Source organism: Ignavibacteria bacterium, assembly GCA_017302895.1.
Taxonomy (GTDB): Bacteria; Bacteroidota; Ignavibacteria; order Ignavibacteriales; family Ignavibacteriaceae; genus UTCHB3.
The window spans coordinates 461,374-519,044 of the sequence record JAFLBV010000001.1 but is presented as its reverse complement, the minus strand read 5'-3'; the positions used below and the strand labels follow the sequence as shown (position 1 = coordinate 519,044).

Genomic DNA, 57,671 nt, shown 5'->3' with positions numbered 1-57,671 from the left:
GCTTGCATGGAAATGGAAACTCGCGGTGAGGAATGTTCTCGTTGTGGTAAACTACTCGCCCGTTCAGTCTCAATGCCTGTTGAAATTCCCGGTTTCAATTGCTGATGACAGAGTGCTTCTGAACGATGTGCTTAACGACAAGATCTACATAAGATCACTCGCGGAAGTGCTGGAGAAAGGTTTGTATATCGACCTTCCTCCTTACAAAAGTCACATTTTTGTTTTTGACGAAGAATACGCAGATTCTGGCAACTACTATTGAACGCTATGCCGTCACTTCTCTGCCGGTCTCGTTGACCACCCAGTTCTTCATTGCCGTGATCAGTGACTCCATCACGAGAATAACATTTTCGCGTGTGGTCTCGTCCAGAGTGTCAAAAATTTCTTTATGTACTAAAATATGCCCCATGTTTATCTTGTTGATGTAGGGCCTGCTTTGCCCGGTAAGGTAAACATTAAAACTTCTTTTATCGATCTCGTCCTGCTTCCTTGAAACGAGTTTCTTCTCTTCAAGTGAAGTGAGAATGTGAGTTATCCTTCCGGGCGTAAGAGCCAAATGTGTGGATAACTCCTTAATTGAGATAAAATGCCTTTCACCAAATAGCATCAGAAGCCTCAGCTCTGCCGGGGTGAGATTATAACACCTCGCAAAGAACTCTTCTTTTCTGCCACACTCTCTGGAAAGCGAACAGGTTAATTCCGCAAACTTTTTTGCTGTTTCGTCTATCATGCCACTATTTAAATTATTTTACTCCGTAAATTATACGATTGTAAAACAACTAACTAATAAGACTTTACTCAAATAATAATGTTGAGGGCTGAATTACTGAGGGCGGTAGGCTGAAAGAAAAAACGGGTGATTTCACAATTATGAAAAAATGTTTATTTAAGTTTCGTTATCATTTATCCTAAAATATGCGATAAAAACTGATCGTATGATCACAATATTTTCACTTCTGATAATCACCCCTCTTTCTCTGTACGGAGTCAACCATGAAAAATATAGACCCGAACAATTTCCGAGAGAAATTAGATACAATAATGTCCCAGGATGTTGCACTTTGTTATCAATGTGGCAAATGTTCTGCGGGCTGTCCCGTGAGGGACTTTACCGAAACTCCACCCAACAGGGTTGGAAGATTCGTACAACTGGGCTTTTACGAAAAAGCAATTTCATCACCATCAATCTGGCTGTGTGCCGGGTGTCAGACTTGTAGCACGAGGTGCCCGCAAGGTTTCGATATGGCGCGGTTCATGGATGCACTCCGTGAGCTGGCAATCGAATATGGAATAAAACCGCCTGACCCCGATGGCATGGCTTTCCACAGATCATTCCTTAATCAGATAAAAAACTTCGGCAGATCTTATGAGATCGGCTTCCTCCTCGAATATAAACTTAAAACACGACATTTTTTCCAGGACCTCGATCTGGCTCCCGTTACCCTCATCAAAGGAAAACTGGGGTTGCTTCCTCCAAAAGTAAAAGGGAAGAAGAGCATCAGAAAGATTTTCGCTGAAGCGGAAGGAGGCAAGGCATGAATCTCGGTTATTACCCCGGATGTTCCGCTGAAGGTACCGGAAAAGAAGCCGACCTCTCCCTCAAGGAGGTCTTTAAGGTACTTGATATTGGACTCGATGAACTTGAAGACTGGTCGTGCTGCGGCGCCACATCGGCACATGTCACCTCCCATCTTCTCTCTGTTGCATTGCCGGCACGGAATCTGTTGCTTGCACAGAAGCAGGGATTAAACGAACTTCTCGCTCCCTGTGCAGCCTGTTACAGCAGACTGGTTTCCTCCCAAAAAGAGTTGAGACTCGACGAAAAAACCCGTATGCGGGTTGAGGAACTGCTCGAAGACAAAATGAATACGGGAATGAAAATCTGCAATCTTCTTCAGGTGTTTGAAGAGATCGGTCCCGAAAAACTGAAGGATCACATAACGGCGGATCTAGAGAACCTGAAGGTGGCGTGCTATTACGGTTGCCTGCTTGTAAGGCCTGCCGATATCGCCCTTGCCGACGATGTCGAAGACCCTCATTCGATGGAAGCGATTGTGGAGGCAACGGGTGCAAAAACGGTGAACTGGAACTTCAAAACCGAATGTTGCGGAGCCGCTCACTCGATAGCCCATACCGATATTGTTGTAAAGCTGAGCAAAAAGATACTCGATGACGCAATAAAACGGGGTGCGGATGTAATTGCCGTTGCCTGCCCGATGTGTCACTCAAATCTTGACATGCGACAGATTGCCATTATAGATCAGGACAAAGGAAGGAATCCGATACCAGTCCTCTACCTGACCGAACTTATCGGTCTCGCGATGGGGATCGATCCTGCTGCACTTGGCATCAATTCACATTACATCGATGTAAAACCAATCCTTTCGAAAATAACAAAGCGGGAGGTTGTATGCGCATAGGAGTTTTTGTCTGCCATTGCGGTGAAAACATCGGCAGAACGGTTGATTGCCATGCAGTCGCGGAAGCATGCGCCCGTTTTCCGGGGGTTGCACATTCTGAAGACTACAAATATATGTGCTCCGACCCCGGACAGAACCTCATCAAGCAGGCAATCCGGGAGAAAGGTCTCGATGCTGTTGTGGTGGGTTCATGCTCGCCCCACATGCACGAAAAGACTTTCAGAAAAGCATGTGCCGATGCAGGTGTGAATCCTTACATGGTCGAGATAGCCAATTTGCGGGAACACTGCAGTTGGATACACGATGACATTAAAGCCGGCACAAGGAAATCGATCGACCTGATGCGGTTCGCCGTTGAAAAAGTAAAGTTCAATGTCCCGCTTTCCCCGATTCGTGTTCCTGTTACCAAACGAACCCTCGTAATCGGCGGTGGAATATCCGGAATACAGGCAGCCCTTGATGTAGCCAATGCGGGTTATGAAGTGGTGCTTGTTGAGAAGGAACCCTCCATCGGCGGGCACATGAGTCAGCTTTCGGAGACATTTCCGACTTTGGACTGCTCGCAGTGTATCCTTACCCCGAGGATGGTTGAAGTCTATCAACACCCCAAAATTAAACTGATGTCTTATTCTGAAGTGGAAAAAGTCGATGGTTTTATCGGCAATTTTACCGTAACAATCAGAAAAAAGGCAAAATCGATTAAAGAGGAGTTTTGCACGGGATGCGGACTTTGTGCACAAAAATGCCCGATCAAGAAAAAGGCTCTCAGCGAATTTGATGAGGGGCTTTCCTTCCGCTCTGCGATGTATGTCCCATTCCCTCAGGCGGTTCCGAATATCCCGGTTATCGACAGAGAGGTGTGCACCTACTTCAAAAACGGGAAGTGCGCCCTTTGCAAGAGTGTCTGCGGACGCGATGCTATCGACTTCGATCAGCAGGATACATTCGTGAAAGAGGAGGTTGGTGCCATTATCGTTGCCACGGGATATAAACTCTACACAATTGACAAAAAACCCGAGGGAAGCATCTACAAAGGTTACGGAGAATACGGCTACGGCAAATACAGAGATGTGATTGACGGACTCCAGTTCGAGAGAATCGCAAGTGCATCGGGTCCCACTTCGGGAGAAATCCTTCGTCCTTCCGACAACAAGGAACCACAAAAGATTGTGTTTATCCAGTGTGTCGGCTCCCGCGACGAATCGAAAGGAATCTCATACTGCAGCAAAATCTGTTGCATGTACACTGCCAAACACGCGATGCTCTACAAACACAAGGTTCATCACGGTGAAGCTTATGTCTTCTACATGGACATCAGGTCGGGCGGAAAGAACTATGAGGAATTTGTTCGCCGCGCCATCGAGGAAGATCATGTGAAATATATCCGCGGAAGGGTTTCGAAGATATATGAGGAAGACGGAAAACTCATCGTCAGAGGTGAGGACACAATTGCCGGAATGCCTGTCACGATTGATGCCGACCTTGTCGTTCTGGCGACTGCGATGGTGCCTCAGCCCGAAGCTTCCGTGCTTGCCCAGACTCTGGGTGTCTCTTACGATAAATATGGTTACTTCCAGGAAGTGCATCCGAAGTTGAGACCTGTGGAAACCGCCACGGGTGGAATCTTCCTTGCGGGTGCCTGCCACTCACCGCGCGATATCCCCGAGTGTGTTTCGATGGCGTCGGCTGCGGCTGCAAAAACGATGGTTCTTTTTGGTTCAGACATGCTCGAAAGGGAGCCCGTTGTCGCAGAAGTGGATCCTTCCACCTGTGCGGGGTGCTTCTATTGCAAGAAGGTTTGTGCCTATAATGCCATAGACATAAATGAGATAAGAGACAGAAAAGGTCAGCTTCTAAAGGTGGTTGCTCATGTAAATTCAGGACTCTGTCAGGGGTGCGGAACATGTAATGCGACCTGCCCTTCCAAGTCGATTGAACTGATCGGCTTTAGAGATGACCAGATATTCGCCCAGATAAATGCTTTTGCAGAGGTATAACATGGAAGAGAAATTTGAACCCAAAATAGCAGCGTTTGTCTGTAACTGGTGTACCTATACCGGAGCTGATCTGGCGGGTACCTCACGATTGAAACAACAGCCAAATGCAAGATTGATTCGTGTACCGTGTACAGGAAGAATCGATCCCGTTTTTATAATAAAAGCGTTCGAAAGTGGTGCCGATGGTGTGCTCGTTTCGGGTTGCCACCCCGGTGACTGCCACTACAATGCCGGAAACTTCCACGCCCGAAGAAGGTGGATAATGTTCAGGGAGTTGCTGGAGTTTGCGGGTATCGACTCGTCCCGGCTCCACTTCTCATGGGTCTCAGCTTCCGAAGGGAAAAAGTGGGTTGATGTCATCGACGGCGTAACCGAAACCGTAAGGAAAAAAGGACCTTTCGATCAGTACAGGAAAATGGCCAGAAAGATCGAACTTCCCGAATTGGAAGAGGAAGGAGTTGAAATCTGATGAACGGACTTAATGCAGTTTGTCGTGAAGCCATTACCGGGAACAAAGCTGCCCTCATCATCGGCTACACAGAAGACAGACGACATCACTTGAAACCCTTTATCGCTCACACAGAGGCGGATACTGATAAACTCACTTACAACCACAATGCGGTTAATAATCTGGCGGTCTATCTCCACCGGTTCCGTAACCGGACTGAAGGGAAGATCGGAATCGTTGTAAAACCGTGCGATCTGAAAGCCATCACAGCCCTGATTCAGGAAAACCGCGTAAACCGGGATGACCTCTATGTCATCGGAGTGAATTGCAGCGGAGTGGTCAAGGATCAGAACAAGGAATTCTCTAAGGAGAACACACAGATAAAATGCAAAACCTGTGCGGGAAAAACACCCGCCTGGTACGATGTCCTTGTTGAAGAGTCTGTTGAGTTCGAGCTCCCCGACGATGAGAACGCTCTTTTGATGAAACAGATCGAGGAAATGTCTGCCGAAGAGCGACTTGAATTCTGGAACTCGGAGTTCGAAAAATGTATTAAGTGCTACGCCTGCCGGGAAGTTTGTCCGATGTGCTACTGTGATCAGTGCATCGTTGATAAAACAGAACCCCGCTGGATAGAAAGCAGTGCCACAAACAGGGCAAATTTCGCCTGGAACATGATCCGTGCTTTCCATCAGGCAGGCAGATGTATCGGCTGTGGCGAGTGCGATCGCGTTTGTCCCGCTGACATCCCCCTCTCACTCCTCAACAGAAAGATGGGAATGGTGGCATTTAAGGAATTCGGCTACAGACACGGAACCGATATGAACGCACCGACACTGATTGGTACTTTCAGCACTTCCGACCATGAAGAATTTATCAGGTAGGAGGCAATATGAAACTGATGAAAATAGAAAAAGCAAATCTCTCCCGGCTGATCGATCAACTTAAAAAGGATAACCACCGGGTTATCGGGGTGACTCCCGACGGAAAGAGGTTCTCCGAAAATTTCGATGAATCCCTTAAATTTATGCAAACGGATACTCCCCCGACAGCCATCTCGTTTAAGGAACACTTTTTCCCTAAAACGGAAGCATTGTTCTACTACAAAAACAATAACGGAGCCATCGACCTGAAGGAACCCGTTATTGACGAGAGAAAGACCGTCGTATTCGGTGCAAGACCATGCGACTCGGCATCGCTTCCGATACTCTCGAAGGTCTTCAACTGGGACTATGCCGATGATTTCTTCAACCGGAGAGTCGAAAACTCGATAATTATCGGAACGGAATGTAATCACCGGGACGACTGGTGCTTCTGCAACGAAACCGGCTTGTCACAGGAATCGGAAAAGGGTTCCGATATCTTTATGATTCCAGTCGAAGATTCATTCCTCGTGAAGACAATTACGGAGAAGGGTACCAAATTCGTCGAAGAATACTCAGGTTTCTTCGAATCTTATACGGGAATTCCTCCAGCTGAAAACAAAAACGGACACGAAGAGAAGAAGTTCGACTATGACAATGTGAAAAAGTGGCTCGACAGCCATTTCGAACATGAATTCTGGGACGAGGCGGGGGAAACCTGCCTGAGTTGCGGGCAGTGTGCTTTTGTTTGTCCGACCTGCCACTGTTTCGACATTGTGGATGAGCAGTGCGGAACATGCTCGGGTGTAAGAGCGAAAAACTGGGATGCGTGCCAGTTCTCCCTTTTCACAAAGCATGCCTCGGGACACAACCCCAGGGACAGCCGCGAGAAGAGGTACAGACAGAGAATCTCCCACAAATTCAAATACTACAACGACAAATTCTCTGAAATCTTGTGTACCGGCTGCGGAAGATGTTCGCGCGGATGCCCTGTTTCCATCGACATACTTGAGCTGGTGGAAGAGATTGATCATTTAGCACATTCGAATGCAGGTTGAAAGGAGGATCAAATGAATATTTACAAACCCGAACTCGTTGAAATCATAGATATAATTCAGGAGACTCCTGACATAAAAACCTTCAAACTTAAGTTCATTAGCAAAAAGATGCGTGAGGAGTTTTCGTTCCTTGCGGGTCAGTTTGCCGAATATTCCGTTTTTGGCGAGGGAGAGTGCACATTCTGCATCGCCTCCCCTCCGACACGAACCGAATATCTCGAATGTTCGTTTAAGATCGCCGGAAAAGTAACGGGAGCTTTGAACAAAATGAACAAAGGCGATATCATCGGACTGAGAGGTCCCTACGGGAACCACTTCCCCCTTGAGAAGATGGAAGGCAAAAATGTCGTCTTCATCGCCGGCGGAATAGGGCTTGCCCCTGTCAGGTGCATCATTTGGAATGTGCTCGATCTGAGAGAACGCTTCAAAGATGTTACCATTATCTATGGTGCCCGCTCGGTTGCCGATCTGGTTTACAAGAGGGAGCTGGAAGAGTGGAAAGGGATGGATGGAGTAAAGACCGTAGTTACCGTCGATCCGGGGGGTGAAACTCCTGACTGGAACGGTGAAGTGGGATTTGTCCCCTCCATAGTCGAGAAGGTTGCTCCGGCTTCGGAAAACAGCGTGGCTGTCATTTGCGGACCACCGGTTATGATAAAATATACTTTCCCTGTCCTCGAGAAACTCGGCTTCACCGAAGACAATATGATTACCACCCTCGAAAACAGGATGAAGTGCGGACTCGGGAAGTGCGGCAGGTGCAACATCGGTAGCGTCTATGTTTGTAAGGACGGTCCCGTCTTCTCATACAAAGAACTGCAGGAACTTCCGCAGGAGTACTGATTGTTATTTCAGAGGTTGTCACTTTACAAGGTGACAACCTCCCCTCATTTTCCAACCTTTGTGGTTATCATTCCAATCTTTATTATTTTAGTGTAATGGATTATTAAAATTTTAGAGAGAAAAAATGTCAACACTTCCCGGACCAAAAACCATTGAATTCCCTGAGGATAATCTCGAGAAAAAAGTTTATTCTATTGCTGAAGAATTGAAGGACTATCTGCCCCTGCCCAGTGACCGGAACAGACTCGGTTACATGCTCTATAAATATGCAACCAAAGAGGGCGATGCACCTGAAATTATTGTTAAATCGGGCAAGTTTAAATTGGAAGGCATCTCGAAGGAAAATCTCGCTTCCCTTCTTACCGAAAAACTGAAGAAATTCGATTTATAAAAACCGGGCTGCAGAAGGGTGATCCTGCCTGCAGCCGGTAATTCCTTATCCCCGTGTGGGGAATCCGTTACAGAGGTTTCTCTAATTCGGCATCCGTATCGGCAATAAATTTGGCAACCTTGTCTATATCGTAAGGACTTCCGATAAAGATCGGACACCTCTCGTGAAGTGAATTTGGTATCTCTTCAAGCACTCTGGTATATCCCGTTATTGCCTTCCCGCCGCATGCTTCCACAATAAACGAAACAGGATTGCACTCATACATCAGTCTCAATTTCCCTTTGGGGTTCCGGCTGTCTGCGGGGTACATAAAGATGCCGCCGTATAAAATGGTTCTGTGCACATCCGCAACCATCGAACCGATATAGCGGGTTGAGTAGGGTCTCCCCGTTGATTTGTCCTCTTCCTGAAGCCATTTGATATATTTTTTCAAACCGGGGTGCCAGTATTTGTAGTTACCTTCATTGATACTGTAGATTTTTCCCTTCTCTGGTATTCTGATATCGTGGTGGGAGAGGATAAATTCACCGATTGAGGGGTCAAGCGTAAAGCCGTGAACTCCCTCGCCTGTGGTATAAACAAGCATTGTTGAGGAGCCATAAATCACATATCCTGCGGCTACCTGCTGAGTCCCCGGTTGTAAACAGTCTTCAAGTGTACCAGGACCGTCTCCCTCAGAAACCCTTTTGTAGATCGAGAATATCGTACCGATGTTTACATTGGCATCAATATTTGAAGACCCGTCGAGGGGATCGAACAGAAGAACATATTTTCCGATAGTGAAGTGGTGGGGGATGTGGATGATATCCTCTTCTTCTTCAGATGCCATGATACAAAGCTGACCGCCATGATCCATTGCCTTGAAGATCATGTCATGTGCATACATGTCAAGTTTTTTTACCGATTCTCCGTGAACATTTGTATCGCCCGTGAAGCCAAGTATCTCAACCAGTCCGGCTTTGTTCACTTCCCTCGAAATGATTTTTGCAGCAATTGAAAGATCCGACAATATCCTTGAGAGTGCCCCCGTCGCTTCGGGATGCTTCCGTTCCTCCTCGATGATATATCGCTCGAGTGTCATAAAGGGTGTTTGTGACATATTAATTTCTTCTCCGTATGTATTTTTTTTTGATCTACTGAAATATAATACAAACGGGAGAGTTTATGAAGCGATTAGCAAATTAGTTGCATGCCAGAAGTTCGGGAAGTGATATCCATAGATTTCACAACCTTATATCGTCCTGTAGGAATAAATATTGGCAAAGTTTTAAAAGGTTTAATATCGGAATCGAAAAAAAGTGAAGCATTGAGAAGCAATATCGAACTTTTTGCCTGACCCGCTTGCCACCACTTTTTCAGGTAAAACGATACATTAAAAGGCTGCCCCTCTCGAGACAGCCTTAATAATTTATAATTCTGGTGCGAGCTTTTCAGCCATCAACCTTCATTCCTCAGCCCTATTTAAGGAGCAAAGCTTTCATCGTCTTTGAGTAATTAGTGCTTGTATGTTCGAGCAAATGGGCTTCAAGAAGGAAAATATTTCCGGATATCTCTTTTATAAATATTATATTATCATTATATTTGCATAATATCATTAACATTGTTAGTATGCAAATCATATTCCTTCAACGAAAGATGAAATGGAAATAATTGATTATATCAAAAAAACAACCGGACTGAATGTTGTTTCGCGAAGTCTCCCTGATGAAGTGATAAAAGGTTTGCCTCTTTACCTGAGTATCGGAACATATCAGGAGCTTTATATTGAGAACAGGAGAGTCATACTTGATATCAGAAAATCTTTTCAAGGCATAACACCTGACCGTCTTGCAAAGCAAAAAGAACTGTTGGAAAAGTATTTTTCTGCTACCATTGTTTTTTGTTTTGAAGAGATTGAATCTTATCAACGGCAGAGGTTGATCCAAAAACGGGTTCCCTTTATTTTACCAAACAGACAAATGTTTATCCCCACTCTGTTATTAGACCTGAAAGAATTCGGTATCGGCACAGCATCTCACAAAGATAGTCTTGGAGCAATCAGCCAGCTTTTAGTTCTTTATCATTTACAAAGGAAATCAATAGAGAATATTCCCCTCGGCGAAATTACAAAATTACTGCCCTGTTCGCCTATGAGCATAAGCCGTGCAACGAGAGAATTGGTTGCATCCGGAATTTGCAGAATTGAAGGTACGAAAACGAAGGTCATCAAATTCTCATCTGAAAAAAAAGAGCTCTGGAATATCTCACTTCCTTTACTTAGTTCGCCTGTAAGAAAAAAAATATACTTTGACGATCTTCCGGAACTTTCTCCCCGGATGATCTCGGGGGAAGCAGCTTTGGGACATTACAGCAATCTGTCAAGCGGTGAAAATAATCAATCCGCCATATCCATAAAAAAATACCATATGATGAAAAAACTAACTAAACTTCCTGAAATACATATGCATGACGGGAGGTTTACTGTTGAAATATGGAATTACGAACCCGCATTACTCTCCGGCACAAATTTTGTGGACCCCTTGTCATTATATCTTGCCTTCAAAAATGATGAAGACGAAAGAATACAAATGTCATTGGAAGAAATGATTGGGAATATTATATGGTAAGAGGATGTTTTCCGCCTTGGCGCAGGATTAAAAACGACGGATATCATTTTACCCTCAAAAATTCGGTCTGATTTGAAAATGTTCGTGAAAATAATGGAGAAAGAAAAGCCGGAAGTTGGGAATTTGCTTAAACTCATGGGAATAAACAATTTAACGAGAGATGATATCCTGTCGACCTTAAATAAAAGTTTTAGACTCTAAATATAGTCGTGTAATTCGTTGTTTTGTTTCACCTATTTAATTAATTGTACCTTAACGCTTTTAGTTAAAGTCTTTTCACCCGTTTTCAGGGTGAAGTGGAAAATTTATATGCCGGTTGTAGCGGCAAAGTTTTGAATATTTAACTCTTTTGTGTGCGACCCTTTCTCTTCCTGTGTTGAATTGTTATATATTCTCTGACCAAGGATATCAAATATCTCAATCGTTAGTACTCCTGAACCGGGGAGAGAATAATGAAGATTAGCTTTCCCGTTTGTCGGATTTGGTGAAATTACAATATCCATGGAGCTGTTGCTTAAATCTTCTACGGACCCTTCTTTTACAGAAACGGGGGTCCTTGTTCCTTTATAGATGTAGAGAGCACCGGCAGGTATAGATTGGTGATTTGTGGCTGCATTTTCACCAACACAAATATCATCTATCCCATCTCCGTTAATATCACCAACTCTCCCGGCAAAATTTATATCCCTTAAAAAAACATTGGAAACATAAAGTTTTGCGATAAGTCCTGTAATTGTGTTTCCTCCAAGGTATAATGCATAACTGTCATAAGGTATAAATTTTAACAAGTCGCCATAGCCATCTCCGTTTATGTCCCCGGGTGATACTCCTCCTCCTGAAAGTCCACCAGCACTGATGCGGACATCTGTGATTATATCAGGAAGACGAGTCCCGAATGAAAGTCCATAGCCTCCTGTGCCCCCACCAAGGTTGAGATAAACTATTAACTCTCCATTTCCATTCCCATTCATATCATTTACTAAAAAGATGTTTTCTGGTTGAAATGTTGTGTCATTGGAGAACTGGTAATATTCATTGAAGGAAAAATCACTGTTACCAAAGTAAAAACGGCGGAGGTCAACTGTCGGATTTGTCCTCGAGAGCATGGGTGAAACATCTGTCTTCCCGTCTCCATCCAAATCTGCAAAGGAGATGTAATTATACCAAAACCGGTAATTGGAATAGGCTGAATCGGGTTGTAATACATGATACTCAAAAGGTTGAACGCCGGGAGAGGAAATTATAAAAAAGAACTTCCCTGTAGTTGAGAATGTTACCCATTCCTCCCACCCATCACCGTCAAAATCGATCGGCCAATCCCTCCCATAGAGATAAGGTTTGGAATTTTCAGGATGTAAAATCTCATAATCAGGAACGGTATCCAGGTTAGGACCTCCGAGATACACCAAAAAACTGATAGGGTAGGTTAGATTTGTTCCCTTCCTGACGATTACATCTCTGTAACCATCCCTGTTTAAGTCACAGGCTGTGATGTTAAGAGAATTGATGGTACGAAAATAAAATGCAGGTGTATCAGGGACTGGGTTACCACCATAATAAAAATATGCCTTTCCTTCAGAACCAGGGGCAGTTGTGTCCATCTTTGTGATCTTGAAGTCATCACATCCATCATCATTCTGGTCTCCCATATAGATGACCGATTCTTGCCAGTAAAGACCGGTTGTGCTGAAAATAAGGGTGTCGAAGTATTGGGCATTCGCATTGAAACTCAACAATAAAACTAACCCGGGTAGTATTGTCAACGGCTTTATGTATTTACTCATAAAATCTTCCAAAAAGATTAAGTATCTAAATAACGATTTAAAGGCATCTTAATTGCTTAAAATATCTTAGTGCATCAAACTTGGTTTTGTAAAGGTTTCCCGGAGAAGAACCACATGGGTGGTTCTCTACAGGGTGTGGAAGGTAAATTATGATAGAATATTTGCTCTTAAAGGGACTGGTAAAAATCCTTGAACATCCTGCCGGATAACTTGTAATAACCGGACAATTTTTGTCCCGGTTGTTATATTTCCTGCGTTTACATCACTTTCCCATGTTTAATAATATCCTGAAAATAAGTTACGAATTTTTTTTAGGATGTCATAATACAAAAAAAGGCTGCCCGATAATTACAGCGGGCAGCCTTAATTGAATATTTGTGACTTCGTGACTCTGTGACTTTTATTTGAGCAGTTGAGGTTGCCTCATTTCCCTTTTATTTTGACAGCAACAACTCCTGATCTTTATATTGAAGCTGATATAATTTGTAATAGAGACCTTTGTTTTCGAGAAGTTCGTCGTGATTCCCCATCTCCTTGATTTCCCCTTTGTGCATAACGATAATTTTGTCGGCATTTCTTATCGTGGAGAGGCGATGGGCGATAACGATGGCGGTTCTTCCTTCGAGAAGTGTCTCGATGGCGGTTTGAATCATCTTTTCGGTTTCGGTATCCACACTTGAAGTGGCTTCGTCGAGGATCAGGATACTTGGGTCGTGAGCAAGAGCTCTGGCAAAGGAGATCAACTGCTTCTGTCCGACAGAGAGGGTTGCTCCCCGTTCCTTAACGGGCTCATCATATTTGTTCGGCAGCAATTCGATAAAACGGTGGGCTCCTACATGCTTCGCTGCTTCGATAATCTTTTCATCGGAAATTGCAGGGTCGTTCATGCCGATATTCGATTTTATTGTGCCAAAAAAGAGGAAAACATCCTGCAGAACTATTGAAATCTTCCTTCTCAATTCCCTTTTATCAACCTGTGTGATATCAACACCGTCAATTTTTATTTTACCTTTGTTGATGTCGTAAAAGCGGGTCAGAATATTGATGATACTCGTTTTGCCGGCACCCGTTGCTCCTACAATTGCAATGGTTTCACCGGGATTTATGGAAAATGAGATATCCTTCAGTATGTAGTTATCGTCATTGTAAGCGAAGTGGACCCGTTCAAACTCAATTTTTCCCTTCACCTCATCCAACGGTTTTGGATTTTCAGGATTCTTTATAAATGACTCGTCATCGAGCAATCCGAAAATTCTTTCGGAGGAAGCCATCGCGGTCTGCATGATGTTATACTTCTCGGAGAGGTCTCTGATCGGTCTGAAAAACATTTCTGTATATTGAATGAAAGCAAAAAGAACACCGAGAGAGATGTGATTCTGAATTACATCACCACCCCCGTACCAGATTATCAATGCAACTGCGGCAGAGGAAATTAACTCGACACCCGGGAAAAAGACCGCATAATAGAAGACCGATTTAATGTTTTCATCCCTGTGATCACCGTTTATTCCGGCAAATTTTACAGCTTCCTCTTTCTCCTTGTTGAAGAGGCGAACAATCCCCATACCGGTAATATGCTCCTGCAGATACGAGTTCAGTCGTGCAAGATACATCCTGATATCCCTGTACGACTCCCTTACCTTTTTTCTGAAAAGGAAGGTTCCGTAAATCAGCAGGGGAAGGACTGAAAGGGTTATCAGTGCCAGTTCCCAGTTGATGAAAAACATAAAACCAAGAATCCATAAAATGATAAAGACATCGCTGAAGACCATCACAATACCTGAGGAGAAGAGTTCGTTTAGCGATTCCACATCATTCGTCACTCTGGTTACAAGTCTGCCGATAGGTGTCCTGTCGAAAAAACTGACGGAGAGTTTTTGAGTATGGCGAAAAAGTTTCTTCCGAAGGTCAAGAATTGTCTTCTGACCCAGCAGTTGTGTGTAGTAAGTAAGGAAATACTGTATGACAGACTGTGTAGCCAGAGCTCCAAACAAAGCCAGGGCAATGAGGAGCAAGCCGTTAAAATCACTGTTGAAAATCTTGTCATCAATGGCTATTTTTGTCAGGTAGGGCCTCAAAGGTCCCAAACCGGCAACCAGCACATTCAGAAGTATCGCAATTACCACATATTTTTTGTAGGGCTTCACAAAACCGAGAAGCCGTTTCATCAGTTTCGAGTCGTACGCTTTACCTAATACTTCATCTTCGGAATTTATCTTCTTCGCCATTTTATCTCTATATAATCTTGTAGTATTTATCGCCGTTAAAGAAAGCTTTAATATTGGAAACTGTTGTTTCCAGAATTCTTTCGACAGCTTCAATTGAGTCAAATGCAATATGTGGTGTAATAATCACATTTTCCCTTTTAAGAAGGATGTTTCTTTTTAGAATTGCTTCCATCTGTTCGGGGGAAACATTTTTTGAGAGCATCTGATTTTCTTCACCTGCGAGGTCCTCACCTTCGAACACATCGAGTCCTGCACCACTGAATATGCCGTTGTCGATTGCATAATAGAGGGCTGAGGGTTCTATCAATCCGGCTCGTGCGGTGTTTATAAACAGAGCACCTTTTTTTACCAGACCGATGTTTTCCATATTTAAAAGGTAGTGGGTGTTTTCATTATATGGACAGTGAAGGGAAATTATATCGGATTTCGAGAGCAACTCTTCGAGAGTGGCATACTTAAATTCGAGTATCTCTTCAAAAATGTGATTCTGCACAGGATCGAAAACGAGGATGTTCATTCCGAATCCCTTCGCCATTTTAATGACATGCGTTCCGATGCTTCCTGCACCGATGATGCCGATGGTTTTATCTTTCAGATCGAAACCTCTCAGCCCCTGAAGGGAAAAATTCCCCTGAATTGAGCGGACATAAGCCTTGTGCAGGTTTCTTGAAAGAGCCAGAATGAGGGCAAAAGTATGTTCCGCTACCGTGTTTTCGCCATAGTAGGGGACATTACAAACCGAGATGTTCCGCTTTTGTGCCGCATCCAGATTGACATGATTGAATCCCGTGCTGCGGGTGGAAATAAGTTTCAGGGAGGGGAGGTTGTGCAGAACCTGTTCGGTCAGTTTTGAATAGATAAAAACCGAGACAACATCCGCATCCTTCGCCTTTTCCCAGTTGTTGACCGTAAGAGGCTCTTTGTAAAATTCAAGAATGAAGTTTTTGTCAAATTTTCTCTTGATATATTTTTTCTCATCACCGTCGATCTCAAAAAACGCAATTTTTATCTGTGACATGGCAATATTCCTTATATTTCTTCGATTTCCTGTTCAAGTAATTGTCTCGAGTAGATACCGGCATAGAGTCCGTTCAACTGCAGCAACTCTTCATGCGTACCTTCTTCAATTATTCTTCCTTTATCGAGAACCACGATTTTGTCGGCGTCCTTCACGGTTGAAACCCTGTGACTTACCATAATGGTGGTTCTCCCCTTCATAAATCCGCGAAGTCCCTGAAGAATTTCCTCCTCGGTGTGAGTATCAACGGCAGAGAAGGAATCGTCGAGTATTAAAATTTTTGGTTCGATCATCAGGGCTCTCGTGAGGGATGCTCTTTGTTTTTGACCACCGGATAGGGTTATTCCCCTCTCGCCAACCATGGTATCGAAACCTTCGGGGAATTGCAGCACATCCTTCGAAAATTGGGCAATTTCAGCTTTCTCCATCAATTCCTGCTCCGTGGCATCATCTTTCCCGTAGCAGATGTTGTTCCTTATGGTATCAGAAAAAAGGAAAGCCTCCTGCGGTACAAATCCGATGGAGCGGCGAAGTGTTTTCAGAGAGATGTCTTTAATGTTTACACCATCAACAAAAATGTCTCCCGATGAGGTATCGAACAGGCGGGGAATGAGATTGATAAGGGTGCTCTTTCCGCTTCCGGTACTCCCCATCAATGCGATTGAATGTCCTGCCGGCATTTTCAAGTTAAGATCATGCAAAACCCAGGGGAGATCATCTCCGTACTTAAAGGAAACATTCCGGAATTCAATTTCCCCTTTGATGTCCTTCAAAGCACTTTCGGCTTCAGAGACATCCTTGATTTCTATTTTCTCAGCCATCATTCTGTTTAATCTTGCCATGCTTGCTTCCGCCTGCTGAATAATATTGATTACCCATCCGAGTGCTATCATGGGCCAGATCAGTATTCCAAGATACATGACCAGAGCAGTTACATCACCGATCATCAGGGTTTTATTGATTACTGCAGAACCGCCTGTCCAGATGGTCACGATGACCGAAAGACCTGTCACAAGAAAAAGAGTCGGCTGAAACAAAGCCTGAATCTTGATCAGATGCATGTTTCGCGTCAGATATTCTTTGCTTAAACGGTCAAAATCTTCTATTTCCCTCTCTTCCGCCACATAAGACTTTATAACCCTGATACCTGAAAAATTTTCCTGGGCTTTTGTGGTAAGATCGGAGAATTTCTCCTGTATGAGGGTAAATCTTTTATGAACCTTTTGTCCGACAGTATATACAAGAAATGAAAGGATGGGAAGCGGAATAAGGCTCCAAAGAGTCACTTCGAGACTTATCATCGACATGATGGAGACAACTATGATCATCCTTATGCCTGTATCGATGGAGTACATCACTGCGGGACCGATGAACATTCTTACTGCACTGATGTCATTGGTGGCGTGTGCCATTATGTTGCCCGTGGAATGATTTTGGAAAAAGCGGAGAGAGAGGTTTTGGATGTGTTCCCAAAAATCCTGACGCAGATCGTATTCAATTTTTCGGGATATCACGATGATGGTCTGCCGGATCATAAACCGGAAAATGCCCGCTACAAGAGTGGAACCCACTATAAGCAGGGCGTACTTCACTAATTTTTCGTGTGCAAGTCCGTTTTGAAGGTCATTCAATGAGTCCTTTATTATAATCGGGACATACACCGTGAAGAGGTTTGATATGATGATAAAGAAAATCCCCGCAAACAAAGCTGTTTTATAGCGGGCGAAATATTTCTTCAGCGACCTGAGGTTTTTCATTTTTTTCCGGAAATTCTAAAAATTGAAGTCTGAAAAATCGCACATTTTACAACAGGATTAAAAAACTATTATTCAAACGGTTGTATTTTGTGTTAATATATGTTGTAACAACATTTCGTGAGAGATGGTTCAGAATTCCATTTTAGAACTTCAGAACTCCGGAACTCCGGTACCTCAGTATCTCCGAAGTTCTGAAACTCTGAAGTTCTGAGGTTCTATTTCACAAAGAGCATCTTATCCGACCGGATGAACAGGGGTTTCAGGTTTGCATCCCTTACTGTGAGGTTGTAGAAATAGACTCCTGATGCCATGTCATTCATCGTCCCTGTCTTTCCCGGGGTGAAGTCCCTCTCATGCTCTCCTGCAGGTAGCCAACCGTTGTTCAATACTGCCACAATCGCTCCGTTTACATCATAAACCCTCAGTATCACCTCTCCCGGTTCTTCAAGCCTGAATCTTATCGTTGTCGATGGATTGAATGGATTAGGGTAGTTTTGGTAGAGTACCACTCCCTTGGGTGAAAGTTCTCCTCCTTCAGCGATGTCTGTCAGTACCACCGTTACACTGTCCCATTTACTTACGAGTCCCTGATTATCCTTCGCTGTGATTTTGTATGTATAGTTTCCTGTCGGGTCTGAGAGTGAATCGGTAAACATTGTGTCTCTGCCCGTATATATTCTGTTTAATTCTCCCGGGATGAAATACGGGTCTCTCCCCCTGTGAAGTGAGAATGAATTGAAATCTGCCTCTGTACCTCCCCGCCAGTGAATCTCCATTCTCCCCTCGCCTTTTATGAGAGTGCCGGAGGCATCCCCACGGGAGGGTAAAGGGGGTGAGGTAACAAGAGTAAACCTCGGTTTTTTGGGTGCAAGATCAAGATATTCGTATCTCTGACCGTAGGGACCGCCATATCTTCCGATGTCACTTCTGGTTCCGTCAACATCAAGGATGGTCGGGTCACCCGCATCTATGAGGGGGGAATACATCTGAAGACGGTAGTTGCTGCTGTCGGTACCCTCATACATCGGGTCATACGAAGTGTAGATCAGAGTATCGGGATTAAGTTTTGAAATGTCATTTGAGATTGTGCCGTTGCCGTAGAAGTTGTTGTAATTTATATTTCCTGAAAGAACTCCTGAATTTGAAAGATCGAAAATTGTACCACATGAGTCGATTATGTTGTTTATTAGATGTAATGGTTGCACGCTCCAAGGATATACAGCGGCATCACAACCGCGAATTATGTTGTTACTGAAAATTCCACGTGCTACATCGAAACCATTAGCTAACTCACCTTGTCTACCCAACAAAATGTTATTGTAAAATTGCCCTGAACCACCTAGCAAAGGAATGTAAAACCCCGCGTTTGAAAAATCGATTATGAAATTATTGAGAAATAATCCATAACTGCCGACTACACCCCTAGCACAGCGAAAAAAACATTTTCTTGAACATTCATTGTCCCCGAAAGAGAATTTTGACTTGTTTCTAAACCAATATCTGCTCCTGCTACTAAATTACCAAGTATCTCCCCTGTTGACGACCAAACGGAAAGAGATTTGTAAAAACCACCTAAAATTTTGTTATTTTTAATATTTATATTTGAGACTCCTGATTGCACTGTGATCCACACGCCTGAGTGATTTGTGGGGTAAAAGATTGTCCTTATTGTTAAGTTCTCCATTATCAGATTATCTCTAAATTTGAATGCTCTCACATTATCAAACTGTGGGAACCCGCTCATATCCACAATGCAACTGTCAACATCAATACCGATTATCGCAAGGTCTCTTCCCTGGTGTTCTGATACCACCTGCTCCCTGTAAATACCCGTTCCAATCAGTATCGTATCTCCACTCTCACACATGTCAACAACTTTCTGTATGCTGTCAGATGCCGTTGCCCAGCTTGTGTATGGATACACAGGTGTCGGGTTGCCCGCTTTCACATAGCGGATTGTGGAGTAGCCTGTACAACTTATAAGCACAACCAGTATTGTGGATAAAATCAAAACTTTTAAGAGTTTTGAAAGCCTGAAGTGTCCATCCCTGTCAGACACTATATTTGTTCCGGTCTCGTTCATTTTAAAATCACCATCTTTTTGTTGATGCTTATATCATTCACTCTCATTGCGTAAATATACACCCCGCTTGCAAGTTTTCCCGTCTCAATTACTGTCTTGTATCTCCCCGGTGCCTTTTGCTCATTTACTAATTGCTTCACCAATCTGCCCGCTATGTCATACAGAGTAATCGTTACAAGACCCTCCTTCGGCAGTGCGTACTCTATCACCGTTGAACTGTTAAACGGATTCGGATAGTTTTGCATCATTGAGTATTCGGTAATTACTTCCACAGGTTTTTGTTCTTTCCTGACCGTGAACCTGTTACCGTGCCTCTTCATCAGCGATTTCATACCCTCTTTATTTAGTGTTGTCACTGTACCTGCGTCATTCTTCATCGCTTTGTTCTGTGCTGCACCTCTTAGTGCAATCGTCAGTTCCTCTGTCTGAGCGTGGTACCGGTCTTCGGGTGTAAGTGTGCCTGCCGTGTTCAGAGAGGCTAGCGACTGTGCCTCCGGAAGGTTATCGTTGTCTGCTTCCATATAAACCTTAAGCTTTTTAAGGGTTTTTAACACATTGGTATCTGCTGCCACACCCAGCAATGAATCTGTCTTTTGATTCAAAAGGAACAGTTTCTCCGACTTGTTGCTCGTTAGTTTTCCGCTTCTGTACATCCCTCGCAAAGGTAGTGTGTTTACCGCCGTAGTATCATTAGTTACGGTAAGAGACATCTGTTGGTATTCTGTATATGCACTGTCGTACATGCCTGCTGCCATATATCTCTCCGCCCGCTCTCCTCCTTCTTCGGGTACTGCATTACTAATTCTGTGCAGCGTGTCCGTGAATGATAATGTACTCAGATTTATTACGAACGGGCAGTCAGTTGAAACAAAGGGTGAGTATGTTGTTACTTCAGGTTGATATGTCACACTCGAGTTCAGGTTGAATGTCAGGTTTTCGTATCCGCTCTCCCCCCAGTAGTTACCCGAAAGATCAAGCGGATCATCCGGGCACTTTCCGGCGATGATTGCAACGGTTCCGTCATCCATCAAAGCATTCATTCCTCCGGACATGATAATTGACGAGTTGTCGAGATATATCTCTGCGTTCATCTCATCGGTTCCCTCACCACCGTTATCATGGATCGTGTTATATCCTGACAAAGGGTATGCGTACATCTGTTCACATTCTCCCGCCTGAATGAACTGACCAAGATCAGGAACCGAACCATACTCACAAACCAGTCCCCTCTGTGTATTGTTACTGATCTCATTGCCACCGATCTTAGGGAATGAGTTCGCCAATAGAATACCGTCTGTATGACCTGTGATACTGTTGTTGTATATATTACCGTGACAACCCGTCAGTGTGAGGCCCACCCCCTCTTGTGTCCCCGTCACCTTGTTGTTTCCAAACCAAAGGTCCGATACTCCCGTGAAACAGTAACCCGACCTCGTATTCGCTGAATCAGAGTTTACTACAACTGTTGAAAGATTCGATGCAAAGACTGCATAGTTACAATTGGTGTAAGTGTTGTGCCTTATTAATGGTTTGTCATATCCTGCCCCGTTTAACAGTATGGCTGAATTACTGATGTTGGTAAATCTGCAGTTCTCTATTACAAGGGTATCAAATCCGCTCAATGCTGATAATCCCGTGTGTCCGTTCTTTATCTCTGCATATTTTATTATCCCGGTGGATTCTCTCCCGAGATAGATTGAATTTGGCTTCGATTCATCCGGTTGAATGAAGTTTATCGTTACCCCGTTTCCGGCGGTTCCATTTATGTACAAGTTTCCCGCACAATAAACAGAACTTGATGAATCAAGGGTGAGTGTTGATCCCGCTTCAAGCCTGAGTACTCCTCCATCCTCTATGATAAGACTGTCCCGCAGAGTGTAACTCCCCTCTATCTTCAGAGTCACTCCTGATGGAACCCTTACCGTACCCTCCGATGTAATCATCTCACCATTACCAATCACCTCATCTGTCAGAAGGGTCCCCGTAGATGCAACCACCGGAATTAATCTGAAAAGTTTTCCGTCTCCCTTGTTTATCCTTAAACGGAAAATTGTGTCATAAATGCCGCTAAGGTTCCTGGTAAAACTGTAGTTTTCACCACCCTCTATGTTGTAAAATCTGATATTTTTCTTTGGAAATGATTTTAATCCAACCTTAAGGTAATCTGTGTATTGGCTGTATTCGGTCGGATCACCATCAGAGAATGTGTTGGCATTGTAAAAAAAGTAGTAATCTTCGTAAGGGTGGAAGGGTATTTTTCTTGTCAGTCTTGTAACTCCAAAACTGTACCATTTGTCAGATGGATATATCAGTTCGTTTTCGTCATATATTTCAACACGGTTTATTCCCCCACCGTAAGTGTCTCTTCCTTTCTGTACAGCACCGTGGTTGCGCGGCATGTTGTAGATGTACGCCGACCAATCAGAGTAGTTCAGTTTGAAAAGTGTTTTGCCAAGTTCACCTTTCAGTCTTTGTCCGATTCTCCCAACCATATCATATAAACCCCTGTCGTTTGCTCTCGGGGTTTTGTAATCGAGTGTGTCTTTACCTACGAGGCCTTCTACGATATAATCCTTCCAATCCTTGTGACTGGATTTATATGTGTAATATGTCTCATAGAATATCCCCTTACAACCGAATGCAAGAGACATAATTGACTGACCAAGTATCTCCACACCACCCGGTGTTTTATAATAATGGTAATCGTTGCGATCCAACATTTTACTTCCCCATGTCTGTGCAGTGAAGAAAAAGTCCCTGTCGTGTCTTACTGCCTCAATCAGTCTCTCTCTTAACTGGTGCTGCATTAATTGTGTTTCAAAATCATCTTTGAATATTGTGAAATACCAGAACATGAACTTTCGGGGTTTTACGACCTTACCCCAGGTGTCTAGAACATTCAGACCTTCCTTATTCCCGCTGAATTCCGGATACATTTTGGTCAGCATCATCTTGTCTCTCAACGGGTTGGAGAGGGTTCGTTGAACATCTTCAACTTTTTTGTACGGAAGAAAATGGTCGTAACTGTGCGGTTCATCCATTGTGTAGAAATAACGGATTTTGTCCTGATAAACATTACCTGTATCACCATTTTGCCATGTTTCGTTGTAATTGGTCAGTAATTGTTTTATTCTATTTGAACTACTTCCGTAATTGTACCACACCATTCTATCCATCACTTCGATATTGTCAAGGTATAAATCTCCATATTGGGAAGGCAATGTACCAGAAGGTATCAAAACCTCATAATATATTGTAGCAGATGCTGGCACATCAATTCTCAATTTTTCTGGATTCTTTCCTGATTCAATAAAAAAATTATCATCTATTCCACTCAGATTATATTCCAAGATTATTTTAGTTAATCCTTCAGAACTTAAACTATCGGTCTTTACGATTCTTTCTGCAAGTTTAAGATCGATAATTTGGTTTGACTCATTAAGGTATCTGGCGAATACTCTTAATTTACACGCAGTAATATTAGTATCTGGTCTATGTCCAATCCCTAATTTAAAAATTGCTAAATAGTTAATATGATTTTTATCTGGAGTAGCCAAGAGATGAGTGAACTTGTAATATTTATCCTGATAAATGAATGGACCTTGGATTAATACAATTCCATTAGTATTTTCTATTGAGTTCGTATCTTGTAACCAAAGGTCGCCAGCACTTTTAATTAATGTGTCGCCTTCAATTACAACTTTTGTTGAGAAAACTTCATTTCTATACATCTTAATAAAACTACTCTCGAAACCACCACTACCTCCTTCAGCCTCCCATATATTATAAACTCCCTGTGAAAGGATGTTCACCCAGTCAACCTGCTTCTCAGTTTGATCGGAAACATTCCACAGGCTGTTTAACGCTACAATATTACCAAACGATGACCCGGCGAGTGAGTTCCTGTTGTCTCCCCACTTTACAGGATCTGCTCTTCTTAATGAATCATATATTACGGGATGAACCACTGTTTGAACTATGCTGTTAAAACCAAGTTTCACCAGGTTTGTATCCCAATACTCATGTAATGTACTTATATCGGGTGAACTTGCTACATAAGTTCCGAAGAGAATTTCGTTTGGTACCTGTGCCCTCAGGGTTTGAGTTAATAAAGTGGTAAAAATAATACAACTGAAGAAAGTATATTTATTGATCATTGCTCGGTCTTCTTTAGTTTTGATAATTTGTTGAACAACGGAATTTCAGTATCTCGAAAATTCTGAGGTTCTGAAACTCCGAGGTTCTGTATTACTCCATTTCTCATTTATCTGTCCGATGAATTGTTCCGATTTGTTTCATAATTCTATTTTGAATATTCAAAATAATAATATTAGTCTTTAAAACAAAATGGCTCGAAGTACCTCGGAATTTCGGAACCTCAGAAGTACTTGAGAACTTGAGTAACTCAAGTACTCAGGCACTCACCTCACACCATCTTGTACCCACAACTCCGGCTCAAGGTCTTTGCTGATTACCCTCAATGCGGGGAAATAGTTGCTCATTTGAGCGGGCATTTCCACTTTTACCTTTTCTTCGATGTAGTGGATAAGCTCGAGTGCATTCGCAGGTGCATTCCCGGCAGGATGGTTATTAAAGATGACATACACTTCTTTCAACTCATGAAGTGACCGCTTAATGATTTGAGCGAGTTCTGCAATTTCACCTGATGAGTAGAGGTAGCGGTATCTTTCATTTTGAGCTTCATAGCTCTGCAGCTTTCCGAAATTTGAGATCGACTTTAGCCATCCCTCCTCGTTTCTCCCGTGGAGACGGATATAAGCCCTTCTGTTCACGATATTAAAACGAAACGGCAAAGATTCTCCGATTTGTGGCTGGTCGATGCTCGCAGTAATGAGTCCCCACTCCCGGCAAAATTTTGCAGCATCATTACTGTCCCACGATTTGTGCCGCACTTCCAGAAATTTTTGATATCCACAAAACTCATCGTTCAGATTGATCAGGTAGTTTGCCGTCACTTCATTGAAAGGGAAGGAATACGGGAATTGAATCAACAGTCCTCCGAACCGTTCCCCCCTGACGAGAACATTGAGGACGCTCCTGACCGCATCAATATTTTGCTTCACATACTCCCGTTTGTGGGTGAAATCCTGATGAAGTTTTACCGTAAACAGGAAGTCATCTTTCTTTTCAACTTTTTTCAACCATTCGAGAGCCATACCGGGATGAGCATACTGATAGTATGTGGAGTTGATTTCAGCACAATTAAAATAACGGGAGTAAAAAGTGAGCTTGTTGAAATCAGAACTCTGCTTTTGCGGATAAAACACGGGTGCCCAGTCTTTATATGACCACCCGGCAGTTCCGATATTAAACTTTATCATCTCGGTCGCTTCCTTTAAGAATAACGGTTTGGTTTGGCTTCCATACTCCGGTATATCCCCACCACAACTCCAACGATATGGAAGTGGCGATATGACTCATCCACCGTGATCGGGAGAAACTCCGGATTCTCGGATACCAGTTCAATGTTTTTCCCTTTTTTGAAGTATCGCTTAACAACCGCACCGTCATCGAGCACAGCCGCAACAATCTGACCATTTACGGGTTCCACATTCGGATTCACAATGATCACATCACCGTTGAAGATATAGGCATCCTTAAGACTCTGCCCCTTCACCTTCAGAAGGAACGACTCCCTTGGTATTTTTATCATATTCGGCAGATCAACCGTATCTATTGCTCCCGGATAGATTGTAACGGGACTTCCCGCAGCAGCCTCACCGATTATCGGCCGGGTTACGAACATGTTTTCATCGAGTTTCAGCTCAATTCCCCTTGCTGTTTTTTCATCCCTTTGGATGAGTCCCTTTTTCTCCAGTGCCTGAAGGTGCTCCCGTACTGTTGAACGGTTTTTATAGCCGAATTTTTCCGCTATCTCGGATAGAGACGGGGGCCACCCTTTTTCATCACGAAAATCTATGATGAACTGGAGTATCTTCTGTTGCGTTTCCGTTAAATTTCTTGTCATCTCTCGTTCCGGGTGTTTGTTTTCCAAAATACCATACATTTGTATGGGTAATTTAACAGGTATTAATGACAAAGTCAAGGGAAATGTTTGCAAACTAAAATATTTTTTTAATTTGATCCGTGCTGTTTGAGAAAGTTGAAGGGATGGAATGAATCAAAAGTGTTAATTTTAGGCTTTCAATCACACAAAATTAAAGGACGATATTTTGAACCGTTTATCCTTCTGTTTTCTGCTTCTCACAGCTCTTTTACTGCCCCAAAAAATTACGACCCCACTGGAAGAATCAAATTTTAAAAAGCTGACATCACATGCCCAGGTTCTTGATTTTATTGGCAAACTTCCAAAAACAAAAGCTCCTTTTGTAACAGAAACGATAGCAGTCTCTGCAAAAGGAAGGGAAATTCCCATTCTGAAATTTTCTCTAAAAGAATTTGGTACCGACCCTGCCAAGCTCAAAGTTTTACTGTTTGCCCAACAGCATGGTGATGAACCCTCCGGTAAAGAAGGGGCTCTCATGCTGATCCGCGACCTCGTTTCAGGAGACCTCTCCCCGCTCCTTGAAAAACTTGATATAGCCATTGTACCCATGATGAACCCCGACGGGAATGAGGGTAACAGAAGAAGAAACGGGAATGGTGCCGACCTGAACCGCGATCATCTGCTCCTGTTACAACCCGAGAATCAGGGATTGCACAACTTCTACAATCGTTACAATTTTGATGTCTCGATGGATGTGCATGAGTATTCCCCCTATTCTGAAAGCTGGATGGAAACAGGTTACATAAAAAATTCCGATGTCACCGCCGGAAGATTGACCAACATAAACACACCCGAAGCACTTCGAAATTTCTCTGAAAATGAATATCTCCCTTTCCTGGCGAAATATGTAAGAAGTGCCGGTTTTTCATACGCTGAATATACCCCCGGTGGTCCCCCGGAAAAGGAATATATTAGACACAGTACCTACGACATAAATGACGGCAGACAGGGCTTTGGATCGCTCGGCACACTCTCGTTCATTCAGGAAGGGAAAAACGGCATTGATTCGGTTGAGAACATCAAAACAAGGTCAAACTCGCAAAAAACCGGTATGACTGCATATCTTAAATTTATGTTCGAAAATGCAGGAAAAATCAAGGAAATGGTGGAGGTCGAGAAGAAGAAAATCGTGGATGGATCACCTGAAAAAGTTGCAATTCAAATGATACACACCGGAAACGGTAAAAAACTTGAGATGCACCTTCTCACCTTGGCAACCGGAAAAGACACTGTTGTTTTTGTGAACGACTATCGTCCCGTTGTCAAATCGGTTTTTGATGTGGTGAAACCGGCAGGCTACCTCATTCCCGCTGACGACAAAGAGCTTGTAAACTGGGCTAACCGGCATAAATTTATTATGACAAAATATTCACCCGATAAATCCGATCGTATCGAGGAGTATATGATTACAAAGATTGATTCGATGGATTTTGAAGGAGATATAGTAATTAATCCCGGTTATTCAACTGCCACACTCACTTCAAAGGAACTGAAAGGCGATTATTACCTCCTCACAACCCGGCAGTTGGGTGGAAATGTAGTTGTACAGGCTCTTGAACCAAAAAGTATCATCGGGCTTGCTACTTACAAATACTTTGATTATCTCATAAAAGCAGGAACAAAATATCCTGTACTCAGGCTTGTGAAATAAACCCATAGAAAAAAAAACCGGGATTCAGCTTTGTTAGAAACTGTATCCCGGTTTTCTTTAAAACTTCATTTAAACTAATCCTTTTTCTTACTCATTCTCCAGCTTTCATCCCGTTTCATGTTTTTTATCAATGAGGCTTTCCGGAACCTGACTGCAGACCAGTCTTCATCTATGGCAACCATGCGGACCGGTTCATATCCCAGATCGCCAAGCACTTGCCAGCCATTGTCACGATCGATATCAACCTTGTATTTTTTGGAGCTCTTTTTCGGATAAGCCCACCAGTTCAAACCATCCTGTTCCAGGATCGCATCCACTTTGGAGGCCTGCTCTAAAATATCCTCTGCAGACTTTACAAAAACGAGTGAAAAGGGATATTTGTTCAAGCATGATTTACAGTGAACACCCGTTTCAGGTTGAAACTCATCGATCAGATGTTTAAACTCTTCAGGGTGATTTATCAGAAGAATGGGACCGTGTCCTTTAAAATTCATTTTCTTAAGCAGTGCGTGCATTTTAGCTCCATTTCAAATTTTTCAGGGTTAAACTTACACTTTTGTTTTATAAATTTCAAAGCATATTCAATAATTTGAATCTTTTTTCGAATATTACAATCCAACTGTAAGGAAATTATTTAATTGGAGAATATATGTCACAAGTAAAAGCTTATGTAAAACAAATAAACGGAATCAGTTTTGTCGGTAAAACCGACTCAAATCACTGGATAACAATGGATGGCCCCGAAGATTTTGGCGGAAGCAACGCCGGAATTCGTCCAAAAGAATTGATGTTACTCGCTCTCGCTGGATGCACAGGGAGTGATGTTGTTTCAATTCTTCAGAAAAAAAGAATTGATGTCAGATCCTTTGAAATTAACATCACAGCAGAAATGTCTGATGATCATCCGAAAGTTTACACTTCGATGAACATCGATTATATCTTTAAGGGTAAGGGAATCAAGGAGTCAGATGTGGAACGGGCAATTGAACTCTCCCAGACCAAGTATTGTGGGGTCACCAAGATGTACGAAAAAGCCATGACTATCACTCATTCCTTCCAAATTCATAACGAAGAATAACCATTTTCAGCAAAGAAACGGGAAGATTTTCGATCGATTTTCTTCCCGAATCTATCTATTTTTTAACCTTCCATCACATCATTTCAATTTTTCTCACTCCATCACTACTGTAAAAATCGCAAATTTTAGTATAATTATATTTTAGAAAATCTTTTTTAAGATATTGTTACACAAATATAAATTGGAGATTATTTATGTCGCATCACCTTATCGCTCATGTTGAAATTCCGGCAACCGATGTTGAAAGATCAAAAAAGTTTTTTGAAGCCGTGTTTGGATGGGACCTAAAAGAGTTTGGTAATGGATATCTGCTTTGCAACAGTCGTCAGGGTACAACCATTGGTGTTCGCAAAGTTAAAGAAGTTACACATGGTGATTCACCTGTATTCCACATTTTGGTTGACGATATAGAGGATACAACAAAACTGATCAAAAATAATGGCGGATCTATCTTCAAGGATAAAACTGTTATCCCTGTTTATGGCTGGTATGCTGTTATTCAAGATCCTGACGGGAATAAGATCGGGCTTTACGAAGCTCATTAATTCGATTAATAGACAATCGAACCAAAAAGGAATGAATTATGAATAGTGGAGAAATAAAAAGAATTGCAGTTAACACCGGTGGTGGAGATGCCCCCGGACTGAACGCCGTTATAAAGGCGGTAACGATGGCTGCAATCAAAAGAGGATGGGAAGTTTACGGGATCAAAGACGGCTATAACGGCGTTTTTCTTCCGGCTCACTACCCAAACGGAGATGGACTAATAAGACTCACCCCGGAGCTTGTGAAAGATATCACGGCGATGGGTGGTACCATACTCGGCACAACAAACAGAGGAAATCCCCTAAAGTTTCCTATGAAAACTGCCAACGGTACTGTTGTTGAAGTTGACAGATCAGACGAAATAGTTGATGGATTAAAAAGAAATAATATCGATGCAGTAGTTGCTATCGGTGGTGACGGCTCTCTTTCAATGGCAAATGAATTTGCTAAAAAAGGTGTCAGAATTGTCGGCGTGCCCAAAACAATTGACAACGATCTTGACGGAACAAGCATCACTTTCGGTTTCGATACAGCAGTCTCATTTGCGACTGAATGTATCGACAGACTTCACTACACGGCAAAAGCACACAAGAGAATACTCGTAGTTGAAGTGATGGGAAGATATGCAGGCTGGATAGCTCTTAACTCGGGTGTTTCAGGTTCTGCAGATGTTATTCTCATACCCGAGATCCCCTACGACATTAAAGTTGTTGCAGAACATCTTCACAATTCCTTCACAGAAGAGAAAGATTATGCAATAGTTGTCGTGGCTGAAGGTGCTTTCCCAAAAGATGGCGGTTATGCGGTTATCGAAAAGGAAGCCGGAAAAGCTGAACGACTGGGCGGCGCTGCCGAGAGAGTCGCAGTCCAGCTTCAGGATCTCACTAAAAAAGAAGTGAGAACCGCAATACTTGGACATTTGCTTAGAGGCGGAAGCCCTACTACATTTGACCGGCTCCTCTCCCTTAGATTTGGAGCGGCTGCAGTTAGAGCTCTTGAAGAAGGACATTCAGGTGTGATGGTCGCAAGTGCACCACCAAGAATGACTTATATACCAATTGAGCAAGCCATAGGTAAACTCAGACTGGTTGATCCGAACGGTGATACAGTCAGAACTGCCCGTGAACTCGGTATCTGCTTCGGCGAATAATCCCCCCTTACATTAAAAAAAAGAGGCTTCCCGGTTTTCTAAATCAGGCAGCCTCTTTTTATTTCTACTTCATCAAATTCAATTTCACAAACTGTGAATAGCTTCCGGTTTCTGACAGAAACTCCACTCTGGCGAAATATATTCCGGAAGACAATCCGCTTGCATCCCAGATATAACTTCCCTTGCCGGCAGCCATCATACCCATAGATTCAGTTGAAACAAGCTGTCCTAACGCATTATAAAATGACAACTTAACCATTCCTGTTGAAGGAAGGTTCCAAGCGATTGTTGTGGAGGGATTGAACGGGTTTGGATATGCATTCTCAACATAAAATGAACCGGGGATCACCTCGTTCTCAACACTCACAGGGGTTTGCTTGAATATAAATTTCTGATAAACCGGAATATGATCGGATGCATAATGAATTGCATTTGCGATCGTTTGACCTACTGCCGTATTTGGAGGACGATTGATCGAATCGTTATAATGCTGTCCGTCATTCCCGTACGCAGTGTTCGAATTCCTTACATATTCTATACCGCCTGTATCGGAAATTGCCTGTGAGAAAAGTATCATATCAAAACGGTCATCCATACCACCCGTTGAACCGCCACCAAACTGCCGGGTTCTTGGTGATTGGGTGTGGTGGATTGCATACTGTGACTGATTGAAAGTACCCGACATCACTATCGGATCAATAAAATGGCCCTGTGTACCTGCAGTTACAGCTTTTAATTTTTGATAGGCAACCTCTGTTGAACCATAAATATTGAAATCACCGCAAACAAGGAAGTTCCTTCCGGGAGGATAACTGTTTGTTACATTTCGCAACACATCCACTTCCCTGCCCCGCTGTGCTTCGTTGGTCGCACCCGTACTCGCTTTAAGATGGACTGAAAAAATAAAGAGAGTATCGAGGGTAACTTTGTGCCTCACCTGAAAGAGGTTAATCGTCCTCAACTCTGTCGGATAGGCAGTATTACTCAAATAATCAAATTTTGTACTGTCATAAAATATGGCATTATCGCTGTCGGGACCGTCGAGAAATGCCCCTTTATTATAATTCGGCGAGAAAGTCTTCAATACATTTACTAAAAAGCCATCAACACCGATTTGAGATGTAATCTCCTGAACTACCAGAATATCGGGTTTCACAGCCTGAGTAATTGTTTTGTAATAGCCATTTCTGGTTGAAGCATCGGTTCCCGGGTAACTTAGCAAATTATAGGACATAAACAGTATTGTATCCTGTGACATCAAGCTCGAAATAAATAAAATCAGGATAAATAACAGTCTTTTAATACTCATGTATGTTCCATTTATAAAGGTTAATAATTAATAATTGTAATTTCGGTCAGATATTCGAATCTATTTTTCCATCTTAAAGAACAGTTCCTTTGCAGTTGGAACCGGCAGTTCACAGACCGAATTACTGCACAGATAAAAGAAACACCCTCCTTCTGTTATATCCATGGTCGAAGTAAAAGGAGCGATTTCAGCCAGAATTTTGCTGTTTTTCTTATCTTTCAGAATGACAAATACATTTTCGTAAGCCGGCTTGCCCAATTCGACCAGAGCGGCTTTTATCTCGGGATGATCTGCCTCACCTGCAATCACGAGTTCGTAAGAAGGATAAATCAGTGGCTCGATGGCATGCAGAAAATATGCGTGCGCAAATGGTGCCCGTTCGATATTCTTAGTGAATGATGCAATCAGATTTTCTGCATGGTTCAGGAATGAAGCATCACCGAGATAATGATATAATGCAATCAGGACTTTCAACGCAACCGAATTTCCCGATGGAATGGCGCCATCGTAAACATCCTTCCATCTTGCAGGAAGATCCTCTGAAAGTTCCGATGTTTGAAAAAAGCCGCCGTTCTTCTTGTCCAAAAAGTAATTTAGCATGGTGGATACATAATTCCTTGCTCTAAGGAGATAAATAGCATCGAAAGTTGCACGATACAACTCGATTAAACCGAGCTGATAAAACGCAAAATCGTCAAGAAAAGCAGGAATTGCCAAATCGCCCATTCTGTACCGGTGGAAAAGGAGTCCGTTTGTGACCATTTTTCTTTCTATGAAGAGATGAATTCTCTCAGCTTCCAGAATGTATTCATGCTTTTTTGAAACTCTTCCTGCGGATGCGAGGGCAGCCATCAGAAGTCCATTCCAGTCAGTAAGAATTTTGTCATCAAGTGACGGCCGGATTCTCTCATTTCTTACCGCCAGAAGTTTCTCTCTGTATGCCTCAAATTTTGAGGTAAAATGATCCGGTTCCGCACCCTGATCAACAGCCATCTTTTCAAGCGGCTCGGTTAGGAAAATAACATTTTCACCCGTGTATCCGCCTCTCACTTTGTCGATGAAATTGCCTCTTTCGTCCACCTCGAACAACCGGGAAAAAGTGTCAAACTCTTCTTGCATTATCTCTTTTAGCTCGTCGATCGTCCAGACATAAAATTTCCCCTCTTCACCCTCACTGTCTGCATCTTCGGCACTGTAGAATCCACCCTCTTTCGATTTCATATCATTCAGAAGGTATTTTACAATTCCATCAATGGTTACGGAGTAAAAGCTATCGCCGGTAATTTTGAGGGCTTCCGCGTAAGCCAGAATCAACATCGCCTGATCGTACAGCATCTTTTCGAAGTGGGGTAACCTCCACTCTTCATCGGTAGAGTAGCGGTGAAATCCGTCTCCCAAATGATCATAAATCCCTCCCAATCGCATCGAAATCAGGGTTTTTTCAGCCATTTCCAATGCCTTGGGATTTCCGGAATTAACGAAATAGTGAAGCAGAAAGATCAGGTTGTGGGGAGAAGGAAACTTTGGTGAAGAACCAAATCCCCCATGCACAGGGTCGAATCTTTCGCCAAACTGTGAAAAAGCCGTATCAAATACCTCTACAGGGATTTTTGATGATTCGCCTCTGCCGGGCGTTTCATTCAATACCTGGGTTATTTGAGTAGCTGAAGCATTTATTTCGCTCCTTCTCTCCTTCCATAAAACGATTATCTTGTTCAAAAGATCGATAAGACCGGTCTTGCCGTAACGGGACTCTTTGGGAAAATAAGTACCTGCAAAAAACGGTTTTTTGTCCGGTTGCAGAACCACAGTAAGAGGCCAGCCACCACTTCCCGCAATCATCTGACAGACGGCCATGTAAATTGAATCGATATCAGGTCTTTCTTCCCGGTCCACCTTGATGGAGACAAAACTGTCGTTTAATATCTTTGCCACAACTTCATCCTCAAACGACTCATGCTCCATTACATGGCACCAATGGCAGGTGGAATATCCGATTGAAAGAAAGACCGGTTTATCCTCTTCTTTTGCCTTTCGGAATGCCTCTGCACCCCAGGGATACCAGTCAACCGGATTGAAACGGTGTTGAAGCAAATATGGACTTTTCTCGTTTGCAAGTCGATTGGTTTTCTTCTGTGTCATGTGTATACTCTCCTGCTAAATAAAAACATTGTGGGTTTCAATCCGTTACTTTCCGGCTAATTTGGCAAGTGGACCGTCTGCCTTGACGAGGTGTTTGACACTCGACCATGGAAATTTAACATCCGTAGGTCCGATTGCATAAGGACCCACTTCATAAGGATTGAAAGTAAAAGTAATAGCATCATGGGAAATGCTAAAATTTTCATTCAGTTCAAATTTATCATTCTCAAACCAGTATCCATAGTCTGAAAGAGTCTGATTCGCGGGTATTTCTCTTTCCTTTCTTACAATAATCTCACCCATGCGGTTCAGTTCTTCTTTTGCACCGGGTTTGAAGATTTGATCGAAAGTAATTTCCTCTCCTGTCTTCACCAGGAAGTTTAGCGCCCCCATAAAGTAATTAGGGTGGGCTCCACCCATATACTCGTCGTGCGAAAAATAGAATGTCATGATATCGTCGGTTATCATCACTGGCGTAATCTGAGTGGTGAAACTCCAGTTTCCAAAAAACCAGGATGAATCCTCTTCCTCGGAAATAAAGGCAACCATTGAATTAAACTGCTCCATGAGACTTTCTCCCTCCTTTTGACCCATCGTAAGGTTGGATACATTCTCATTCATCTTAATGGCACTGATAACGAAACCATCTTTCCCGGTAAATTCAGGGTAAGTAATTTTGAACACAAAAAGAGAATCTTTATTCCCATTTTTGCCGTTGTAAACTTTTTCAAATGTCTTCATCTCAAATGTCACAGGTTGTGCACTAACGAGAATTGAAAATACGATATAAAATAGAAATGCTTGAGCTTTCATTTTTTTCCTCTATAGATTGAGAAATGATGAGTAAATTTTTATCCTGCTATAATAAGAAAGATTGAAACCAATGGCTGTAAAAAATTTCATGGCAGTTTGTCTTTTCTTCTTCAGTTTGTTATTTGCGGTTTCCGCTCAAAATACACCGGTTAAGGAGATATGGAAAGAACTGTCGAAAAACAAATTTGCTGTTGTTTACTACGACCTTTCTTCCCTTGCTTTAGCAAAAAGCGATGTTTTTGATCAGCCCGTAAAAACGGAATACAACTCTGAACAGTCGATACCGGGCGTTGCCGGGAAATATTTTACCGAAGTGATAATTTACACAGTATCTTTGAAGGAAGCAAAATATTTTATCAAAAAAGCTTCATATTTCGACAGTAAAAAGAAGGAAATCATAGTTTTTGATTATCAAAAGGATGGAAGTGTAGATACCAGGCAAATGTTACCGGTAACTAAAGGAAGTCCGGTTTATGAAATCGTTCAACTTCATAAATTGTTGCACAGCAAGAACGAAAATTAGGCCAAAGCAATTGTAAAACTAAAAGTTGTTCCTTCGCCAACACGACTCTCAACTTCAAGCACACCACCGTGTCGCTTCACGAATTCATAGCATAGAAGAAGACCCAAACCTGTCCCTTTCTCATTCTCCGTTCCGGATGTTGTCACCAGCTCATTTATCTTAAACAGCTTGGCTACAGTCTCGGGGGGCATCCCAACGCCCGAATCACTTACTGAAAATCTAATCCGGTCATCCTCGACCTCACCCGAAACTATGATGCTGCCTCCTCTAGGGGTAAACTTGATGCTGTTGGAAATCAGATTTCGAAAAACTGTCTGAAGCATGTCTTCATCGGCCATCACTTTTATCTCATCATCGAGATCCATTATCAGTTCCAAACCCTTTTCTATTGTCAGAGGCATTAGAACAGAATTTACTTTGTAGAGAATGTGTGAAACTGTCACTTCATCAGGTACAAATTTTAATCTGTTCGACTGAATTCTCGACCAGTCTAAAAGATTGTTGAGCAATTCAAGGATAGCTTTCGCAGAAGAATTGATTCTCCCGGCAAATTCACTAATCTCATCCATACTCAAATCTGCGATATCATTCAGAAGGAACTCCGAGAAACCGAGTATACCGGTGAAAGGGCTCTTCAAATCGTGAGCAAGGATTGAAAAGAACCGGTCTTTAGCGTGATTGGCTTCCATCAGTTTCTGTTCACTGCTTTTCAGTTCGTCCTCAATCTTTACTCTCTCGGTAATATCGCTCAGAGTACCATTGATCAGTTTCTTGCCATCTTCTTCAATAACACTGTTAATTGTATGAAAATAATGAATTTCACCCTGCTTGTCATACAGTCTCACCGTAATTGGCTGGACATCACCTTTCAAGACTTCAAGAGTATGCTTCTTAAACTTAATCATATCTTCTTCGTGAACAATATGATTCAGGTTTTTGCCGGTTAATTCCTCTACTGTATATCCGTAATTTGCCACTGCAGGACTTATATATCTAAGATTACCTTTGATATCATAGATGTAAATAATGTCATTCAAATTCTCAATCAGAGAACGGTATTTGGCTTCACTCTCTTTGAGAATCTCTTCCTTTTTCTTCAGTTCAATAGCCATGGCTATCTGGTTGGAGACAAAATTCAGTGTATCGACATCAATCTGATCATATTTTCTTGTACTGTCATCATATCTCTGAACCACGATGACCCCGATTATCTTCCCTTCATTGTTCTTAAGCGGAACTCCCATCCACTCTTCGCAGTCGCCACCATATAATTCAATTACTCCCAATCTCTCGAGATTGGCAAAATCAGTTCTGCCTAAAAGGAGAGGAATCCCCTTTCTGATGACATAACTTGTCAATGTTTTTGAATCAATTGGTCTTTCAGGAAGTGAAACTGGTCCCTCGGGTGAATCTATTTCATCCACAAAATAAGGGAACGATATGGTCTTTTTTTCCTCGTCCACGAGTGACATGAAGAAATTTTTTGCTGGCATCAAATCTGATACGATATGATGAACACTCTCGTACAACTTGAAAAGATCGAAGGACACATTTGCAGCTTCTGAGATGAGGTTTGTTGCTCTACGCAGTTTTTCCTCTCTTATCGCAGCCGTCAAGTCTTTCAACATTACCAGATCGTAGTAATTGTCTTCATAGAACACAGGTACGGAAAAAATTTCTACAAATTTTTCCCTTCCGCTGCTGTCTTTAAATCCGAGTGAAATGCTTCCCGCGAGGAATTTTGACTTGATTGCGATACAACTGTCGTCGGTATACTCATCACCCAGTAATATCCTTGGCAATTCCTTGCCGACCACATTTCCCTTGCCCAATCCCAAAAATTCCGCAGAGGCGCTGTTAGCCTCCTTAATCAAACATTTTTTATGAAGATCAATGATCATCATCGGAGCAGGACTTTTATGAAACTTTTCGAAAAAAGTCCCTGATTTACCTATTTTGATGTCGGAATTTTCGTTCATGGTAATCTATTGGTTGTTATTCTCTTTGTCAAGTTGCCTTTGAGCAAGGCGGGCATTTTTTCTATCCATTTCGGTCAGATATCTTTTTCTTATCCTGATGGAAGCCGGAGTAATCTCAACGAATTCATCATCGGTTATCCATTCGAGTGCCTGTTCGAGGCTTAAAATTCTTGCAGGTTCAAGTCTTATTGCATCATCAGTACCCGAAGCTCTAAAGTTCGTTAACTGTTTAGCCCTTGTGACATTCACCGGCATGTCCATTTCTCTGGAGTTTTCACCAACCACCATTCCTTCATAGACTCTCGTTCCGGGATCTATAAAAAATACAGATCTTTCCTGAAGTTTGTTTATCGAATAGGCAGTTGCCATTCCGGTTTCCATGGAGACAAGTGCTCCGCGTGATCTGCTTTGAATTTCACCTTTATATGGTTCATACGAGTGAAAATTGTGGTGAAGAATTCCTTCTCCTTTTGTATCGGTCATGAATTCACTTCTGTAACCTATCAAACCGCGTGAAGGGATAAAAAACTCGAGTCTGGTATTCTCATTGAACGGGATCATGTTTTTCATTTCTCCCTTTCTTTTGCCAAGTTTCTCGATTACCGTCCCAACAAATGCTTCCGGGACATCGATAATTACATGCTCAATCGGCTCACTCACAACATCAAGTATCTTCTTAAGGATTACCTCCGGTCTGCTCACCTGAAGTTCATAACCTTCCCGTCTCATGTTTTCGATAAGAATTGAAAGATGCAATTCGCCTCTTCCACTTACCTTAAAAATATCCGGTGAATCTGTCATCTCCACACGAAGCCCGACATTCGATTTCAATTCCTTCGAAAGTCTTTCGCTGATGTTTCTGGTGGTCACATATTTCCCTTCCTGACCGGCAAAGGGCGAGTTATTCACCATAAAGTTCATGGTGATTCGTGGTTCCTCAACTGCAAGCGATTCGATAACCTCCGGCTTTGAAGGATCGCAAAGTGTATCACCGATGTCGAGATCTTCGAGACCTGCAATCGCCACAATATCACCTGCAAAAGCTGAATCTACTTCTTTTCTCTTAATGTTTTCAAATTCGTAAAGTCTGGTTACTTTTGCATTCTGCTTGTCACCTTCACGGGTGATATGAACAATCTGATCACCAATCTTTACCTGACCATAATGAATTTTTCCTATTCCGATACGCCCGAGGTAGTCATTGTAATCGATTGCAGAAATGAGCATTCTAAATGGCTCTTCCCTTACGGCAGTTGGGACTGCAATTCTGCTGAGAATAAGATCGAGCAGGGGTTCAAGCGTTTGTGAGTCATCTTCAAGATTGACCTTCGCTATACCCTGTTTTGCAATTGCATAAACATACGCAAAATCGAGTTGCTCATCGCTTGCCCCAAGAGCTACAAAGAGATCGAAAATCTCGTTGAGTACTTCGTCAGGTCTGGCATCTTTTCTGTCAATTTTATTGATTACGACCACCGGTTTCAGCCCAAGTTCAAGTGATTTTTTCAAAACGAATTTCGTCTGAGGAAGTGGTCCCTCCGCTGCATCCACCAAAAGCAAAACACCATCGACCATACGAAGTGTTCTCTCCACTTCGCCTCCGAAATCGGCGTGCCCTGGTGTATCAATAATATTTATCTTATAGTCTTTGTAATATACGCTTAAATTTTTTGCAAGAATAGTGATTCCTCTTTCTCTTTCGATATCATTGGAATCCATTACCCTTCCCTGAACCTGTTGATTGTCTCTAAAGGCTCCGGTTTGTTTCAATATAAAATCTACAAGTGTGGTCTTACCATGATCAACATGTGCTATAATTGCTATATTTCTTATCTTGTCAAGTGCGAACAAATTTTTCTCCTGTTGGTTAACTGTGCCTGATATTTAGTATATCACCATCTTTCACTATATATTCCTTACCTTCAAGTCTCCACACTCCCGCTTCTTTACATTTCGGGAATGATCCATGAGCTATGTAGTCAGTATAGTGAACAACTTCAGCACGAATGAATTTATTAAAAAAATCGGAATGGATAACGCCCGCAGACTGCTGAGCTGTGTATCCTTTCTTTATGGTCCATGCCCTGCACTCATCCTCACCGACCGTGAAGAATGACTGCAAACCAAGCAGTTCATATGAACTGCGAAGGATTCTGGTGAGGGCTGATTCTGTGATGCCGAGGTCTTCTTTGAATGCCTCTGCCTCTTCTTCACTAAGTTGTGACAGTTCCATCTCAAACTGAGCGAAAAATGGAACGATATTGTGTTCAAATGAGGGGTATTTTTTCTTTACTTCTTCCAGCAAACCGGAGACCTTCTCTTTCGATTCGTCCGAAAAATTGATCCCGATAATCATCGGCTTCAATGTAAGAAACTGAAAACCACTCAAAAGCTTTAGATCGTTCTCCTCTATTTCAACCGATCTAAGGGGTCTTTCGTTCTCCAGATGATCTTTGAAAGTTTCAAATATACTCATCTCTTTCATGAGTTTATCTGTCTTTGTCTTCATCAGTTCCTTCTTTAGCTTTTCTATCCTGTTCTCGACCATCGCAAGATCAGTCAGAAGAAATTCTGTTTCAAGAAACTCTATGTCAGCTATCGGGTCAATCCTTCCCTCAGGATGTGAGACGGAATCGTTTGGAAATTCCCTTACCACATGAAGGAGGAGATCATTATTTTTTACTTTATTTAAAAAATCAGATGTGATCTTCAATTTTTCATCGTCACCAACCTGAAGTCCCGGAATATCCACAACTTCAAGGGTTGCGTGGACTTCTTTCTTCGGATTGAAAAGCCCTGTCAGCTCATCCAGCCTGTCATCGGGCACTTTTACAACAGCACGATTCGATTCAATACCTGAAGAGCCTTCAGCGAGAGTTTTAAAGAGGGTGGTTTTACCTGAGTTTTGCAATCCGATCAAGCCAATTTGCATTGTTCAATTTTTCCTTTTTTGTAATTTTTTTTCGGTAGTAAAGCCATGGAGCAGCGAAATGAGGGGAAATCCTAAAAACTTTGTAATACTGAATACAAATTTACAAAAAAATAATACCTTATCAGGCAGAAAAATGCTTTATGATTTGGAATTACTTTAGTATATTTCAAACATACATATGACAAAAAAAGAAGAGTAGCTTATGATTCCGGGAGCGTCAATTTTAAGAGACACCATCACCATGATTCTTGCTGGTGGTGTCGGGCAACGGTTGTTTCCACTTACAGCCTATAGAAGTAAACCTGCAGTCCCCTTCGGAGGGAAATACAGAATTATAGATTTTGCACTTTCAAACTGCCTCAACTCCGGTTTGAGAAAAATCTACATCCTCGTTCAATACAAGTCTGATTCGTTGAATCAGCACATCTATGAGGCATGGAGTATTTTTAATCCGGAGCTCGGGGAGTTCATTTATTCAGTTCCACCTCAGAAGAAGATGAGCAGTGACTGGTATCTCGGCACCGCAAACGCCATCTACCAGAATATGAATCTCTTCCAGGGAGACAAAAGAGGAAAATGGGTTTTGATCCTTAGCGGTGACCATATCTACAAGATGGATTATTTGAAACAACTGATCTATCACAATGATGTGAAAGCCGACCTTTCCCTCTCCTGCATGCCTGTCCCCACAGAAGAAGCAGACAGATTTGGAATAGTGGAAACCGATGAAAATTCCAAGGTAATGAATTTTATCGAAAAACCCGATAATCCACCTGAAATACCCGGAAATCCAGGTTATTCCTATGTGAACATGGGAATCTATGTATTCAATGCCAAACTCTTGAGAGAAGTCCTCATCGAAATGGAATCAAAAAATATTCCTAACAACGATTTTGGGCAGGATGTAATTCCTTACATGATAAAACAGGGTTTGAATGTTGTTGCTTATCCTTTCGTGGATGAGAACAAGAAAAATAAACCTTACTGGAAAGACATCGGAACCATCGAGAGCTACTACGAAGCCAGCATGGATCTTATAAATGTAGTACCTGAGTTCAACCTCTACGATATGGAGTGGCCTCTTCGTACATATCAGTATCAGTTTCCTCCTGCGAAAACAGTTTCTCACTGGGGCGAAAGAATCGGGCGTACCCTCAACTCTTTGATTTGTGATGGCACTATCGTTTCCGGAGGTCTTATCGAGAGATCAATCATCGGTGCTAATGTGCGCGTCAATTCGTACTCATATGTGACAGATTCAATGATTATGAATAATTGTAACATCGGACGAAATGTGAAAATCAGAAGAGCCATAATTGACAAGAATGTCCATATCCCTCCGGGAACTGAAATCGGTTTTGATCTTGAAAAAGATAAACAACGGTTTACAGTAACCGAAACGGGAATCGTCGTAATTCCAAAAAATTATGTTTTTGCTTAATTTTTGTGTTTTTGAAAAGGCTGCTCTAAAAAAGCAGCCTTTTTTGCTTTAAATTGTTTCGCCGTCCTGACGGCTTTATTCTCCGGACAGATTAATTAACTAAATAAACACTCTGCCCGATAAAACAACTACACACACTCTACAGGAGATGATCTAATGAAACATACAGTATCATTGGTTGTTTTAATCGCAATGTTTGCCGGTGTATTGAATGCACAATCCGGCATAGTACCCGCTGAAAGAAGTGGCGGTTTTGCCCGTGTCTTTTCGATGGGCGGTGAAGGTGGCTTGAATTATTTCATGGTCGATCCAATCAACATGAGATACAACCCTGCATTCGCTAAATATTACTCAAATTTTCTTTGGGGCAGTTTTGGCTACTCCAATGCATCCGTAAACGATGGAGACGGCCAGTTTGGAGGATTTAACTATTCACTCACCAATAAACTGACGGTCGGTGCAATCCTTGCCAGAAACGATCACAAAGGTTTTGGCATTTCTGATGTATCGTTTGCGAACAGAATTGTAACCACTCTCAACGGCATTGGCTCCACCTCCCGTTCTGCTGTAAAACTTGACAACAACATGGAAATTCTCGGTGCATATTCACTTTCGGATGCAACAATTCTCGGATTCGGTGTCGCCTACTCTTCTACACAGAATGATTTTACACCTGCGTCCGGTACCGCTCAGAAAGCAAGTGCTTCGCATATTGGATTTGGAGTCGGCATTATTCAACATTTTTCAAAGGATAACGCCATTGAAGGAAGCGTTGATATGATTTTCGCAAGCGCCAAATACGAGGGTGCAGTCGTGAACAAAGTTTCAGGCACGACTATTGGGATGAGTGCCAGATATTTTCATAATATCGGCAAGGGATTCTCTTTTGTCCCTCATGCCTCCTATTATATGGAATCAGGAACCGTGGATGCAGGTGGAACTTCGACCGATCTTACTCCTTATTCCCTCTTGACAGCCGGACTCGGAATCAATTATCGCTCGGGCAGTCTCCTTCTCGCCGGTGGTGTTTCGATGATGTATCAGTCGATGACAGAAAAGGCAACTTCAACAGCCCCTGAACTCGCAAACACTGATTTCCTCTTCCCTGTCTGGAATCTTGGTGGCGAATTCAACCTTACGGAATGGATGAAAGCCAGAATCGGTTACCAGGTTTCGACTACTAAAGTAAAACGGGAAGTTGCTGTTACATCAACTACCAAAAATGAAATTGTGCAAACAGGATTCGACAGAACAGGTCTGACTCTCGGCTTGGGATTCAAGCTCGGAAATTTCAATCTTGATGCGACCGTCAATGATGAGATGCTTCGGCAGGGTTTGAAGAATCTTTCAACGGGAACCGTCAATTCATTCGGTTACATTTCCGCCAGTTACGCTTTCTAAATTTTTGACAAATCTTTAAATGGCTGCTGCTTTTTGTAAAAGTGGCAGCTATTCCCTTTTTCCTTCATTATTTAGCCCTTTATCATTTTTAATCATACTACAATTTTATTATATTTGCTTTCTTCTAATAATTATCCTTAAGAATGAAAGAAGCTCTGGAAACAGCACTGCAAAATCTTCCTGACAACCCTGGAGTGTATCAGTTTAAAGATGACACCGGGAAGGTGCTGTATGTCGGAAAGGCAAAAAATCTTAAGAACAGAGTCAGATCCTACTTCTCAGGAAAGAATCCCAGCTACAGAATCGAGTTGATGGTCTCAAAGGCCGCTGATATTGAATTCATCGTCACAACAAGTGAAATAGAGGCGCTCGTACTCGAAAATAATCTGATCAAGAAACTAAAACCGCGTTACAATATCAACCTGAAGGATGATAAAACTTATCCGTTTATAAAAGTGACAGCGGAACAGTTTCCCAGAATTTATCCTACCAGGAAAGTTTACAAGGATGGCTCACAATATTTTGGACCGTATACGGATGTAAAAAGTATGCGTGCAGCACTAAGGATGATTACTCAGATTTTTAAGATTCGAAGCTGCAAACTGCCATTGACAACCGAATCGATCCAAAACTCAAAATACAAGGTTTGCCTCGACTATCACATCAAAAAATGCGATGGACCATGTGTCGGGTATCAATCGCTCGCAGAGTACAATCTTATGGTAAATCAGGTCACTAAACTTCTTAAGGGAAGAATAGATGATTTAATCAAGGATTTTAAGTCGTCAATGAACGATGCTGCAACAAATCTTGAGTTTGAAAAAGCCGCTGACTACAGAGACCGACTCGAAAAAATTCAGGCATTTTCCGAAAAACAGAAGATTGTCAGTGAAGATGAAGTTGACAGGGATATAATAGCAATCGCAAATGAAGCGAGGGACGCTGCTTGTTCTGTTCTTAATATCAGGGCTGGAAAACTGATCGGCAAAAAGGAATTTCACCTCCAAAACGCATCGGAAGGTGATCTTACGGAGATATATGCTGCTTTCATTAAACAGTTTTACAACGATTTCATTGATATACCATCTGAACTGATTACTGGTGTTGAACCGGCTGAACTGGAAGAAATAACTTCCCTTCTCCAGTACCGCTCAGGGAAAAAAATAAGAATTTTTACTCCAAAAAGAGGCGATTTGAAATCCCTTGTTGAAATGAGCAGAGAAAATGCAGCACTTCAGCTAAAAGAAATTCAGCTTCAAAAAGTTAAAAAAGAAGGCAATATCCCGTTCACTCTCGCTGCACTTCAAAGAGATTTGTATCTTAAAAAGATACCGAGACATATCGAATGCTTCGATATATCCAACCTTCAGGGAACCGATACAGTCGCAAGTATGGTAGTATTTGTTGACGGAAAACCAAAAAAATCACTCTACAGAAAGTTTACAATTAAAACCGTAAGCGGGCCAGACGATTTTGCCAGCATGGAAGAAGTGATTACCCGCAGATACTCAAGATTGCTAAAGGAAAAGGAACAATTCCCTGATCTTATTATGGTGGATGGTGGCAAAGGTCAACTCTCGACCGCTGTTTATGCTCTCAGATTACTTGGGCTAAAGAATTTTGAAATTATCGGGCTGGCAAAAAGACTTGAAGAGGTCTTCCTTCCCAAAGACCCTGAACCGGTGATTATACCCAAAACTTCTTCCGCTCTTAAACTGTTGCAACAGGTGAGAGATGAAGCACATCGTTTTGCCATAACTTTTCATAGATTGAAGAGGAGTAAAAGAACTTTTACTACTCAATTGCTCGAAATCGACGGAATAGGTGAAAAACTTGCTACAAGACTCTTATCGGAGCTTGGCAGTGTTAAAGAAATTGAAAAAGCCAGCCTTGACTCACTCGCCAGAGTTGTCGGCGACAAGAAGGCCGGACTGGTCTACAACTATTTTCGGGAAACAAAATGACGACTCTAACTAAATTACTCGTTTTTCTCTCTTTCTTCTCAATCTTGATCGCACTCTCGATGGCAGAGATACCAAAGCCCGTATACCAAAAACCTCTTCACAGAAAGGTGGACATAAGTTATCTCAGGTATCTCGATAAGAAAATCAAGGATACACTATATACCACAAGAAAGTCATACATAGAGATTGACCTGAAAACTCAGCAGGCGGCTGTGATAATGAAAACAGGTGAAAGATTCAATTTTCCCGTATCCACCGGCACCAACACCATCTCACAGGGCGTTCTGACAAATGAGGGCGTATTTGCCATTTTCTCTAAACAGGATGTGGCAGTTTCAAAAGACTTTAATTGCAACCTCTATTACTGGATGCAATTCAATTATGGAATAGGATTGCATGGTCTTGATGGAAATGGATACTATATTTTTCTCGGAAAGCAGCCAAGTTCACATGGATGTGTAAGAACTTCGAATGAAGATATTAAGATCGCATATTCTTTGGTTGAGTTCGGTTCACCTGTGCTTGTTAAAACAGGAGACAACAATGCGATAACTGTTTCATTTGTGGAACCGAATGACCCTTATATCTATACTCCTTCTGCAAAAGAGATATCGACACTCGTTCAAAACAGACTGAGTGACCTCTATAGCGGTAATTTTGACAGATTGTTCTCACGAAAAATTGTAATCGACAATTTGAACCTCGGAATGGCGGGAGTTACTATTGGTGACATCTCAAGAATTCCCGATTCAAAGTTATTACTCTATAAAACCACTTTTGAAGACAACACACTGACAAAAGATTTTATGCCTAAATCCCCTGTCTTTGAACCGGCAGAAGACCGGCCAATAAAAGATACGGCTAAATCCGGTTCAGCAGATACACTAAAACCAAAACCTGATGAAAAAATCCAACTTAAGCCTTAGTTTATTAAGTCTTTTCTTCGTAACTGCATTGTTATTCTCGGGGTGTGGCAAACCGGCGCCCAAATATGAAGTAAAAAGAGTTTCCGGAAAAGAGATTATAGCTCTAATTGACAGTTACATAAATGGTGATGAGAGAGCTGAAGCTAGATTAAGAGACCCGTTCGAGTTTAACATTCTCGATGCCAAATATTATCGGAAGACGGAAATTGACAGTATGGTTCTGGATGGTAAAACATATTTTGCTGTCACGCTCCAACATAAAAATGCAGACCACAATAAGTTTCTGATTTACAACGATACTCTTGGGCTTCTGTTGCACGATAAAAATGTACCCGGGTCGCTCAACTACAAAAAACTCTTCGTAAATGAGAAGGAGTTTTTTGCTATACTTCTGAAGTACTCGGTCAAAAGTATCGTAAATGTGGAATACTTAAAAATTTATGACATTAAAGAAGGGAAAGCTTCCCTCGCTTTCGAAAATTATCTCGAAGTTTCATCTCCTTCCCTGCTGGCAAAAATGTCCTTCAACACCGTAAAAGGACAGCCGGCCTCGCTTGCATTTAAGCTTTACGGTAATAAGTCCGATTTCAAACCTGTGAAAATCAATTACACTGATCAGGGAGAATTTTCCTCAAAGGCAACCAAGTGGCAGGAGTTTTTATCGGGTTACCTTGATGGTTTTCAGACAAAAGAAAAAATTACAGAAATCAGTGAGGAACTGCCTAAATATTATAATACAAGATTTGATTTGATGCGCATGTACCTGCCGGAAAAATGGGAGATAAAGAACGGTATCGAAATCAAGTCACTCTTTGATGGAAAAGTCACAGGGACAGTGGCAACACGAGAGAAAAAAGATATTCAAGTATTCATTTTCGATCTCGAGAAAAACAGTCCTGTAAGAGTTTTCATCAAGGATATCAACTTTTCACTGTTAAGCAATGAATTCAATTATTCACTCTACAACTCCAAACTGATTAAACAGGAAGATCAGGTAATCCAACATTTACTGGTGAAGTGTGAAAATGAGGAATTTCTTGTTACGATAAAGTGCAATGAGTCATTCTACAACAACAACTATCCTCTCATCTACTATATGATTAACTCTGTTAATCTTAATTGTTTCCAGTAAACAGGAATTTCATGAACCTTTACATAATCAGACACACAGAAGCAGAATATTTAGGGACCGGTCCGGGAGGTGAGCGACAGATCACTCCGGAAGGAAAGGCTCAATTCACTTCAGCCGTGGAAGGATTGTCAAATTCAATTCCGGAACTTGACCTGATCATATCATCCCCGGCATTAAGAACGAAACAGACAATGGATATTTTGGCAGAACTTTCGGGGAACGGAGTAAAAAAAGAAGTGGCAACGGAATTGCGAAGTGGTGCGCCAATAGCAGATATTTATGCGATGGTAAACTCATTCAAAGAAGAAAATGTGGCAATAATAATGCATGAACCGGAAACTTCTCTTCTGGTTATGAACGCCACCGGATCAGGATCGATGGATATCTACTTTAAACCGGGCACAATCGCCAAAGTTGTATTCCCTGGCAAGATGAAACCCCACGCAGGCAGGCTTCATTTTATCGTTCCACCTGACATCTTCGAAAAATAAAAAAGGCTCTGGCTACACAAGATACATGCTTACCGCTGCTTCCTTCCGGACCTGACGGGGTTGGGCACTCACCTGTTAGCAGAGCCAAAATCAATAAAAATCGGACCCCAATATAACCATTATTTCCCATTCTGTCAAAACTGGCATAACCGGAACACACTCTCTTCATTTTATCACATAAATCATATTTCAAAACTCCTGATTAATAACTCCCCAAAGGGAACTGTTTTTCTTTGGCACTTACACTTTTAAAGGTTAATTTTAAAAATGGAAAAATATTTTTTCACAGGAGATCAAATGAATATTCCCCCCTTTAAAAATGAATCTTATATAGACTTCACAAAAAAAGAAAACTTCGACTTGCAGAAGAATGCAATTAATGAAGTGAAGAAACAGCTCGGCAAATCATATCCGTTGATTATTGGCGGAAAAGAAGTGGTTACTGAGAGAACTTTTAACTCATACAGTCCATCAAACACAGATGAACTTATCGCGACCTTTAGCAAAGGTGATGTGGATTTGGCGAACCAGGCAGTGGATGAAGCTCTTAAGGCTTTCGAAACCTGGAAATATGTGGAACCTGCTGAAAGAGCAGCACTTCTGTTTAGAGCTGCTGAAATAACACGCAGAAGGAAACTTGAAATCAACGCCTGGATGGTACTCGAAGCCGGAAAAAACTACGGCGAAGCTGATGCTGATACCGCTGAAGCAATTGACTTCATGGAATTCTACGGTCGTGAAATGCTCAGATATGCTGAAAAACAACCTATTACCCCAATGCCCGGTGAAGCAAATGAACTTGTATATATTCCTCTTGGTGTTGGTGTCATCATTCCACCATGGAATTTCCCGTTTGCTATTCTTGCAGGTATGTCGTCTGCAGCAATTGTTTCGGGTAATACCATAGTACTGAAGCCTTCTTCCGATACCCCGATGATGGGACGGCTTTATTATGAAATTATGAAAGAAGCGGGTGTCCCTGATGGCGTTCTCAACTTCCTCCCCGGTTCAGGTGGCGAAGTTGGCGATACTCTTGTTGCACATCCTAAAGTAAGATTTATCTCATTTACCGGTTCGATGGAAGTCGGTATTCACATTTATGAGCTGGCAGCAAAAGTTCAACCGGGACAAATCTGGCTGAAAAGAGTTGTAGCTGAAATGGGTGGAAAAGACAGTATCGTTGTTGACGCAGACTGTAATCTTGATGACGCTGCTGACGGTATCGTGGCCGCAGCCTTCGGATATCAGGGTCAGAAGTGCAGCGCCTGCTCAAGAGCCATTATTGACGAAAAAGTTTATGATGTCATGGTTCAAAAGATCAAAGAACGCGTAGATACCATTAAAATTGGTCCTGCTGAAGACAACTTCAGAATGGGTCCTGTAGCCAGCGCTTCGGCTGAAAGAGGTATACTTAAGTATATCGAAATCGGTAAAACTGAAGGCAGACTTATTGCCGGTGGTGAGAAAGCTGAAGGCAACGGTTATTACATAAAACCAACTGTTTTTGCTGATATCGATCCGATGGCGCGTATATCGCAGGAAGAAATCTTCGGACCTGTTCTTGCAATAATTAAATCACCGAATTTCGATGAATCACTTAAGATTTGCAATAATACCATTTACGGTCTCACAGGCGCGGTCTATTCAAACGATCGTGAAAAACTGAATCGTGCCAAGAAGGAACTCCTGATCGGAAACCTCTACCTGAACAGAAAATGTACCGGTGCCATGGTCGGCGGACATCCTTTTGGTGGATTTAACATGTCGGGAACCGACTCGAAAGCCGGCGGCAGAGATTACCTGCTCCTCTTCCTCCAGGCTAAAACAATGAGTGAAAAAATTGGATAATTGGCGGGGAGTGACTCACTCCCCTTTTGTTAAATTAATCACAGGTTTATAGATGAAAATTCATGAATATCAGGCAAAAGAAATCCTGAGAAAATTTAATGTTGCGGTTCCTAAAGGTTTCCCTGTCTTCACTCCTGAAGAAGCCGTCAAAGTTGCCAAAGAAGAACTTGGTGGAAGTGTGTGGGTTGTGAAAGCACAGATTCACGCCGGTGGAAGAGGAAAAGGCGGTGGAGTAAAGGTTGCAAAATCACTACATGAGGTTTATGAATATTCAAAAGCCATGCTTGGAATGAACCTGGTTACTCATCAGACCGGTCCCGAAGGCAGAATCGTTAAAAGACTGCTTGTCGAGCAAGGGATAAACATTGAAAAAGAACTCTATATCGGAATCACTCTCGACCGCGCCATCTCAAAGAATGTTCTTATGGCATCAACCGAAGGCGGAATGGAGATTGAGAAGGTAGCCGAAGAATCTCCCGAAAAAATTATTAAGGAGACTATCGAACCCTCCATCGGACTTCGCCCGTATCAGGCAAGAAAGATTGCATTTGCTCTCGGATTAAGCGGTGTTCAACACAAAAATGCGGTCAATTTCCTTCTTGCTCTCTACAAGGCTTACGATTCAACTGATGCTTCGCTTGCTGAGATTAACCCGCTGGTTGTCACCAAAGAAGGTGATGTAATGGCACTCGACGCAAAAATGAACTTTGATGACAATGCCCTTTTCCGTCATCGCGACATAATGGAATATCGCGATATCGACGAAGAGGATCCGCTCGAAGTTGAAGCATCAAGATACAACCTGAACTACATCAAACTTGATGGAAATGTCGGTTGTATGGTCAATGGTGCCGGGCTGGCAATGGGTACGATGGATATCATAAAACTTGCCGGTGGCGAACCTGCCAACTTCCTCGATGTGGGTGGCGGTGCCAACAAAGAAACTGTTTCCAACGGGTTTAAGATTATCCTTTCAGACCCGAATGTGAAGGCAATTCTTATCAATATCTTTGGTGGTATCGTAAGATGCGACCGTGTTGCCGAGGGTGTTATCAACGCAGCAAAGGAAATTGAGGTATCTCTCCCTATCGTTGTTCGCCTCGAGGGAACCAATGCCAAGGAAGCCAGAGAAATGCTCGCCAAATCGGGACTTAGCCTGATCCCTGCTTCTACTCTCGCTGATGCGGCAGAGAAAATCACCCGTGTTTTGGCAATGAATAATTAATATTTATTGCGTATTTTTTTGTATCGTTATTTTGAAAAGGATTTGAATGTCAGATTTTGAGAGAAACAGTTATGATTTTGAACGGGACGATTTCAGCGAGAATTTCCTGAAAGAGATCATTGAAAAATGCAAACTCATGCTCTCAGGCGACCTCAAGGAAGAAGCTATTGAATATATAGACAATTCAATCGAAATTCTTCTTGATAATTACCGCTACGAGGAAGTTCTCGAACTTGTGAAAGATCTGATTGCTGCAAATCCTTTCAACTATGAAAACTATTACAGAGCGGGTTTTTGTCTCTTCAGGATGAACGAACCCGCTTTGGCTTATCGCAGTTTGAGCAAAGCACTCTCCCTTAACCCGAACAACACTTCCATCCTGATCGAAAAAGCGATGGTCTGTATCCATCTTAACCGATTAAAGGAAGCCTCCGGCTACCTCAAAACTGCATATGAAGTCGATAAAAACGACTCCAGAACATTTTTCTCATACGGCATCATTTACAAGCGAATCGGGAAATACCATAAAGCGATTAAATTCCTGAAAAAAGCCGCATCGATTGACCCTGAAGATTCAGAAATCCTTTTTCTTCTTGCACACTGCTATCGTGATATCAACAATCAGGCTTTTGCGATGGATACCATCGAAAGATATCTCGAACTGGAACCCAAATGTTCCGATGGCTGGATGTTTAAAGGACAGATTCTGGAAAGACTTAACCGGGTTGAAAGAGCACTGAATGCATTCAGCACTTCAATGGCTCTCGATCCCCTAAACCTCTCTTCCCTCTTTTCGTTCGTCGAATTGAATATCGGTTTGCGTAAATATAAAATTGCACTTGAGTCGTTGAATACAGCCCTTCTCTTTCACCCGGAGAATTTCGCAATTCTATTTAAACTGGGAGAAATCTCAATCCTGAAACAGGACTTTTTCGCAGCCGCAGAATTTTTTACCAAGGCAATTGAAGCCGACAGAAAGTTTTCTGCTGCTTATATCGAAAGGGCTTACTGCTATCTGAAAACCGGTGACTACCAGGATTCTCTCAGAGACTTTAGAGATGCTCTCTTTTATTCCACCAAGGATGGAAAAGGACTGTGGGGCAGTTTCGGCAAATGGGGATTCAGACTCGGCGATGATGACAAAGAGTACATCTCACACTTTGAGGATATTCTCTCGATCGATTCAGAAAACGCTCTGACATGGCACCAGCTCGCTGAAATTAAGCTTGACTATAAGAATCCACACCATGCTTTTCTTTGTGCCGTAAAATCGCTCTCACACAAACCGCTGAATGGAAAGGCATTCTTCCTCTTATCACGACTCGCCTATAAACTTGGCAACAATAAACAGGGTCTCGCCTACCTTCGGACTGCATTTAAGTTCGACAGGTCGTTGCTGGCTGATTTTAAGAAAAAGAATCCCCTGGTGTATTATTCGAGGGTATTCCAAAGCCTGTTTGGCGATTTGATCGAGAAATAGTGGGAAATTCTTCATTCACCCCGGATACTATTCTGACCGGTTTGCTTTCGCATCCTTCGAAGCACTCTTTTTCTCCTTCAATCCATAATACTGCTGCGAAAATTTTAGGGCTCGACTTTGCATATCATGCTTTCGATGTACTGCCCGAAAACCTTGAAGCTGCACTGTCCGGGATGAGGGCGTTGAATATTAGAGGTTTTAACCTTTCATTGCCTCATAAAAGAAGGGTTCTGCCATTCCTCGATGAACTCAGTCTCGAAGTAAAGTATACCGGAGCTGCAAATACAATAGTAAACAGAAACGGTTTGTTAAAAGGATTCAACACCGATATTACAGGCTTTTCAAAGGCATTGGAGCTCTATTCAGACCTCTTTACTGGACAACCGGCTCTGGTTCTGGGTGCAGGGGGATCAGCATCGGCTGTCATCTATTCTCTGATTGTGGATTTCAAAATCAAAGATATTTATATAACAAACCGTACTCTTCAAAACGCCTCACAACTCGTTTTAAATTACTTGAGTCTGTTCAAGGATGTGAAGTTTCGAGTAATTCCCTTCGATGATAAACATATGAAGGGAGCGATAAATAATTCGGGAATTATAATTAATACCACTTCCATAGGTATGCATCCTGATGTGAACGAGATAGTGGATATCCCTCTTGAGGTGCTCAACCGGGAGACTGTGGTTTTTGATTTGATTTATAACCCGGCGAAAACAAAATTTCTTGAAGTGGCTGAAAAGGCAGGCTGTCTTACACTTAACGGGTTGTACATGCTGTTATTCCAGGCGGCAGAATCATTCAAAATCTGGACAGGCAAGGATATGCCTGTGGAAGAAGTAAAGAAACTCCTTCCACAGTTTTAATATTGTTATTTCAGATTTGCGAGCCCTGTACTCAACCGTCTAATTCCCTCCAGAATATTTGCATCAGAACAGGCAAAAGACATTCTGACACAGTCATCATTCCCGAAGGCATCCCCCGGTACAAGCCCGATATTCACTTCAGCAAGAAGATAAGTGCACATTTCTGACGATGACTTTATTACGGTGCCATTATACTGTTTGCCGTAATACTCTGAGACATCGAAGAAAACATAGAACGCCCCTCCGGGTCTAGGACATTTAACCCCCGGAATTTTAACCATCTCACTCATTATGAGATTTCTTCTCTCCTCAAATTTTTTAGCCATCATTTCGAGATCGTCAGTTGGTCCGTTCAAGGCAGCGGTAGCGGCTTTCTGCGAAACAGAGCAGGCATTGGATGTACTGTGACTCTGTATTTTTGCGGACTCGTCAATAATATACTTCGGTCCCGCAGCATATCCTATTCTCCATCCTGTCATCGAGTAGGCTTTTGACAGTCCGTTGACCACAACAGTTTTGTCTTTCAATCCGGGATATTGTGCAATGGAATAGTGCTTTACCCCATCGAAAATGATCTTTTCATAGATTTCATCCGACAGAATTAAAATATTTTTGTCGGCCAGCACTGCACCCAAAGCCATAATTTCTTCCGGGGTGTAAGTTGCTCCGGTTGGATTGGAAGGAGAATTGAAAATAAACACTTTGGTTTTTGGTGTAATGGCTGCTCTTAATTGATCGGGAGTGATTTTGTACCCACTGTCGGTTCCCGCGTGGATCACAACGGAGACTCCCTGTACAAGTTTGACCATCTCCGGATAACTCACCCAGTATGGCGACTGGTAAATGACCTCATCACCCGGATTACATACCGCCATCAGGACATTATAAAGTGAGTGTTTTGCTCCGTTGGATACCAGTACCTCCTGAGGTGTGTAATCAAGTTCATTGTCTTTCTTGAACTTTGAAACAATCGCGGCAAGCAGATCAGGTGTGCCAACATTTGGTGTGTAATATGTAAAATTTTTGTTTATTGCATCTATTGCAGCTTCTTTAATAAATGATGGAGTCGGAAAATCAGGTTCACCGGCACTAAAGCTTAGAACATCCTTTCCTTCCGCTTTCAATTTCTTAACCAATGCTGTAATGGCGAGTGTTGCACTGCCTTCAACGGTCGAAATTAATTTAGACAATTCAAACACAATAAGCTCCCGTGGTTTATTTGGAAAATTTCTGCCGAAGTGCATCCTGCACCGGAGAAGGAACAAAATCCGAAACATCCTGCCCCAACATGGCAAGGTTTCTAATCAGCGAAGAGTTCACATAAGTATATTTCTCATGAGGCATCAAAAAAACTGTGCTGATATCTTCTGCAAGCTTTCTGTTCATGAGTGCGAGTTGAAACTCGTATTCAAAATCCGACAGCGCCCTTAGCCCTCTTATGACAGCCACGGCCCCTTTTTCAAGAGCGTGTGCCACCAGTAATCCGGAATAAGTGCTCGTCTCAACACGATCCACACCTTGCAGACTCCGGTTTAAGAGCTCCAGCCTTTCATCTACTGTGAAAAGAGGTGTCTTTGCCGGATTAATTCCGATGCTCACATACACTTTGTCAAATATCTCAATTGCACGCAGCACGATGTCGAGATGACCGTTTGTTACCGGGTCAAAAGTGCCCGGGTATATCGCTATTTTACTCTTTTTTGAAGACATTGTGATCTTTTTTTCTAAACTTTTTGTTGATCTCAAATATAGTAGTTTGACTCTTCGAAAACCATTACATCTAAACAGGTTAGGTATGTTGGTACTCAAAAAGTTCAACTTATGCTCATTTTATCCATTTCTTAGGCAAGAAAAGTGTCATTAATTGGTGTGAAATATACGAAATATGAACGAAATCAGGTCTAAACTTAAGTAATTTATACGCAGGTTCCTCAACATTCCAAGAGCTCGAGCTCGGTCGTATTCTCGAAAAAATCTTCTTTGCTGTTCAATATTCTGTATGTCCTTGAAGTGTCGTGCTCAAGCCGGTAATATTTGTATGGAGGGTAATCGAGCCCGGATACTGTCAGCTTTACTGTCCGTTTATTTTGTGAGAGCAGATTATAGAGAATTGTTTTGCTGTTATTTCTAAAGTTGTTTGCTCCCGTATATGCCCCATTAACATAAAACTTTATTGAATCGGTTCTCACCCGTCTCACCAGATCATTGGCATCCCCGGAATACCAGGCAGCAAGATTTCTACTTAAGCTAACACCAAAGTAACTTATCATATCAGATGGACTGCATGGTGTTGCAATATAAAAATCTCTTCTATCATTACTGTCAGAGGTATTCCAGGTCTGTTCATCGGGATAAAAATCGTAACCATCAAATATAGTAACACCGGTGCCGCCCATCTCATGAATTTTGATTGCCTTTATCGGTTTCTTAAATTTGGTCTCAGTGTGTGAAAGATAGTTGTTTTTGTAGATTATTGTAACGATTTCAACAAAAATGCTCATAATCACCCCAATTCATTATGTTCAGTTTTTGGTTTTAGCTAACTAACACCAATAAATGTTGGTCTAAACAATTTTTTATGATCTGAGCGAATAGATATTTCATTTTCAGTATTGGATTCTTTTTAAAAATGAATCCATATAATGAGGCTCACCATAATTTTCCACCTCGATAAGTGTATCCTTCATCAGAAAGGAGGATTTTGTTATTTCTGTAAGCGTAATTATATTTCTGCTTCGTTTATAAAAATGTATTAGACGGACAAACTTAATCATCAAGTGTAAACACAACACTCTTTTGATTATAGACCTGTTCTGGTTTATTATTAAACCAATGGACAGAGGCAATGAATATTGGTAAAACAAAAACTATTTGGAATATTATGAATCAGAATACTACCAATAGAATATTTGATGTTTTGAATGTATACAGGAACAGAAGGACTTCAAAACTCGCTATTGAATTCGATGAATTGGGCAACTCTATTAACACGAATTATGTAATAATCCCTGCGTTGAGAATTCCTCTAGACATTCGTAAGACAGTTAGAATATTGAAATTGAAAAAAACTCTTGAACTGACCCAGGGAAGGAACTTTCAATTTTCTGAGGGTATGGTTCTGTATGATGACATAGCTGCATATACTAAACCGTGGGGTGAAGCATTAAATGTGATTAATCAATCAATCCAAATAAAAGCAGCCTCTAATGCATTTTATATTTCGAAACTAAAATATAACATGATGTTAACAGGGAATGAGGATGAGGACGACCAACTTGCCCCTACTTTGGATCTGCGGGCTCTAAATCTGGTTGATACAGGCAGATATTTTTACAATCCGGGATATGTGAAATTTACACTTTTCAAAACAGACATCTTCGCTAAAAAATTAATTCCTAATTCGACATATGAATGTACCCAATGGGATTTTGTGATTTATATATTAACAGGATATCTTACAACTTTAGAAGCGAGAAAAACAAAAGTTTGGTAACTTAACAACTAGAATGGGAGCAGATCATGAAAATATCAAAAATCCTTCTGAATCAGAATGAATCTTTCTCCGAGTTTTTATCTGATCCGAAAATACAAAAATCCTTCTCTTCGAAAGGTCCACGATCCCAGTGGGCTAGTCATGTCACCATTGCGAAAATACAATCAGAGTTTACAGGACTCTCAACCGCTGTAACAGATGATGGAGTAATAACAAATGAGGAAATTGATCTTCTTTATAAATGGATGGACTATCGGAGACAATATCTTGTTACTCCAGACTTGTTACAATTTAAGAATATCTTAATGAGGGAGTCTGCCAATAAATATACAGATACCTTCAGATCCAATCTTCTAAAACATCTCCTGAAATCTGCGATCGGTTTTGGCCCCAAGGTTATTCAGGGTATTTACGACGAACCTGAATCTATAATTTTTGAGAACATGGAGTTCGTCTTAACGGGTGGGTTTTGTCATGGTTCCAAGACGGAGATAGCTGAAATGATTTCTAATCGCCATGGCATAGTGAGCTCAAGAACCCGAAAATCAACAGATTATTTAATTGTGGGAGGCGAAGGCAGCATTGAATATAGTCATGGTGCTTATGGTAACAAAATTGCATTTGCCCTAGATTCAAAGAAAACTTATAAACCGATCCTAATTCTGGAAGAAGGCTTTTTGATGAATTTTATTTTGGATGAAGATTCAGAAAAATAATTTTTTGAAAATATCGACATCTTTAAAAGCAAACTTTTCTTCCCATTCCTTTGTCTATTTGACTGACAGGATATCATAAATGAAAAATGTTTTTGACAATAATTAACTAAATCCATATATTTGTGCCATGAGAAAAACAAGATTAACACTTCGACAGTTGGCCCGTAAGGTTTTGCTTCGTGGCATAAAAAAATACTTCCGGGAAGAGCGTGATGCTCAGACCTATGAGGAGAAAGTAAAAAATGCCATCGAAAAAGGACCATACAAATACGCAAACCCCGCTGATAAACTTCCTTTATAGGAACTCAGCGCTACTCGATTCCGTATTCGCACAATCCAATCAAGGACTTGTGGTCAACCATAAAAAGGTTGACACCTACGAACAGACCAGGAAACACGAAACAAACGCTTCAATAAAGCTGCTTTCCTATTTGGGCGGACTGCACAAAAAAACTGCCCAACTCTCCGAATTAACCTATTCACCACACGATTATAAAAACCTTCAGGTACTTGCTCATTTGGCAGACGCCGGATTTATCAAGTCGCATCCCGATGAATGTGCCGAAAATGACATCATTCTCGTTAAAGGTAATGTGACTTTTTATGGTAGTGGCTTACTAAAAGTATTTTTAACAGAGACGATAAAAATGCTCGCTGATCAAATGCCCACAAAAACAAAAGAAGACAGATATCAAAAGACATTAATATCAAAGTCTATTACAATGTTTAATGAGTTTAAATTCAACTCAATATATGTAATGCAGAATGATCAAGGATATTTTATGGGTGCTGTTAAGGACTCCGAAATGGCAGAGGAGATCAATACCTACACTTTTATGTTGGGTCCTTCCACACTTCAAGACACAACACTTCTCGGAATTGTATCTAAAGCAGGAGAGAGTTTAAGTCTCCCGGTAGAACATGTACTTGGGATCTACCAAGGTGTATTGAATTCATTTATGATGATGCTTGCTCTACCGGAGGCGCACTTCGTAACACCCATCGCCATATATCAAGAACTGAATGCGTGAAGCACTGTGT

General features: G+C 41.9%; 50 protein-coding genes and 1 other RNA gene (1 of these 51 running past the window's edge). 29 read left to right on the top strand and 22 right to left on the bottom strand.

The genetic code is table 11. From position 1 onward, the window contains the following. Positions 1 to 262, top strand: the 3' end of a protein-coding gene (locus J0L60_02085) for a glycosidase (GenBank protein MBN8544896.1). The gene continues 1,241 nt to the left of window position 1, outside the view; 262 of the gene's 1,503 nt are visible here — the last part of the coding sequence; its start codon lies beyond the left edge, outside the window; the stop codon is at positions 260 to 262. Between the two features lie 3 nt (positions 263 to 265). Here the strand turns inward: J0L60_02085 and J0L60_02080 are convergent, their stop codons facing one another. Next, complete coding sequence (locus J0L60_02080) at positions 266 to 730, bottom strand: MarR family transcriptional regulator (protein ID MBN8544895.1); 465 nt, start codon at positions 728 to 730, stop codon at positions 266 to 268. Between the two features lie 263 nt (positions 731 to 993). Between J0L60_02080 and J0L60_02075 the strand changes: the two genes are divergently transcribed. From J0L60_02075 to J0L60_02040, 8 genes are all read left to right on the top strand, one after another. Next, entirely contained in the window at positions 994 to 1,539 is a 546-nt protein-coding gene (locus J0L60_02075; GenBank protein ID MBN8544894.1) for a 4Fe-4S dicluster domain-containing protein, read from the top strand. Beyond that, positions 1,536 to 2,420: a CoB--CoM heterodisulfide reductase iron-sulfur subunit B family protein gene (locus J0L60_02070; GenBank protein MBN8544893.1), complete on the top strand. Its 885-nt coding sequence runs from the start codon at positions 1,536 to 1,538 to the stop codon at positions 2,418 to 2,420. The genes J0L60_02075 and J0L60_02070 overlap by 4 nt, the downstream gene beginning before the upstream one ends. Next, positions 2,411 to 4,417, top strand: coding sequence for a CoB--CoM heterodisulfide reductase iron-sulfur subunit A family protein (locus tag J0L60_02065; protein ID MBN8544892.1), 2,007 nt, complete (start codon positions 2,411 to 2,413; stop codon positions 4,415 to 4,417). Before J0L60_02070 ends, J0L60_02065 begins: the two co-directional genes overlap by 10 nt. A 1-nt stretch (position 4,418) precedes the next feature. Next, positions 4,419 to 4,886: a hydrogenase iron-sulfur subunit gene (locus J0L60_02060; protein MBN8544891.1), complete on the top strand. Its 468-nt coding sequence runs from the start codon at positions 4,419 to 4,421 to the stop codon at positions 4,884 to 4,886. Further along, positions 4,886 to 5,749, top strand: coding sequence for a 4Fe-4S dicluster domain-containing protein (locus J0L60_02055; protein MBN8544890.1), 864 nt, complete (start codon positions 4,886 to 4,888; stop codon positions 5,747 to 5,749). The genes J0L60_02060 and J0L60_02055 overlap by 1 nt, the downstream gene beginning before the upstream one ends. 8 nt (positions 5,750 to 5,757) lie before the next feature. Beyond that, on the top strand, positions 5,758 to 6,786 hold the full coding sequence (locus J0L60_02050) for a 4Fe-4S dicluster domain-containing protein (GenBank protein MBN8544889.1): 1,029 nt from the start codon (positions 5,758 to 5,760) through the stop codon (positions 6,784 to 6,786). Between the two features lie 12 nt (positions 6,787 to 6,798). Further along, on the top strand, positions 6,799 to 7,629 hold the full coding sequence (locus J0L60_02045) for an FAD/NAD(P)-binding protein (GenBank protein ID MBN8544888.1): 831 nt from the start codon (positions 6,799 to 6,801) through the stop codon (positions 7,627 to 7,629). A 124-nt stretch (positions 7,630 to 7,753) separates the two neighbouring features. Continuing rightward, entirely contained in the window at positions 7,754 to 8,020 is a 267-nt protein-coding gene (locus tag J0L60_02040) for a hypothetical protein (GenBank protein ID MBN8544887.1), read from the top strand. Positions 8,021 to 8,087: 67 nt separating this feature from the next. Here the strand turns inward: J0L60_02040 and fbp are convergent, their stop codons facing one another. After that, positions 8,088 to 9,119, bottom strand: a complete 1,032-nt coding sequence (gene fbp, locus J0L60_02035) for a class 1 fructose-bisphosphatase (GenBank protein MBN8544886.1) — start codon at positions 9,117 to 9,119, stop codon at positions 8,088 to 8,090. Between the two features lie 541 nt (positions 9,120 to 9,660). Here fbp and J0L60_02030 point away from each other — a divergent pair. Continuing rightward, positions 9,661 to 10,626, top strand: coding sequence for a hypothetical protein (locus tag J0L60_02030; GenBank protein ID MBN8544885.1), 966 nt, complete (start codon positions 9,661 to 9,663; stop codon positions 10,624 to 10,626). 305 nt (positions 10,627 to 10,931) lie between these two features. Here J0L60_02030 and J0L60_02025 read toward each other — a convergent pair whose 3' ends face one another. From J0L60_02025 to lexA, 9 genes are all read right to left on the bottom strand, one after another. Continuing rightward, complete coding sequence (locus tag J0L60_02025) at positions 10,932 to 12,410, bottom strand: T9SS type A sorting domain-containing protein (protein MBN8544884.1); 1,479 nt, start codon at positions 12,408 to 12,410, stop codon at positions 10,932 to 10,934. A 434-nt stretch (positions 12,411 to 12,844) separates the two neighbouring features. Then, positions 12,845 to 14,638 (bottom strand): ABC transporter ATP-binding protein, encoded by a 1,794-nt coding sequence (locus J0L60_02020; GenBank protein MBN8544883.1) that lies wholly within the window; start codon positions 14,636 to 14,638, stop codon positions 12,845 to 12,847. Between the two features lie 7 nt (positions 14,639 to 14,645). Then, entirely contained in the window at positions 14,646 to 15,656 is a 1,011-nt protein-coding gene (locus J0L60_02015) for a hydroxyacid dehydrogenase (GenBank protein MBN8544882.1), read from the bottom strand. 11 nt (positions 15,657 to 15,667) lie between these two features. Next, positions 15,668 to 17,413: an ABC transporter ATP-binding protein gene (locus J0L60_02010; GenBank protein MBN8544881.1), complete on the bottom strand. Its 1,746-nt coding sequence runs from the start codon at positions 17,411 to 17,413 to the stop codon at positions 15,668 to 15,670. A 215-nt stretch (positions 17,414 to 17,628) separates the two neighbouring features. Next, positions 17,629 to 18,720, bottom strand: a complete 1,092-nt coding sequence (locus J0L60_02005) for a T9SS type A sorting domain-containing protein (protein ID MBN8544880.1) — start codon at positions 18,718 to 18,720, stop codon at positions 17,629 to 17,631. 107 nt (positions 18,721 to 18,827) lie between these two features. After that, on the bottom strand, positions 18,828 to 19,496 hold the full coding sequence (locus J0L60_02000) for a hypothetical protein (protein MBN8544879.1): 669 nt from the start codon (positions 19,494 to 19,496) through the stop codon (positions 18,828 to 18,830). Next, positions 19,493 to 23,653, bottom strand: coding sequence for a T9SS type A sorting domain-containing protein (locus J0L60_01995; protein MBN8544878.1), 4,161 nt, complete (start codon positions 23,651 to 23,653; stop codon positions 19,493 to 19,495). The genes J0L60_02000 and J0L60_01995 overlap by 4 nt, the downstream gene beginning before the upstream one ends. Before the next feature lie 264 nt (positions 23,654 to 23,917). Continuing rightward, a complete protein-coding gene (locus J0L60_01990) occupies positions 23,918 to 24,838 on the bottom strand; it encodes a DUF72 domain-containing protein (GenBank protein ID MBN8544877.1) in 921 nt (306 codons plus the stop codon). Between the two features lie 14 nt (positions 24,839 to 24,852). Beyond that, positions 24,853 to 25,485, bottom strand: coding sequence for a transcriptional repressor LexA (gene lexA / locus J0L60_01985; GenBank protein MBN8544876.1), 633 nt, complete (start codon positions 25,483 to 25,485; stop codon positions 24,853 to 24,855). A 205-nt stretch (positions 25,486 to 25,690) separates the two neighbouring features. Between lexA and J0L60_01980 the strand changes: the two genes are divergently transcribed. Next, positions 25,691 to 27,175 (top strand): succinylglutamate desuccinylase/aspartoacylase family protein, encoded by a 1,485-nt coding sequence (locus J0L60_01980; protein MBN8544875.1) that lies wholly within the window; start codon positions 25,691 to 25,693, stop codon positions 27,173 to 27,175. Between the two features lie 74 nt (positions 27,176 to 27,249). Here the strand turns inward: J0L60_01980 and J0L60_01975 are convergent, their stop codons facing one another. After that, positions 27,250 to 27,690, bottom strand: coding sequence for a hypothetical protein (locus J0L60_01975; GenBank protein MBN8544874.1), 441 nt, complete (start codon positions 27,688 to 27,690; stop codon positions 27,250 to 27,252). 134 nt (positions 27,691 to 27,824) lie between these two features. Between J0L60_01975 and J0L60_01970 the strand changes: the two genes are divergently transcribed. From J0L60_01970 to J0L60_01960, 3 genes are all read left to right on the top strand, one after another. Continuing rightward, positions 27,825 to 28,253 (top strand): OsmC family protein, encoded by a 429-nt coding sequence (locus J0L60_01970; protein MBN8544873.1) that lies wholly within the window; start codon positions 27,825 to 27,827, stop codon positions 28,251 to 28,253. A 194-nt stretch (positions 28,254 to 28,447) separates the two neighbouring features. Further along, positions 28,448 to 28,798, top strand: a complete 351-nt coding sequence (locus J0L60_01965) for a VOC family protein (GenBank protein MBN8544872.1) — start codon at positions 28,448 to 28,450, stop codon at positions 28,796 to 28,798. 38 nt (positions 28,799 to 28,836) lie between these two features. Then, positions 28,837 to 29,949 carry an ATP-dependent 6-phosphofructokinase gene (locus J0L60_01960; GenBank protein ID MBN8544871.1) on the top strand — a complete coding sequence of 371 codons (1,113 nt, stop codon included), beginning with the start codon at positions 28,837 to 28,839 and terminating at the stop codon, positions 29,947 to 29,949. A gap of 64 nt (positions 29,950 to 30,013) precedes the next feature. Here J0L60_01960 and J0L60_01955 read toward each other — a convergent pair whose 3' ends face one another. From J0L60_01955 to J0L60_01945, 3 genes are read right to left on the bottom strand one after another with little or no spacing between them, the layout of a single operon-like run. Further along, positions 30,014 to 31,258, bottom strand: coding sequence for a T9SS type A sorting domain-containing protein (locus J0L60_01955; GenBank protein MBN8544870.1), 1,245 nt, complete (start codon positions 31,256 to 31,258; stop codon positions 30,014 to 30,016). A gap of 60 nt (positions 31,259 to 31,318) precedes the next feature. Continuing rightward, positions 31,319 to 33,406 carry a thioredoxin domain-containing protein gene (locus tag J0L60_01950; GenBank protein ID MBN8544869.1) on the bottom strand — a complete coding sequence of 696 codons (2,088 nt, stop codon included), beginning with the start codon at positions 33,404 to 33,406 and terminating at the stop codon, positions 31,319 to 31,321. Between the two features lie 39 nt (positions 33,407 to 33,445). Continuing rightward, the gene (locus J0L60_01945) at positions 33,446 to 34,213 is read right to left on the bottom strand and encodes a DUF3298 domain-containing protein (GenBank protein MBN8544868.1); all 768 of its coding nucleotides are present in this window, start codon (positions 34,211 to 34,213) and stop codon (positions 33,446 to 33,448) included. A 70-nt stretch (positions 34,214 to 34,283) separates the two neighbouring features. On the opposite strand from J0L60_01945, the gene J0L60_01940 reads away from it, so the two are divergent. Beyond that, positions 34,284 to 34,736, top strand: a complete 453-nt coding sequence (locus tag J0L60_01940; protein MBN8544867.1) for a hypothetical protein — start codon at positions 34,284 to 34,286, stop codon at positions 34,734 to 34,736. Here the strand turns inward: J0L60_01940 and J0L60_01935 are convergent. The 3 genes from J0L60_01935 to ychF are packed head-to-tail and all read right to left on the bottom strand — an operon-like array spanning position 34,733 to position 39,647. Then, positions 34,733 to 36,715 (bottom strand): PAS domain S-box protein, encoded by a 1,983-nt coding sequence (locus J0L60_01935; GenBank protein MBN8544866.1) that lies wholly within the window; start codon positions 36,713 to 36,715, stop codon positions 34,733 to 34,735. The genes J0L60_01940 and J0L60_01935 overlap by 4 nt on opposite strands. 6 nt (positions 36,716 to 36,721) lie before the next feature. Further along, positions 36,722 to 38,566: a translational GTPase TypA gene (gene typA / locus J0L60_01930; protein ID MBN8544865.1), complete on the bottom strand. Its 1,845-nt coding sequence runs from the start codon at positions 38,564 to 38,566 to the stop codon at positions 36,722 to 36,724. A gap of 16 nt (positions 38,567 to 38,582) precedes the next feature. Next, on the bottom strand, positions 38,583 to 39,647 hold the full coding sequence (gene ychF, locus J0L60_01925; GenBank protein ID MBN8544864.1) for a redox-regulated ATPase YchF: 1,065 nt from the start codon (positions 39,645 to 39,647) through the stop codon (positions 38,583 to 38,585). A gap of 202 nt (positions 39,648 to 39,849) precedes the next feature. Here ychF and glgC point away from each other — a divergent pair, with 202 nt between their 5' ends. The 6 genes from glgC to J0L60_01895 all read left to right on the top strand — a co-directional run bounded on the left by glgC (position 39,850) and on the right by J0L60_01895 (position 47,002). Next, positions 39,850 to 41,088 carry a glucose-1-phosphate adenylyltransferase gene (gene glgC / locus J0L60_01920; protein ID MBN8544863.1) on the top strand — a complete coding sequence of 413 codons (1,239 nt, stop codon included), beginning with the start codon at positions 39,850 to 39,852 and terminating at the stop codon, positions 41,086 to 41,088. Positions 41,089 to 41,244: 156 nt separating this feature from the next. Continuing rightward, positions 41,245 to 42,489, top strand: coding sequence for a hypothetical protein (locus J0L60_01915; GenBank protein ID MBN8544862.1), 1,245 nt, complete (start codon positions 41,245 to 41,247; stop codon positions 42,487 to 42,489). A 143-nt stretch (positions 42,490 to 42,632) separates the two neighbouring features. Beyond that, a complete protein-coding gene (locus J0L60_01910) occupies positions 42,633 to 44,453 on the top strand; it encodes an excinuclease ABC subunit C (GenBank protein MBN8544861.1) in 1,821 nt (606 codons plus the stop codon). Further along, complete coding sequence (locus J0L60_01905; GenBank protein MBN8544860.1) at positions 44,450 to 45,379, top strand: L,D-transpeptidase; 930 nt, start codon at positions 44,450 to 44,452, stop codon at positions 45,377 to 45,379. The genes J0L60_01910 and J0L60_01905 overlap by 4 nt, the downstream gene beginning before the upstream one ends. Continuing rightward, positions 45,354 to 46,511, top strand: a complete 1,158-nt coding sequence (locus tag J0L60_01900; GenBank protein ID MBN8544859.1) for a hypothetical protein — start codon at positions 45,354 to 45,356, stop codon at positions 46,509 to 46,511. Before J0L60_01905 ends, J0L60_01900 begins: the two co-directional genes overlap by 26 nt. A gap of 11 nt (positions 46,512 to 46,522) precedes the next feature. Then, the gene (locus J0L60_01895; GenBank protein ID MBN8544858.1) at positions 46,523 to 47,002 is read left to right on the top strand and encodes a histidine phosphatase family protein; all 480 of its coding nucleotides are present in this window, start codon (positions 46,523 to 46,525) and stop codon (positions 47,000 to 47,002) included. Here the strand turns inward: J0L60_01895 and ffs are convergent. Further along, positions 47,001 to 47,091: signal recognition particle sRNA small type (ffs, locus tag J0L60_01890), an RNA gene on the bottom strand. The two genes, J0L60_01895 and ffs, sit on opposite strands and share 2 nt — an antisense overlap. A 208-nt stretch (positions 47,092 to 47,299) precedes the next feature. Here ffs and pruA point away from each other — a divergent pair. Genes pruA through aroE form a run of 4 tightly spaced genes read left to right on the top strand, consistent with a single transcriptional unit; the run spans position 47,300 to position 52,421 of the window. Continuing rightward, complete coding sequence (pruA, locus tag J0L60_01885) at positions 47,300 to 48,850, top strand: L-glutamate gamma-semialdehyde dehydrogenase (protein MBN8544857.1); 1,551 nt, start codon at positions 47,300 to 47,302, stop codon at positions 48,848 to 48,850. Between the two features lie 52 nt (positions 48,851 to 48,902). Further along, entirely contained in the window at positions 48,903 to 50,075 is a 1,173-nt protein-coding gene (sucC, locus tag J0L60_01880) for an ADP-forming succinate--CoA ligase subunit beta (protein MBN8544856.1), read from the top strand. Positions 50,076 to 50,121: 46 nt separating this feature from the next. Then, positions 50,122 to 51,555 carry a tetratricopeptide repeat protein gene (locus J0L60_01875; GenBank protein MBN8544855.1) on the top strand — a complete coding sequence of 478 codons (1,434 nt, stop codon included), beginning with the start codon at positions 50,122 to 50,124 and terminating at the stop codon, positions 51,553 to 51,555. Further along, positions 51,555 to 52,421, top strand: a complete 867-nt coding sequence (gene aroE / locus J0L60_01870) for a shikimate dehydrogenase (GenBank protein ID MBN8544854.1) — start codon at positions 51,555 to 51,557, stop codon at positions 52,419 to 52,421. Before J0L60_01875 ends, aroE begins: the two co-directional genes overlap by 1 nt. 5 nt (positions 52,422 to 52,426) lie before the next feature. Here the strand turns inward: aroE and J0L60_01865 are convergent, their stop codons facing one another. From J0L60_01865 to J0L60_01855, 3 genes are all read right to left on the bottom strand, one after another. After that, positions 52,427 to 53,665, bottom strand: coding sequence for a pyridoxal phosphate-dependent aminotransferase (locus tag J0L60_01865; protein ID MBN8544853.1), 1,239 nt, complete (start codon positions 53,663 to 53,665; stop codon positions 52,427 to 52,429). Continuing rightward, positions 53,637 to 54,131, bottom strand: a complete 495-nt coding sequence (coaD, locus tag J0L60_01860; protein MBN8544852.1) for a pantetheine-phosphate adenylyltransferase — start codon at positions 54,129 to 54,131, stop codon at positions 53,637 to 53,639. The genes J0L60_01865 and coaD overlap by 29 nt, the downstream gene beginning before the upstream one ends. A gap of 221 nt (positions 54,132 to 54,352) precedes the next feature. Then, positions 54,353 to 54,922 carry a hypothetical protein gene (locus tag J0L60_01855; GenBank protein MBN8544851.1) on the bottom strand — a complete coding sequence of 190 codons (570 nt, stop codon included), beginning with the start codon at positions 54,920 to 54,922 and terminating at the stop codon, positions 54,353 to 54,355. A gap of 344 nt (positions 54,923 to 55,266) precedes the next feature. Between J0L60_01855 and J0L60_01850 the strand changes: the two genes are divergently transcribed. The 4 genes from J0L60_01850 to J0L60_01835 all read left to right on the top strand — a co-directional run bounded on the left by J0L60_01850 (position 55,267) and on the right by J0L60_01835 (position 57,661). After that, positions 55,267 to 55,914 (top strand): hypothetical protein, encoded by a 648-nt coding sequence (locus J0L60_01850; protein ID MBN8544850.1) that lies wholly within the window; start codon positions 55,267 to 55,269, stop codon positions 55,912 to 55,914. 26 nt (positions 55,915 to 55,940) lie between these two features. After that, positions 55,941 to 56,630: a hypothetical protein gene (locus J0L60_01845; protein ID MBN8544849.1), complete on the top strand. Its 690-nt coding sequence runs from the start codon at positions 55,941 to 55,943 to the stop codon at positions 56,628 to 56,630. 127 nt (positions 56,631 to 56,757) lie between these two features. Then, positions 56,758 to 56,931 carry a hypothetical protein gene (locus tag J0L60_01840; GenBank protein ID MBN8544848.1) on the top strand — a complete coding sequence of 58 codons (174 nt, stop codon included), beginning with the start codon at positions 56,758 to 56,760 and terminating at the stop codon, positions 56,929 to 56,931. Beyond that, positions 56,873 to 57,661, top strand: a complete 789-nt coding sequence (locus J0L60_01835) for a hypothetical protein (protein MBN8544847.1) — start codon at positions 56,873 to 56,875, stop codon at positions 57,659 to 57,661. The genes J0L60_01840 and J0L60_01835 overlap by 59 nt, the downstream gene beginning before the upstream one ends. The last annotated feature ends 10 nt before the right edge of the window (positions 57,662 to 57,671 follow it).

Coding starts and splice junctions, on each gene's coding strand:
- J0L60_02080 (MBN8544895.1), bottom strand. CDS start 730: ATGATAGACGAAACAGCAAAAAAGTTTGCGGAATTAACCTGTTCGCTT.
- J0L60_02075 (MBN8544894.1), top strand. CDS start 994: ATGAAAAATATAGACCCGAACAATTTCCGAGAGAAATTAGATACAATA.
- J0L60_02070 (MBN8544893.1), top strand. CDS start 1,536: ATGAATCTCGGTTATTACCCCGGATGTTCCGCTGAAGGTACCGGAAAA.
- J0L60_02065 (MBN8544892.1), top strand. CDS start 2,411: ATGCGCATAGGAGTTTTTGTCTGCCATTGCGGTGAAAACATCGGCAGA.
- J0L60_02060 (MBN8544891.1), top strand. CDS start 4,419: ATGGAAGAGAAATTTGAACCCAAAATAGCAGCGTTTGTCTGTAACTGG.
- J0L60_02055 (MBN8544890.1), top strand. CDS start 4,886: ATGAACGGACTTAATGCAGTTTGTCGTGAAGCCATTACCGGGAACAAA.
- J0L60_02050 (MBN8544889.1), top strand. CDS start 5,758: ATGAAACTGATGAAAATAGAAAAAGCAAATCTCTCCCGGCTGATCGAT.
- J0L60_02045 (MBN8544888.1), top strand. CDS start 6,799: ATGAATATTTACAAACCCGAACTCGTTGAAATCATAGATATAATTCAG.
- J0L60_02040 (MBN8544887.1), top strand. CDS start 7,754: ATGTCAACACTTCCCGGACCAAAAACCATTGAATTCCCTGAGGATAAT.
- fbp (MBN8544886.1), bottom strand. CDS start 9,119: ATGTCACAAACACCCTTTATGACACTCGAGCGATATATCATCGAGGAG.
- J0L60_02030 (MBN8544885.1), top strand. CDS start 9,661: ATGGAAATAATTGATTATATCAAAAAAACAACCGGACTGAATGTTGTT.
- J0L60_02025 (MBN8544884.1), bottom strand. CDS start 12,410: ATGAGTAAATACATAAAGCCGTTGACAATACTACCCGGGTTAGTTTTA.
- J0L60_02020 (MBN8544883.1), bottom strand. CDS start 14,638: ATGGCGAAGAAGATAAATTCCGAAGATGAAGTATTAGGTAAAGCGTAC.
- J0L60_02015 (MBN8544882.1), bottom strand. CDS start 15,656: ATGTCACAGATAAAAATTGCGTTTTTTGAGATCGACGGTGATGAGAAA.
- J0L60_02010 (MBN8544881.1), bottom strand. CDS start 17,413: ATGAAAAACCTCAGGTCGCTGAAGAAATATTTCGCCCGCTATAAAACA.
- J0L60_02000 (MBN8544879.1), bottom strand. CDS start 19,496: ATGAACGAGACCGGAACAAATATAGTGTCTGACAGGGATGGACACTTC.
- J0L60_01995 (MBN8544878.1), bottom strand. CDS start 23,653: ATGATCAATAAATATACTTTCTTCAGTTGTATTATTTTTACCACTTTA.
- J0L60_01990 (MBN8544877.1), bottom strand. CDS start 24,838: ATGATAAAGTTTAATATCGGAACTGCCGGGTGGTCATATAAAGACTGG.
- lexA (MBN8544876.1), bottom strand. CDS start 25,485: ATGACAAGAAATTTAACGGAAACGCAACAGAAGATACTCCAGTTCATC.
- J0L60_01975 (MBN8544874.1), bottom strand. CDS start 27,690: ATGCACGCACTGCTTAAGAAAATGAATTTTAAAGGACACGGTCCCATT.
- J0L60_01970 (MBN8544873.1), top strand. CDS start 27,825: ATGTCACAAGTAAAAGCTTATGTAAAACAAATAAACGGAATCAGTTTT.
- J0L60_01965 (MBN8544872.1), top strand. CDS start 28,448: ATGTCGCATCACCTTATCGCTCATGTTGAAATTCCGGCAACCGATGTT.
- J0L60_01960 (MBN8544871.1), top strand. CDS start 28,837: ATGAATAGTGGAGAAATAAAAAGAATTGCAGTTAACACCGGTGGTGGA.
- J0L60_01955 (MBN8544870.1), bottom strand. CDS start 31,258: ATGAGTATTAAAAGACTGTTATTTATCCTGATTTTATTTATTTCGAGC.
- J0L60_01945 (MBN8544868.1), bottom strand. CDS start 34,213: ATGAAAGCTCAAGCATTTCTATTTTATATCGTATTTTCAATTCTCGTT.
- J0L60_01940 (MBN8544867.1), top strand. CDS start 34,284: ATGGCTGTAAAAAATTTCATGGCAGTTTGTCTTTTCTTCTTCAGTTTG.
- J0L60_01935 (MBN8544866.1), bottom strand. CDS start 36,715: ATGAACGAAAATTCCGACATCAAAATAGGTAAATCAGGGACTTTTTTC.
- ychF (MBN8544864.1), bottom strand. CDS start 39,647: ATGCAAATTGGCTTGATCGGATTGCAAAACTCAGGTAAAACCACCCTC.
- glgC (MBN8544863.1), top strand. CDS start 39,850: ATGATTCCGGGAGCGTCAATTTTAAGAGACACCATCACCATGATTCTT.
- J0L60_01915 (MBN8544862.1), top strand. CDS start 41,245: ATGAAACATACAGTATCATTGGTTGTTTTAATCGCAATGTTTGCCGGT.
- J0L60_01910 (MBN8544861.1), top strand. CDS start 42,633: ATGAAAGAAGCTCTGGAAACAGCACTGCAAAATCTTCCTGACAACCCT.
- J0L60_01905 (MBN8544860.1), top strand. CDS start 44,450: ATGACGACTCTAACTAAATTACTCGTTTTTCTCTCTTTCTTCTCAATC.
- J0L60_01900 (MBN8544859.1), top strand. CDS start 45,354: ATGAAAAAATCCAACTTAAGCCTTAGTTTATTAAGTCTTTTCTTCGTA.
- J0L60_01895 (MBN8544858.1), top strand. CDS start 46,523: ATGAACCTTTACATAATCAGACACACAGAAGCAGAATATTTAGGGACC.
- pruA (MBN8544857.1), top strand. CDS start 47,300: ATGAATATTCCCCCCTTTAAAAATGAATCTTATATAGACTTCACAAAA.
- sucC (MBN8544856.1), top strand. CDS start 48,903: ATGAAAATTCATGAATATCAGGCAAAAGAAATCCTGAGAAAATTTAAT.
- J0L60_01875 (MBN8544855.1), top strand. CDS start 50,122: ATGTCAGATTTTGAGAGAAACAGTTATGATTTTGAACGGGACGATTTC.
- J0L60_01865 (MBN8544853.1), bottom strand. CDS start 53,665: ATGCACTTCGGCAGAAATTTTCCAAATAAACCACGGGAGCTTATTGTG.
- coaD (MBN8544852.1), bottom strand. CDS start 54,131: ATGTCTTCAAAAAAGAGTAAAATAGCGATATACCCGGGCACTTTTGAC.
- J0L60_01855 (MBN8544851.1), bottom strand. CDS start 54,922: ATGAGCATTTTTGTTGAAATCGTTACAATAATCTACAAAAACAACTAT.
- J0L60_01850 (MBN8544850.1), top strand. CDS start 55,267: ATGAATATTGGTAAAACAAAAACTATTTGGAATATTATGAATCAGAAT.
- J0L60_01845 (MBN8544849.1), top strand. CDS start 55,941: ATGAAAATATCAAAAATCCTTCTGAATCAGAATGAATCTTTCTCCGAG.
- J0L60_01840 (MBN8544848.1), top strand. CDS start 56,758: ATGAGAAAAACAAGATTAACACTTCGACAGTTGGCCCGTAAGGTTTTG.
- J0L60_01835 (MBN8544847.1), top strand. CDS start 56,873: ATGCCATCGAAAAAGGACCATACAAATACGCAAACCCCGCTGATAAAC.